Here is a 56,623-nt window from a genome sequence, read left to right on the forward strand (position 1 = left end):
GCAGAGCGAACCGTTGATGCGCTCTGGAACAGAATTGGCAAACTGGTCCAAACCTTCACGCCCAAAGAGTGCGCCAACTACTTCGCAGCCGCTGGATACGATGCAGACTGATAGGATTCCGCCCTAGATAGAGCCTCGAATATGGGGTCGAACCTCCGAGCGGTAATAATCTGCAAGCTGTTCGTGCAACTGGGCGGAGAGTGGTGATAGGTCGCTCGCCGCTGCATTGACCGGCACCTGCTCGGGTCGCGAAACGCCCGCAATGATGGTGGACACCGCATCGTGATCGAGGATCCAGCGCAGCGCCATCTGGGCAAGGTTCATTCCTTCGGGCAGCATCGACTTGAGCCCCTCGGCCAGTTCGACTCCTTTTTCGAAGGGTATGCCCCCGAAAGTCTCTCCCACCGAAAATGAGGCACCGTCCCGATTGTAGTTGCGATGGTCGGAGGCTGCAAATTCGGTGTCCTTCCGGAACTTGCCCGAAAGCAGGCCGGAGGCAAGCGGCAGCCGCACGATGATGCCGACATCCTTGTCGCGCGCCGCATCGAGAAGCGTCTCGTTGGCGTCCTGCCGGAAGATATTGAAGATGATCTGCAAGCTTGAGAGCCCTTTATGCTCGAGGCACAGGAAGCCTTCCTCAACCGTCTCTACGCTCGCGCCATAGTGGCGGATCAGCCCTTCGACGACGAAGTCTTCCAGCCAAGTGAATATCTCGCCGTCTGCGAGCACATCGCGCGGCACACAGTGAATCTGGACGAGATCGAGGGCCTCCACGCCGAGCCGCTTGATCGATGCTTGGAGACAATCCCTCACGCCTCCACAGGTATATTTGTCTGGAAAGAGCGTATCTGTCCGTCCGACTTTGGTGGCGACCACCAGCCCTTCGGGCTTGCCGTAGAACATGCCGATCCGGTGTTCGGAAAGGCCCGCGCCGTAGACGTCGGCCGTGTCCCAGAAATTGATTCCGTGCAGTGCTGCAGTCGCCAGGATCGTCGAGGCGTCCTCGTCACCCATCGGACCGAAATCGCCGCCGAGCTGCCAGCAGCCAAGCCCGATCTCCGAAATCTCGTATCCCGTTTTGCCCAGGCGCCGCGTTTTCATGCCGTCTCTCCCTGTTGGTGGTGTTCTTGATAGGCGAGTGGCCGCGTCGATGCAAACACGAGGCTCAATTGACTCCATCAAGCACGCATGCCACTGATCTAATCGTGTTGGTTCCCCATTCGTTGCAAGAATCGTTTGGGGAAGCAAAAGGGAACACGGTGCGGATGACCCAAAAGGGGCCAAGGCCGTGGCTGCCCCCGCAACTGTAAGCCGCGATGGGCTTTGTGCGTTGCCACTGGCGGAATATTCTGCCGGGAAGGTGCACGAGGACCGCGTGAGCGGCGAGCCAGGAGACCTGCCAGCACACGACCACGGACCTGCCGATGCGGTCCGCGATTTGTTTGTTCGCACACGGAGGGTGTTGCATGACGACTCAAGCTCAAGGCCTCTCGGCCTCAACTCCGCTTTCCCTTTCGCACCGGCTGATGGTCGGCGCGCTGTTCTTGGTTCTCGGCTTCGTTTTTGTCGGCGGCACCGGCTTTGCCGGCGATTACCGCGCCCATAACGGCGCCCACGATTCGCGCCACGCAATGGGCTTCCCCTGCCACTGAGGCTGGGCACCAAGGGAAACGAAAATGTTCAGAAATCTGTTTCTTGCCGCGCTGCTCGCGGCCTTTTGTGCTGGCCTTGTCACCTCGGCATTCCAGTTCACGCGCCTCGTTCCGCTTATCCTCGAAGCCGAGCAATATGAAGGCGAAGCGCACGCGCACGACCATGCCCACGAAGATGAAGGTGTCGCTCATTCCCATGACGAGGACGAGTGGATGCCCGAGGACGGGTTCGAGCGTACGGCCTACACGGTGCTCGCCAATTTCCTCCTCGCTGCCGGGTTTGCCTTCGTCATCGCCGCCGTCTCGGTGATTTTCAATTTGCCGCTGACGCCGATGACCGGCGTGCTTTGGGGCGTGGGTGGCTTCATCGCCTTTTCGCTCGCACCATCTCTGGGTTTACCGCCCGGCCTGCCCGGAATGCCCGTCGCCGATACCGGCGCGCGGCAGTTCTGGTGGGTGTTCGCCGCCACGGCAACCGGAGCGGGCCTGGTCCTTCTGGCCAAATATCGCGCCGCATGGGCCATCGCCCTTGCTGTTGCGCTCTTTGTCGTCCCGCACCTTTTCGGGGCACCCCAGCCGCCCTCCCAGGAAACCGACGTGCCCGCCGGCCTTGCCGCAGCCTTCGCGTCCAACGTTCTTGCCAACGGGCTGGTTTTCTGGGTGGTACTGGGCGTAACCTACGGCTTTGCCAACCTGCGATTTTCGAGGAGCGCCAGATGAGCCAGAAAATTCCGACTACCGTCATCACGGGTTTCCTCGGTGCGGGCAAGACGACGCTCGTCAGGCACCTTCTCGCTCATGCAGGCGGCAAGCGCATTGCGCTCATCATCAATGAGTTCGGCGATATCGGGGTGGATCGGGACATTCTCGACGGGTGCGGCGACGAGACTTGCCGCGAGGAGGATATGATCGAGCTGGCGAATGGTTGCATCTGCTGCACCGTTGCCGATGATTTCATTCCGACTATGACCACGCTGCTCGCCCGCAAGGATCGCCCCGATCACATCGTCATCGAAACCTCGGGCCTCGCGCTGCCCCAGCCGCTGATCCGCGCCTTTAACTGGCCCGAGATCAAGTCCGAAGTGACGATCGACGGCGTTATTACCGTCGCAGATGCAGCTGCGCTGGCGGAGGGCCGTTTTGCGGCCGATGAGGACGCCGTGGACGCCCAGCGCCGCGCCGACGAGATGCTCGATCACGATACGCCCCTGGGCGAGCTGTTCGAGGACCAACTGGTCGCCGCCGACATGATCGTTCTCAACAAAACCGACCTCGTCGACCAAGCCACCCTGGCCGATGTCGAAAAGGAGCTGCGCGAACATATGCGCCCCGGTACCGGTATCGTCCGTGCGGCCAACGGCCATGTCGATGCCCGCGCGCTGCTTGGCCTGGGGATCAGCTCGGAAGATCATCTCGAAGGCCGCGAAAGCCATCATGAAATGGAACATGACGGCGAGGGTCATGAGCACGACGATTTCGACAGCTTCTCGGTTGCGCTCCCATTGGGTCCCAGCCGCGATCAGCTTCTTGCGGTCATCGCCGAAACCATCGCTGCGCACGATATCCTGCGGCTGAAGGGCTTCGCGGCCATTCCGGGCGCCCGCGCCCGTCTCGCCATCCAGGCCGTCGGTCCGCGCATCAATGCGTATTTCGACCGCGAGTGGAAAGAGGGCGAGGAGCGGGTGACCCGGCTTGTGGTCATCGGCGAAAGCCCGCTGGCGCGTATGGCCATCGAAGAAAGTCTGGCACGGGTCGCTCAGGCGGCATGAGCCGCACAATCAATGGGTGAGTCGGAACACATGTCCGGGATTGAGGGCGGGTCAGGGCGATTGACCTGGCCGGTCATCGTTTTCATCGGTCCGTTGATCGGATCGCTGACCATGCTGATCGTGATCATGGTCATGTCGCGCGCGTTCGAACAGCCCGATTTCTGGTCGACGATTGGGCCGGTTACCGGAGTCGTGCTGGGGCTCGGATATCTCGTTGGGTTGGCCCCCGCTATTGTTTCGGCTCTGGTTTGGCACTTTGGCATCGCGCGGATGGGCTCCCCGGTCGGACGCACACTCCTCGCCATTGCCACGGGCGCCCTCGCCGGTTCGATACTCGTTTGGCCGGCCGTGGTGTTCGCCTTCGGCTCCTTCGCCCCTAACAAAAATTTCTATTTTACCTCGGGCACTGCTGGCGCCATTGCGCTGCTCGTATCGGCACGACCCTGGAAGGCACCCTGATGCATCTTCTCGCCGCACAAGCAGGGGCCCTCCAGCAGGAGGGCGAGGCCATCGACCTCGCTCAGACGCCGGGTACATACGTTTTTGCCTCTTCGGCCGACAGCGAACTCTCGATGCTCGCAGCCGCTGCCCACAGGGCTGGGGAGGACGGCTTGCGCCTCGCCAACCTCATGCGGCTTTCCAACAATTTCTCGGTCGATCTCTGGTGTGAAAATACGCTTGCCTACGCAAAACTCATTGTTGTCCGCCTGATCGGCGGCGCGGCCTACTGGCCCTACGGTTGCGACGAGATCGAGTTGGTCGCGCGGCAGAAGGATATTCGTCTCGCCTTCCTTCCGGGCGACGCCAGTCCCGACCCCACCCTTCTCGCTCGCTCGAACATTCCGGAAGGCGATTGGCACGCCCTGCACAAACTCTTCATCGCCGGCGGCCCGGACAATGCCGACGCGATCCTCGAAGCTTTCCACGCTCTTTGTGAGCGACGCCCGGGGCCGCCAATGGCAAAGCCGTTTCCAGCGTTCGGGTTCTGGGACCGGGTGAATGGAATTGTTGTCGGTGAGTTCGCTGGCGTTACTCATAGTGTGAGCGCGGATGCGATGAGGCGGGATGACGGGGCAGCAATGCCCAAAGCAATCATCCCCATCCTCTTTTACCGCGCTCTCCTCGAGGGCGCGGGAACGGCAACACTCGAAGCCCTGATCGAGGAACTTGAAGCGGCCGGTCTCGCGCCAGTCCCCATCGTCATTTCCTCACTCAAGACAAAAGACTGCGCCGCCTTCGTCCGACAGGCGCTAGGCGACCTCCATCCCGCCGCCATCCTCAACCTCACGGGCTTCGCGCTCGGCGTCAACGATCTGGCCGACGAACAGAACCCCTTCGCCCTCACCGACGCGCCTGTCATCCAACTCGTCCAGGGGTCGCGTCCGGCGGTGATGTGGGAAGCAGATCCGCGGGGGCTGACGAGCAAGGACCTCGCCATGCAGGTCGTCCTGCCCGAAATCGACGGGCGCATCGGCGGGCTCATCGTCGGGCATAAGGCGGAGGCCGTCTGGCATGCCCGAACCCAATGCCCGTTGACCTCGTTCACGCCTGAACCTGAAGGCATCGCCCGCGCAGTGCAACTGGCCCAAAGCTACGCCCGCCTTCGCGCAACGCCGCGGGCCGAACGCAGGATCGGACTGGTTCTCGCCAACTATCCCCTCCGCGATGGCCGCCTCGCAAACGGCGTCGGCTATGACGCTCCGCAGTCCACTGTCGAGATTTTGCGGGTACTGCGGGAGGCCGGGTATTTCGTAGACGACGTGGGCACCGCAACCCCATCACCCCCAACCCTTCTCCCCTCGAGGGAGAATGTCGCCGGAACTCAGCGGAAGTCGGATGAGGGGGTTGCGATGATAGCGACGGGCACCACCCTCATCGAATACCTCCAGACCGGCCCCACGAACGCCCGCCCGCAGCACGGTACCTCCGACGCAATTCTGCCCCTTGAGACTTACAAAGAGTGGCTGGCCGATCTGCACCCCTGCATCAGGGAGGATGTTCCGACCCGCTGGGGCGCGCCCGAAAATGATCCCTTTGTACGCGGGGATGCCTTCCACCTGCCCATAAAACTCATCGGCAACATCGCCGTTCTCCTCCAGCCCGCCCGCGCCTACAATGTAGAGGAAGCAGAGAGTTTCCACGATCCCAATCTGGTGCCCCCCCACGCTTATATTGCGTCCTATCTCTGGCTTCGGAACGCCTTCGGCATCCACGCGCTGATCCACAACGGCAAGCACGGCAATCTCGAATGGCTGCCGGGAAAGGCCAATGCGCTCGACAGCGAGTCCTATCCATCGGTCCTCTGGGGGCAACTCCCGCATTTCTACCCCTTCATCGTCAACGACCCCGGCGAGGGCACACAGGCCAAGCGCCGCACCGGCGCGACCATTATCGATCATCTGGTTCCCCCGCTCACCCGCGCAGAAACCTACGGACCGCTCAAGGACCTCGAAGCCCTGCTCGATGAATATTATCTGGCGATGGGCATGGACCGGCGCCGGCTCGATACGCTCAAGCGGCGTATCCTCGACTTCACCCGCGACGCCCGGCTCGATGCGGATATCGCTCTGCCTGAGGATGAGAACGAAGCCCTCAACCGTATCGACAATTTCCTCTGCGAGTTGAAGGAAGCCCAGATCCGCGACGGATTGCACGTCTTCGGCCAATCCCCTACCCACGATTTCGAGCGCGATCTGCTCGTCGCCTTTGCCCGCGTTCCCCGCGGAGAAGGGCAGGGAGCTGACGCTTCGCTCATCCGCGCCCTCGCCGACGACCTGCGGCTCGGGGTCGACCCGCTGACCGCCGATCTGGCCGCCGAATGGACCGGCCCAATGCCAGCGGTTCTCGATACGGGCGGTATCTGGCGCAGCATAGGCGACACGATCGAGCGGCTCGAAACTTTGGCTGCCCAACTGGTTTCCGGCCATGCGCCCGATCCACAATGGCTTACAACCCGCGCTGTTCTCGATCAAATCGAAACCGCCATTCGCCCTCGGCTCAAGGCCTCCGGCCCCGCGGAAATCAAGGCACTTCTCGATGGGCTCGACGGAAAATTTATTCCCCCCGGTCCCTCGGGAGCCCCGACGCGCGGGCGGATCGACACGCTCCCCACGGGTCGCAATTTCTATTCGGTCGACAACCGCGCCATCCCCACGCAAACCGCCTGGGCTCTCGGCCAGCGGGCCGCCGAACAGCTTTTGAAGCGCCATTTTCAGGATCACGGCAGTTACCCCCAATCCGTCGCCATGAGCGTCTGGGGTACCGCAAACATGCGCACTGGCGGCGATGACATCGCCCAGGCTCTCGCGCTGATCGGCGCCAAACCTGTCTGGCAGGGCGCTTCGCTCTCCGTGATGGGCTATGAGATCATCCCGCTGGCCAAACTCAACCGGCCCCGCGTGGACGTCACTTTGCGGATTTCGGGGCTGTTCCGAGACGCGTTCCCCGCTCAGATTGCGCTTTTCGACCGCGCCGTCCGTGCCATCGGCGCCCTCGATGAACCCCCGGGGGACAACCCCATCGCTGCCCGCATGCGTACCGACGCGCTCGCGTTGATGAACGATGGGCAAACCGAAGCCGAGGCCGCGCTCCGTGCTGGCCACCGCATTTTCGGTGCTGCGCCCGGCAGCTACGGTGCCAGCGTCGGCAAGCTGGTTGAAACCGGCAAATGGCGGGATAAGGCAGACCTCGCCCAAGCTGTCCTCGAATCCGGCCAATATGCTTATGGCGGGAAAATCGAGGGCGTTGCGGAAAAGGCTGCTTTCGCGCAACGGCTCAAATCTGCCGACGCGGTTCTTCACACGCAGGACAATGCCGAGCACGATCTGCTCGATTCCGATCAGTATTATCAGTTTGAGGGGGGGCTTTCTGCCGCGGTCGAAACCCTCTCGGGCGCAAGCCCCGCCGCGTACCACCTCGACACCTCCCGCCCCGATAACCTCAAGGTCCGCACGCTCGAGGAGGAAATCGCTCGCGTCGTGCGCGCGCGGGTCGTCAACCCCAAATGGATCGAGGGTATGAAACGCCACGGCTATCGCGGCGCATTCGAGATCATTGCTACGGTGGATTTCATGTTCGGCTTCGCCGCCACCACCGGTGCCGTCAAATCCCACCACTTCGACTTGGCCTTCGAGGCTTTCGTCGAGGACGAAACAACCCGTGATTTCCTGATGACGGCGAACCGCTTCGGCTACGACGAACTGCTCGATCGGTTTGATGAAGCCCGCCAGCGCGGCTTCTGGACGCCGCGATCCAATTCGGCGTACGCCTTTCTCGAGAAGGTGGGAAAGTGAAAAACGTTATCGTTTATCTCCTCGGGCACTATGGCGTCGGCAAATACACGGTTGGCAAGCAGCTTTCCGCCCTGACCGGTGCCAAGCTTGTCGACAACCACCTTATCAACAACGTTATTTTTTCGCTTCTGCGGGTGGACGGCAAGACGCCGCTTCCTGAAGCAGCCTGGGACCGGATACTCGTTATCCGGGAACAGGTGATTGCGACGATTGCCGAAATCGCCCCGCGCGAGCAGAGCTATGTCTTTACCAATATGCTTGCGGAGACTGATGAGGACAGGGCGCTTTACACCGCGATCGTCGAACTTGCCGAGGGGCGCGGCAATCTATTCGTCCCGGTCCGTATGTCCTGCAAGGAAGATGCTCTTGATCTGCGCATCGGGTCCCCCGACAGGGAGGAACGGTTGAAACACACCGACGCGGCATCAGCCCGGGATATGCGCAGGCGGATCCAGCTTTTGGAATTTGCCCACCCCCATGCGCTCGATCTCGACACGACGTTGATGACCCCCGAGTACTCCGCGCGCCATATCCTTTCTCATATCGAAGGCATCCGGAAATGACCGAAGACCGCATCAAGAAAACCGATCTTATGACCGAGGCGGAGCGTGACGCCTATCATGCTGAGAAGATGAAGAAAAAAAAGGTGGCGCGCGACAAGCTCGTTGCGGGCAACGACAAGGAAAAGGGTCTGTTGATCGTCCACACCGGCAAGGGCAAGGGGAAGTCGACCGCCGCCTTCGGCATGGTGTTCCGCGCCATCGCACACGGGTTCAATGTCGGCATCGTGCAGTTCGTCAAAGGCAAATGGGGTACGGGCGAGCGCGATATCCTCGAAAAATTCCCCGATCAGGTCTCGATCAACGCAATGGGCGATGGCTTTACCTGGGATACACAAGATCGCCAGCGCGATCTTGCCGCCGCACGCCAGGCCTGGGACCGCGCCAAGGAGCTGATTGCCGATCCTGGCTACAAGATGGTGTTGCTTGACGAACTCAACATCTGCCTGCGCTACGACTACTTGCCGCTAGACGAGGTCATCGAAACGCTGCGCAACAAGCCTGAGGACAAGCACGTCATCGTCACAGGCCGCAACGCCAAGGACGAACTGATAGAAATCGCCGATCTCGTCACCGAAATGACCCTGGTCAAACACCCCTTCCGCGAGCAGGGTGTAAAGGCGCAGCCGGGCATCGAGTTCTGAGCGGGGAAGAACTTCCCAGTTAGAAACACCCACCGTCCTGCGCGAGCGACTGCCCCAATCGCATGGCGATCACGTCGAATTTCGGAATATCGGCGGCAGGGTATTGCAGGCGCACGTTCGCCGTCTGGCGCCCATCGCAGACGAGGATCGTCTTGGCGTAGAACACATGCCCGGCCCTCGTGCCGCTCCAGGCGGCCCAGTCGGGCGTAACCGAGCGATAGGTCAGTCCCCATCCTTCGGCCTCGTCCTGCCCGATCCGGCGTGCCATCGCGGTGGAAAATTCCCCGCCCGCTGGCGCGCCCCAGACCGAGATTGCCGAGCGGCCGTCCGCCGCGCGGTAAATCTTTCCGTCGCCCTCGCCAGCCGGGCCGTTCACCCCATAGCCGGGCGGAATATCGACGCCTGCGCCGGAGCGTGGATCGATATAACGCGTCCACTCCGCTGCATATGCGGGAAGAACAAGCGTTGCGGCAACCGCGGCAGCAAGAACGAGACGAATCATGATGCAAATCACTTTGCGCCCGATTGCGGCGGGCGCAAGGCATTGCGCGGGTTGTCACGCGCGTCAAAATGGCTAGAAGATGGACCGCTTGGAGAGGGGCTTAAGGACAATACCGTGAAAAGGCCATCGATAGGCGATGTCGCCCGGCATGCCGGCGTTTCGACAGCGACGGTCAGCCGCGCGCTCAATGCCCCCGACACCGTTACCGAGAAGACCCGCCGCAAGGTGCAGGAGGCGGTGGATTCGCTCCATTACGTCCAGAGCGAAACCGCCCGCAATTTCAAGCTCCAGCGCGCGAACGCCGTTCTGGTCGTAGCCCATGATGTGGGCTCGATCTATTATTCGGAGCTGTTCAGGGGCATCCAGCGCCGGGCACAAAGCTCCAATTATACGGTCTCGATCACCAACCCCAGCCCGGGCGGCACACAGGATCTGATCCTTGCCAACCTCCGCACGGCCAAGGTCGATGGCGTCATCATTCTTTCTGGCCACCGGATCACCGCCGAAGACTTCGCGCTGATGAAAAAGCTCTATTCGGGTACCCCGCCGATTGTCGCGCTGGGCGAGGAGCGCGGCAACCTCAAGGTGCCACAGATCCTGATCGACAACGAGCACGCCGGCTATGTCGCGGGGCGCCACCTTATCGAGATGGGACATACCCTCATCGGCCACACCTACGCGCCGCATAACACCCCCGTTCGCCGTGCCCGCGCCAATGGACTGCGCCGAGCCCTCACCGAAGCCGGATTGCCGGTCCGGCCTGAGTTCTTTTTCGAATGTGGCTTTGAGGTCGGGCTTGGCCGCAATGCTGCTCGCACCTTCCTCTCTCTCGCGCAACGACCGACGGCGGTGTTCTGCGCCAATGATCTGGCTGCGATGGGCTTTATCAACGAGGTATATAAGAACGGACTGAGCGTGCCCGATGACATCTCGATTCTCGGCTTCGATGATATCGTGGTCGCTGAAAGCTATATTCCCGCGCTGTCCACCATTCATCAGCCCAAGGATGAGATCGGCCGCCGCGCGATGAACCTGCTGCTCGATATCATTGAAAAGCGCAATGTGAACCCGGTTCCGGTGGTGGAAATCCCGGTCCATCTCATCCCGCGCGATAGCGTGAAACGGATCGTGCGCGAACCTTGATTGCCGTTAGGTCAGGCTTGGTGTAAATGGCGATAAACTGCCTCATTCAGTCAAGTTAAACTGCCTCACGTGAAGACACCCCTCGTTTTCTCGATGTCGCCCAAGGGTGACGAGATCGCTCGCCACGTCGCGCAATTGCTCGGCTCGCCCGTCCATTTCCTGGGGCCTGGGCGCGGAATGGCCGGGGACATGGTGCGCGAGGCATACGGCGCGCGGGCGCCGATCATCGGGGTTTGCGCGGTGGGCCACTTGATCCGGCTGATCGGGCCCGAAATCGGTGAAAAGATCGATGAGCCGCCGGTACTCGCCGTTTCCGCCGACGGTAAGATTGCCGTTCCGCTTCTCGGCAGCCATCGCGGCGCCAACGCGCTGGCGCGCTGGATTGCCGACATGATGCGCGGTACCGCGGCCATTACGTCCTTTTCCGATACGCTATACGAGTTCTCGCTCGAAGATCCCCCTCCGGGCTATGTCGTCGCTACACCCGAACTGGTGAAACCCGCTATGGCCGCTCTTTTGAAGGGCGAGAAGCTCAGGGTGGAGGGGCCGTCGGGCTGGCTCGAACTCGCCGGATATCCGGTGGCGGCCGATGGATCGGTTCCCCTCGTGGTCAGCGCCACGCTTCAGGAGACAGAAGGGCTGCTCGTTCACCCCAAAACGCTGGTTGCCGGTCTCGGTTGTACGGGCGCCGCGGAAGCGGACGAAGTCATCGAACTGATCGAAACCACCTTGTCGGAGCATCGCCTCGCACCGCAAGCGCTGGCCGCGCTGGCAACGTTCGATACGCGAAAAGCCCATCCAGCGCTGCTCGCCGCAGCTGATCATTTCGGCGTGCCGCTCCGCACCTTCGCCCGACGTGATCTCGAAAAGGAACGCGGCAAACTTGAAACGCCCTCCGATATCGTCGATGCTGCCACTGGTCTCGCCGGCATCTGCGAAGCCGCAGCACTGAAAGCCGGGCGCCTTCTTGTTCCTAAACAGACCTCTTCACAGGCCACCTGTGCCATCGGCCAGGCCCCAGGGCCTATCGACATTGCCAAATTTGGCAAGCCTGCAAAGATCTGACCTACCCACGGTTGCCGCTCCGGCGAAAAGCGGGACCAGCCTCAAATCCGCTTCAGCACCTCCTCGACCGTAGAGGCCGTCGGCGCATCGGGCAGCTTCGGTCGCCGGACCATAAGCACCTCGATCCCGAGTGCTGCTGCTGCCTCGAGCTTCGCAAAGCCCGCATCCCCGCCGGAATTCTTGCTCACCAGATGCGTAATGCCGTGCCGCCGCATAAGCCCAATTTCGTCCTCAAGGGAAAACGGCCCGCGCACAGCGATAAGTTTCCAACCCTCCGGCACTGTCTCCGGCGACTCTATCACCCGCGCAACGAATTGGCAGTCTGCCCGCCCGAAGAAGGCGCCCACCTCCTGCCGCCCGATCGTCAGCAACACGCGGGCACCGGCGGGCAGGGACTCCGCGGCTACTTCCATGGTCGGGACTTCCAGCCAATTTGCGCTCTCAGGCTTTAGCCAAACCTCGCGTTCGAGCCGGAGCAGCGGAATGCCAGTCTTTGCACTGGCGATAACCGCATTGCCGGAAATCTGCGCCGCAAAGGGGTGCGTGGCATCGACAAGATGGGTAAACCCGCCTTCCTGCATATAGGCAGCAAGCCCATCCACGCCGCCGAAGCCTCCCATGCGAACCGGACCTGGGGGGAGCTGTGGCGCGCGCGTCCGCCCTGCCAGCGAGCTTGTCACCTCGTGACCCAGTGCGATGAGGTTCGAGGCAAGCGCTCGCGCCTCGCCCGTGCCCCCGAGGATCAGTATTCTCTTGCGCTCACCCATCAGACTCGGCCCAAAAAGGCTATCCATATTTTCCGCCGCCGCACTATACAGGTCGGTGCACGCTGCCAAACGGAGATTTCATGTCCGCAATGCCCTCGGGTCATTTTTCCCGTCTCGACGCTGCAACGTTCCCCGCTTTCGAGGCCGGGCACGTGTGGCTGGTGGGCGCAGGGCCTGGGGCACCTGGGCTGATAACGTTGCTTGGATACCACGCGCTCGGACAGGCCAATGTCATAGTTTATGATGCGTTGGTGGCCCAAGGCCTGCTCGACATGGCCAGTCCGGACGCAGAATTGATCTATGCCGGTAAGCGGGGGGGCAAGCCCTCGGCCAAGCAGGCCGATATTTCCCTGCGCCTGATCGAACTCGCGCAAGCGGGCAAGCGGGTGCTGCGGTTGAAGGGAGGCGACCCTTTCATGTTCGGGCGCGGGGGCGAGGAAGGGGTAGCCCTCGCCAAGGCCGGCATTCCTTTCCGGATCGTCCCTGGGGTCACCGCAGGTATCGGCGGGCTCGCCTATGCGGGGGTACCCGTCACGCACCGCGACACCAATCATGCTGTGATCTTTCTGACAGGCCACGACGACAGCGGCGGCATGCCGCAAGGCGTCGATTGGCCCGCGGTCGCCAACGCGGCCTCGGTCATCGTCATGTACATGGCCGTCAAGCACCTCGCAACAATTGCCGGGAAGTTTCTCGCCGCAGGACGCGATCCCGACGATCGGCTTGCCATCGTCGCCCGTGCCACCGGGCCCGAGCAGACCGTCGTCGAGACCAGGTTGGGGGAGGTTGGCGCCCTTTCGACGCAGCAGGAACTCCCAACGCCTGCCATCGTCGTTCTCGGTCCCGTCACGCGCTATCGCGAGCAACTCGATTGGTACATCGGGGAAAGACGGGAGAATGCCTATGGCTGACTGCAGCATGACCTCCTACGTGAGGGAACTGCGATGGCCGCATCCGGACAAAGGGCACGCCCCTCATGCCGGCTAAAGGCCTCATCGTCGCCGCGCCGCGCTCGGGGTCGGGCAAGACCGCGATAACCCTCGGTCTTGCGCGGGCGCTTGCCGTCCGGGGCAGGGCTGTTGCACCGGCGAAGACCGGCCCCGACTATATCGACCCTGCCTTCCTTGCCGCAGCTGCGGGGTCACCGGCGATTAATCTCGACCCTTGGGCCATGCCACCCGCGATGCTCAGAGCACTGGCCTCGGGCCACGGCGAAGGCCACGATCTTGTCCTGATCGAAGGCGTCATGGGCCTTTTCGATGGTGCGATCTCGGGTGTCGGGTCGACGGCAGATCTCGCCGCCACCCTCGATCTCCCGGTTATCCTCGTCGTCGATTGCGAGCGGCAGGCCCAGTCGGTCGGCGCGCTGGTCAAGGGTTTTGCCACATGGCGTGAAAACATCGTCATTGCTGGCGTAATTCTCAACAAGGTTGCCTCCGAGCGTCACGAAATCATGCTCCGCGATGCCGTGCACCAGACCGGTCTCCCTGTCGTCGGGGCCATCCCGCGCCGTGCCGATCTCGAGCTGCCCTCGCGCCATCTCGGTCTCGTCCTGCCGGGCGATATTGCGGGGATAGACGATTACCTCGCTCGCGCAGGGGCGGTCATCGAAACCCATGTCGATCTGAACCTGATCGCCGCCATCGCCGCGCCACTCGCTGTCGGACCCAAAGCAAAACCCCTTCCGCCCCTCGGCCAGACGATCGCTGTGGCCTTCGATGCTGCTTTCGCTTTTGCCTACCCGCACCTTCTCTCGGCCTGGCACGAGGCAGGGGCCACGCTGAAACTCTTCTCCCCCCTCGCTGACGAACCGGTGCCAGGCGATGTCGACGCCGTATTCCTGCCCGGTGGCTACCCCGAACTGCACGCTGCAACCCTTTCCGGCGCGGGGGCCTTTGTAACGAGCCTCAAACAAGCCGGTGACCGGGAAGCCCTCATCTATGGCGAATGCGGAGGCTTCATGGTTCTGGGAGAAACCCTTACCGACCTGCAGAGCGTGACCTATCCCATGGCTGGTCTCTTGCCGGTCCACACCCGCATCGATCGCCCGAAACGCACCCTCGGCTACCGGCGCCTCTCGCACATCTCGCCGCTCCCCTGGCCGGAGCGCTTGAACGGTCATGAATTCCATTATTCCACGGCGCTGCCCACGAACCTGCCCCCACTGTTCGAGGCGACAGATGCAGCGGGCGAGCCCCTCCCGCCAATGGGCGTCAGGCTCGGTCGGGTAATGGGGTCCTATGCGCATGTGATTTGCGGAGCCGGATCATGACCGCCCGTGCCTTGATGTTCATGGGCACAGGGTCCGATGTCGGCAAGTCGTTCATTGTCGCTGGCCTGTGTCGCGCCTATACCAACCGGGGCTTGCGCGTCGCCCCGTTCAAGCCCCAGAACATGTCCAACAATGCCGCTGTCACCGCCGATGGCGGGGAGATCGGGCGAGCCCAGGCGTTGCAGGCGCGTGCGGCACGGCGAGAGCCGATAACGGCGATGAATCCTGTTCTCCTGAAACCCGAGCGAGAAACGGGCTCGCAGGTGATCCTCAGGGGCAGACGCATCGCCTCGATGGGCGCGCGCGAGTATTTCGCCCGGCGCGAAGCCTTCCTGCCCGATGTTCTCAAGGCATTTTCCGAACTGACTGCGGAAAGCGACCTCGTTCTGGTCGAGGGCGCAGGCAGCGCATCGGAGATCAATCTCCGTGAAGGTGATATCGCCAATTTCGGCTTTGCGCAGGCCGCCAGCCTTCCGGCGGTGCTCATAGGCGATATTCATCGCGGCGGGGTCATCGCCGCGATCATCGGTACCTTCGCGGTCGTCGACCCCGCCGATTGCGACCTCCTCGCCGCTACCCTCATCAACAAGTTTCATGGCGACCCTTCGCTGTTCAATGAGGGCCGGTCGTATATTGCCGCATGGACCGGCCTGCCATGCCTCGGTCCGGTCCCGCATTTCGATCGCGCCCACCGCCTCCCCGCCGAGGACATCCTCGGCCTCGACACCCGGCAATCGGAACAGGGCGATATCGTCGTCGCCGTTCCCCGCCTCGAACGTATCGCCAATTTTGACGATCTCGATCCCCTGAAACGCGAGCCAGGGGTGCGTCTCGTTATCGTCCAGCCCGGCCAGCCCATTCCGCCCGAGGCGAAGCTCGTGATCCTGCCCGGCTCCAAGGCTACCCGCGCCGATCTCGCCTTCCTCAAGGCGCAGGGCTGGGATATCGATCTCAAGGCCCATGTCCGCGCCGGTGGTTACGCGCTTGGTGTATGCGGCGGCTATCAAATGCTCGGGAAAACCATCTCCGATCCCGAGGGTATCGAAGGGGCGCCCGGCACAAGCGAAGGCCTTGGCCTTCTCGATGTCGAGACCGTCCTCGCCCCGCACAAGCAGCTCCGCATCGAAAATGCCGCCGATGCCGTCTCGGGCCTCCCGCTCGCCGGCTACCATATGCATATGGGTGTGACGTCCGGGCCCGACACCGCATCTCCCTTCGCCCGCGTCGCGGGGAACCCGGAAGGGGCTCGCAACGCGTCGGGCCGCGTGAGGGGCACCTATCTCCATGGCCTCTTTGCCGCCGATGGGTTCCGCCGCGATTTTCTCTCCCGGCTCGGCATCGCCACCGATCCACTGCTCGATTTCGAGGCGGATGTCGATGCGACGCTCGATGCGCTAGCTGCCCATCTCGAAATCCATCTCGATCTCGATGCGCTACTGGCTTTGGCGCGGCAACCGGTGGCCAAATGAGCCTCCTCGTCGCTCTCCTCGCAGCCATCATTGAGCGGATCGCTGGCTATCCGCAAAAACTAGTCTTGGTCGTCGGTCATCCGGTAATCTGGATCGGCTGGCTAATAGGTACGCTTGAAGCACGACTTAACTGGCCCCATGCAGGGTTCGGGCAGCGCCAATGGCGCGGTGTCCTTGCTCTGGCCCTCGTCCTCGCCGCGGTCCTCGTCGTCAGCGGGGGGGGGGCCGTATTCCTGCGCGGCATGCCCTTCGGCTGGGTCGTCGAAGCGATAATCGCTTCCTCGCTTCTCGCGCAAAAAGGCCTCCGCGATGCCGTGCTCAACGCCGCCACGCCTCTCCGCGGCGGGGACATCGCCGCCGCGCGCGAGGCCGTATCCCACATCGTGGGGCGCGATACGGCCAAGCTGGACCAAGCCGAAATTTCCCGCGCCGCCATCGAAACACTGGCGGAAAACGCTTCGGATGGCGTTGTCGCTCCGCTCTTTTATCTGGCACTATTTGGGCTCCCTGGTGCTGCGCTCTATAAGGCCATCAACACAGCCGACTCGATGATCGGCCATCGTTCGGAGCGCTACGCAGCTTTTGGCTGGGCCGCCGCAAAACTCGACGATCTCGTTAATTTCGTTCCCGCGCGGCTGACCGCGGGCTTGCTGATCGTGATGGCGGCAACCGTTCCAGGCGCCAGCGCTACGCGCTCGTTCGAAGCCGTGCGGCGCGATGCCAAGGGCCATGCTTCGCCCAATGCCGGCTGGCCCGAGTCCGCGATGGCCGGTGCGCTCGGTTTCGGCCTTGGCGGCCCGCGCGCTTATGAAGGCACGGTGGTTGATCTGCCAAACATGGGCCATGGACGGCGCGATCTTGATGCAGACGACATCGGCGCTGCCGTCGGCCTTTACGACCGCATGCTGTGGTTCACATGGGCGATTTTGGGCCTCCTCGTTATTCTTTGGCTGGGGCTTCGAAAATGACGGCCTTGATGCGTGCGGTGGAAATTTCCGAACCCGGCGGCCCGGAGGTCCTGCAGCTCGTCGAGCGGCCCGTGCCGGTTCCCGGACCGGAAGAAATCTGTATCGCGGTCGCAGCGGCAGGGGTTAACGGCGCCGATCTGGCCCAGCGTCGCGGCGCCTATCCTCCACCCCAAGGCGCGTCCGATCTGCCGGGGCTCGAGGTCGCCGGCACTGTTCATACCCTCGGGGAAGGCGTGTCGGGCTTCGAAATCGGCGAGAGGGTCTGCGCGCTTCTTACCGGGGGCGGCTACGCGCAGTATTGCGTCGTGCCCAAGGATCATGTCCTTCCACTCCCTTCCAATATCGACCTTGTGGAAGGTGCCGGCCTAATCGAGACCGCCGCGACGGTTTGGGCCAACGTTTTTGAAGCTGGCCGATTGGTGAAAGGCGAAACCCTGATCGTTCATGGCGGAGCCGGCGGCATCGGCACCACCGCCATCCAGCTCGCAAAAGCGTTAGGGGCAAAAGTCATCGTCACTTGCAGCGGCCCCGAAAAGGCCGCCCGCTGTCAGGCTTTGGGCGCAGACCGTGCCATAGACTATCGCAGCGAGGACTTCACGGACGTCCTCAGGAACGAATTCGGCGGCGCCGATGTCGTCCTCGATATCATTGGCGGTCCTTATCTTGAGGGCAATATAAAGGCCTTGAAACCCGGCGGCCGGCTCGTTTTCATCGCCTTTGGCGGTGGGCGACACGGTCAGCTCGATATTGCGAGGGTGATGATGAACGGCCTCACCCTCACCGGTTCGACCCTGCGCAGCCGCTCCCTTGCCGAAAAAGCACGCTTGCTCGCCGAGGTCAAAGCCTGGATCTGGCCGCTACTCGAAACCGGACAATTCAAACCCATCATCGATTCGCGATGGCCACTCGAACAAGCTGCGGATGCTCATCGGCATATCGAATCCAAGCTTCATTTCGGCAAGGTGATTCTGACAATCTCAGATTCGGGCTAGGGCGAACGCCCTAGAACCCACCGCCCGTGCGGAAACCGCCCTTTTTCCCCATCCCGCCCATATTTGGCCGGGGTCGCGAAAAGCCGCCACCGGCCTGGCTGCTCTTTCCCCACGACCCCCCGGTTGGTGGGCGGGGGCTGAAACCGCCCGGCGGAATCTGAAAGCCTCCCGAGCGCGACGGTGAAGAGGTCGGCGGACGCGGCATGATTGGCCCCGAGCCTCCCGTCCAATCCTGCGACCGCCGCCAATGCCCCCAATAGGTCGCAGCCGTCATGCCGCCTTTGAGAAACTCGGTCAGCATGTCCCCGACCAGGTTATCCTCGCCGAATCTGGACCGCGGATCATCAAAACGGGATTTCTTGAATTCGTATTCGATATCCTCGAGCTCGCGCCGTCGCGTTTCGAGCGTCTTGAGTCGTGCGCGCTGGTCGGAAAGCTCGTTCTCTTCATCGAGAACCCGGCGACGGCTCTCATCGATCTTGACGACAATGCTGTCGTCCTCACCTGTCGCCGTCCTGCGCGCGTCGTCCATCAACTGGGTGATATCGGTGCCGCGCATCGCAGAAATGAGCACCTCGACTGCCGATTCGAACTTCGGATCACGGCCTTGGGCCAGCCCTTTTTGTTCCTCGACCAGCGCCTCACGGGCGTCTTCGGCTTCGAGTCTCCGTTGGTCGAGCGCGGCAATGCGCGCTTGCGCAGCCTCCAGCGCCTCGCGCGCGGGGCGCCCACCGGCGGCATCGAAAGCCATGACCTCCAGCGCGACAATCGCGTCCCCCGCCTGTTTCTCCTCGGCGGCCAGCCGGTCGGCGTGTTCGCGCAACCGCTTGGGGATCTCGTTGAGCATGACGTAATTAGGTCGCACGCTGGGGTACCGTACCAACCGCGCCACCCATCCGTCGAGCAGCCGCGTGACATTGCCTGCCCGGTATGCCGGTGTCAGGTACCCACGGTCCCAAAGATACATGAACAAGGGGTCATCCCTGTAGGGTTGGCCCTTTTGTGTATGATCGGCTTCCGCCTGGGCTGCCTTCTTGGCCGCTTCCTCGGCCATCTGTGCAATTTCCGCATGGCGCCGTATCGCTTCGTCATAGGCTGGATCGGCGTCGAGGCGCATCCTGACCGACTCCGACAGCGCATCGAGTTCGCCCTGCCATTTCTCAACCGTTTCGAGCTCCCTGGCGCGCTCGACCCCGAGCGCCGCAATGGTTTTTTCGTGACCGGTCAGTTGTTCGTCGAGCGTAGCAAGGTCGGCCGCGTGTTGGCGGAGCATGTCGCGCGCCTGCATCTCGGCTTGGCTCAGGCGGTCGCCAAGCTCGGCCTGCGCCTCCGGTGAAAGTCGGATCGCGGCGAGCGCGCGCAATTGTCCGAGTTCGGTTTCATGCAGTTTGCCGATCCTGTCGGTGATGCGCGCGATCCGGCGGGTGATCTCGTCTTCCTCGCGCCTTATGTCCCTGAGCGCGTCCTCGATTGCCTTGATTGCCTGCGGTCCCTTAAGCGTCATGAAAGGACCTCACCACCGCGTAATCGCGCCGTCCAGCACGGGCATGGCGAACTCGGTTTCGAGAAAACCGTATTGCTTGATACCCATGATGTTGCGCTGGATGATGCCATCGTCGAGCCGGTCGGCACGGACGGCGTCGTATGTGATCTCGGGCACGCGCTGCGCCCAGGTGCTGACGACCTCGGTCTCGCGTGTTTCCTCGTTTTCGATCGGCAGGGATACCGGACGACCGTCGACCCCGATCGCCTCGACGATGATATAGTAGTTCGTGGCATCCGAATTGGCCTCAGGAAACCTCCAGATGCCGGTGGCTTCACCTTCCCGGTCGACGATGCGGACCGAATATTCTGCGAGAAGCGTCTGGTGGATCGATTCGAGCTGCGCGACCGCCTGCAGCGTCCCCGCGCGGTCGCCACGTGCCGCCGCAGCCTTGCCCCGCGTCACCCACGGCTCCGCCTGATCCAGCGCCGTCTGCACTTTGGTTTCCGTGTAAATCTGCTCGTAAAGTGCATCGATCCGCGCGGGGAGCGTTTCGGCCAGCTCAACCCGTGCCGCTTCAGCCTGCGCTGCGACGAAAGGCTGGTAGCCAAGATAATAACCGCCCAGCCCCAGCAGCAGAACGGCCAAGACGATCAGCACCCGGCGTCCCCACCTTCCGCGCCTGACATAAAGTCGGGCAAGGCGCGTCTGGAAAGTGTCCGGCGGCGGGGAATAGATGAACCGGCTTTCCTCGAGTGCCCTGACGCCCTCCCTGAGGATATGGTCGGGCACCTCGATACCCTGGTCATGGTAGATCGAGCGAAGACGGGCGATCAGTTGCGCCTCGCGTGCATCTGCGCTCAATTCGCGCGCCACCAGATCGCTCTGGTGGCGCAACGTATCGACCACATCCATCGCCAGCATGACGTCGTCGAGCGGAGCCTGGTGACCCGTTGCGCCCGTCATCGTCCGCACCCGTTGTGTCCCATGCGTCCTCTTGCGTCTAGCGTGCGCTCAAGAGCGCATTGCCTTCGGCGACCAGTGCGGCAAGGCGTTGCTTGCCGTCTTCGACGGCATCTCGGATTTCGGCCGAATTCCGTGTTGCCTGCTCGCGCATTTCGTTGATTATGACCCTCGAATGTTCCTGGTAGCTGACCACCGAATCCACCAGCGCCTTCAACGCGTCGGCACGGATGGTTGGGCCGTAGCCCGCTTTCAATGCTTCGTCCTGCACCCTGCCGCCGATTTCGGCCAGGGTCTCGAGGCTCTTGGACATGCCTTCCTTCATGGCATTGAGCGTTTCCGTCGATTCATGGAGGCCGAATAGGCCCGTGAACGAGGCTGAAAGCGCCGTCAGCACGGTCTCATTGGTTGAAAAGAAGGAGATTGATTGCTGGTAGACGCGTTCCTTGGCGTTGGTCGTCTGCATCAGCCGCGCCATGATGACTTCCGATGTGGAATAGGCAATGGTGAGGTTGTCCGATAGATCCTTGGCGATCTGGTAGCGGCGCTCTTCGTTCTGTAACTCGCGCAGGCGTTCGTCGCGCGCCATCTCGAGCCGCGCACGGTCGGCCGGCGTACCCTCGGAAAATGCGGTCAGCGCATCCGCTGCCTCCCTGAGGGCGCTCCGGCGTGCTTCGAGTTTGCCTTCGGCAACTTCGAGCACTTCGAGCGCCATCACCTCGGCCTGCTTGAGCGCGCCGCGGAAATCGCGATAGGCCTCAAGGATCGTGTGCTCACGATCGATCTGATCCTTGGTATCGCGCGAAACCTCGAGATACGTGTCCCGAATCCGGTCAAATCGGGTCGAGATATCGCCGCGTGTCACCTTCATCCACACATTGGACGCGCGCTCGAAGAGGTCAAGCTTGCCGTCGTCTAGCTGGTCTACCATGCCCTTGGCGTCGTCACGGATGGAATCGAAAGATTTCGTGATGGTCTCATAGCGTTCGCCGACATTCATCGCGGCGACCTGGCTGCGGACCACCTCGTTGAACGCGCTGGCCTGGGTCAGTACCCGGCCGATCAGCACGACCCTCGTTTCATCGAGGTCAGTGATCTGCTCTAGAAGCCCTGTAATCGGGGCCTCGCCATTGGTCTCGGGCCATAGCCCCATCTGCTTGATCGCGCCGACCGCACGGTCCAGATACTGCAAGGGCTTATCGAGCACTTCGGTTGCCATTGTCTGCGTTCCCTGTTGCAACTTTTGCAGATGTGGGGCCATGATTCCGTTTGGCAAGGTTCAAGACAATTGCCTTGGTGGACGTGACGCCTGATTTATCGGTATTGGTGCCAAAAAGACGCATTCGGGCGTAGGGAGTCGGTCGGTGGAATTTGGAGGGCGGTATAAGGTTGGCGCGCCGCGCTTGAAGGTCTGGGAAGCGCTCAACGATACCGAAGTGCTGAAGGCTTCCATTCCTGGCTGCCAGCGTATTGCCTGGGTGAGCGCGACGGCGCTCGAAGCCGAGATGGGGGTGAATCTTGGGGTCGCAAAACCGGTTTTTACCGGGGATCTCATCCTTTCCAACGTGGTACCCGCCGAGCGCTACACACTGTCCGGGCAGGGACGCGGCGGGTTGTTGGGTATGGCCCATGCCAGCGCAGATATAACGCTGGCCGATTTCGGAGCCGGGACCCTTCTTGTCTTTACTGCCTCGGGCGGCGCCTCGGGCCGCATCATGCAACTGGGCAAGGCCTTGGTCGGCAGTTCCGCCCAGAAGGTGATTGACGGCTTCTTCGCGCGTTTCGGAGAGGCGATGGGCGCGGATGTCGAACCCTTTAAAACCGACGGGTAGGGAAGCTCTCGAAGGCGCACGGACCGGCATGGCCACAGATTTTTTTCCCAAATGGTCAAAAAAACTAACTTCGCACTTGCGCGCGCCGAATTTGCGGGCTTGTATTTGTTCCCATCGTGCGTGGACGCGAGCGGCTGGTGCTGCTCGACGCGCCCGGCCCGACAACAGGGAGCATCATCATGAAAAATAAACAAGCATTCAAAGGCCTCGCCGCTCTCGCCGGCGGCCTCGCGGTCTCCGCCCTCATGGCCGGCACTGCGCTCGCTCAGCCTGCCGTGATCTACGACCTCGGCGGCAAGTTCGATAAGTCCTTCAACGAATCCTCTTTTGAAGGTGCCACGATGTGGGCCGAGGAAACCGGTGAGGCTTTCCTTGAACTGGAAATCCAGAACGATGCCCAACGCGAACAGGCGATCCGTCGCTTCGCGTCCCAGGGCGCCAACCCTGTCGTGATGGCCGGCTTCTCCTGGGGCACTGCCCTCGGCACCGTCGCCGCAGAATTCCCGGAAACCAATTTTGTCATCATCGATGGCGTGGTCGACCTGCCCAACGTGCAGTCGATTCTGTTTGACGAGCATACTGGCTCGTTCCTTGTTGGCGTACTTGCCGCAATGACTTCGGAGTCGAATGTCATCGGCTTTGTTGGCGGCATGGATATTCCGCTCATCCACAAGTTCTATTGTGGCTATGCTCAGGGCGCCAAGGCGGTAAACGCCGACATTACCGTCATTGAAAGCTACACGGGTACCACGCCCGCGGCCTGGAACGATCCGGTGACGGCGGGAGAGCTCGCGCGTGCCGCCTCCGATGCCGGAGCGGACGTTGTCTTTGCGGCGGCTGGCGGTTCGGGCATGGGTGTGCTCCAGATGATGGCCGATCTTGGCAAGTACTCGATCGGCGTTGACGCCAATCAGAACTACATGCACCCCGGCTCGGTCCTCACCTCGATGCTCAAGCGCGTCGATGTCGCGGTCTACAATTCCTTCATGAACGCGGGTGACGCCGACACCTTCACCCCCGGCATCACGGTGATCGGGCTTTCCGAAGAAGGTGTCGGTTATGCGCTCGACGAGCACAATGAAGCCCTTCTGACCGACGAGATGATCGAGGCGGCGGAAGACTACAAGGCCAGGATTATTGCGGGCGAAGTCGAAGTCCACGACTACACGACCGACTCGACCTGCCCGGTCTAGGCTTTAAATGACAAGCGAGGGAACAAATGCGCAGCGGCCCGAAACGGCCGCTGCCAAGCCTGGTGCATCGGACTGGGCCATTGAGCTTGAAAAGATCAACAAGCGCTTCGGTCCGGTTCATGCCAACAAGGATATCGACCTTTCGGTCAGGCGCGGAACCATCCACGGCATCGTGGGCGAAAACGGGGCCGGCAAATCGACCCTGATGTCGATCCTTTATGGGTTCTACAATGCCGATTCCGGCACCATAAAGGTGAACGGGGCCATCCAGAACATTACCGATTCCCGCCACGCCCTCGCGCTGGGCATCGGAATGGTGCACCAGCATTTCATGCTGGTCGATAATTTCACGGTCCTCGAGAACATCATCCTGGGCGCCGAAGACAGCCGTATTTTGGGCACGAGCCTTTCCCGCGCGCGCTCCGAACTGGGGCGCCTCGAAAAGGAATATGATCTCAAGGTCAATCCCGACGCCCTGATCGAGGACATATCGGTCGGCCAGCAGCAGCGCGTCGAAATTCTGAAGGCTCTTTATCGCGGCGCCGACATCCTGATCCTCGACGAGCCGACCGGCGTGCTGACCCCCAAGGAGGCCGACGATCTTTTCCGGGTCCTGAGGACGCTCAGGGAGCAAGGCAAGACGGTTATCCTCATCACCCATAAGCTGCGTGAGATCATGGCGATCACCGACGCTGTCTCGGTGATGCGTCAGGGCGAAATGGTCAAGACGCTCGAAACGGCAAAGACCAACCCCGAGGAACTCGCAGAACTCATGGTCGGCCGCCGGGTCCTCTTGCGCGTCGAAAAGGGCGAGTCCCATCCGGGCAAGCCGCTGCTCAAGATCACCAATCTCACCGTAGCCGACGATATGGGGGTCGTGCGGGTGAAGGATGTGAGCTTTGCAGTCCGGGCCGGAGAGATCGTCGGAATAGCCGGGGTATCGGGCAACGGTCAGACCGAACTGCTCGAAGCCATCACCGGCATGCGGGACCAGCGCGCGGGCGATGTCATTGTCAATGGCCACAAGCTCTTCCTTAAAGGCGATGATGGCGCGTCGCGCGCTCGCGCGGCCGGGCTCGCCCATGTCCCCGAGGATCGCCAGCGTATGGGGCTGGTGACTAATTTTCAGGCTTGGGAAAACGCGATCCTGGGCTATCAGAACAGCGCCGAGTACGGCGGGGGACTGATGCTCGATGGGACTGCCGCGCGTGCGGCCGCGACCGCGCAGATGCAACGCTTCGACGTGCGTCCGCTCAATATCTCGCTCAAGACTTCACTGTTTTCAGGCGGCAACCAGCAAAAGATCGTCCTGGCGCGCGAAATCGGGCGCGATCCGGATGTGCTGATCGTTGGACAGCCTACGCGCGGGGTGGATATCGGCGCCATCGAATTCATCCATAACCAGATCGTCAAGATGCGCGACGCTGGCAAAGCAATTCTCCTTGTTTCGGTGGAGCTTGACGAAATCCGTTCGCTCGCTGACCGCATCCTGGTGATGTTCGATGGCCAGATCGTCGGAGAAGCCGATCCAGCAACCGCGACCGAGGGCGAACTTGGCCTCATGATGGCCGGCATTTCCAATCGCGAGGCTGCTCAATGAGTGTTCTCAAACCCTTGCCGCGCTGGGCCGACGTTGTCCTCCTGCCACTTCTGAACCTCACGCTGGCTTTCGTCGTCTCGGGCCTCGTGGTGCTCGCCATCGGCCAGAACCCGCTTCACGCCATGTGGGCGATTGCCACGGGCGCGTTCGGCTCCGGCTACAATTTCGGCTACACGCTCTATTACGCGACCAACTTCATCTTTACCGGCCTTGCCGTGGCGCTGGCAGCCCATGCCGGGCTCTTCAACATCGGTGGTAACGGTCAGGCTTATGTGGCCGGGTTGGGCGTCATCGCAGTCGCCCTCCTGCTCGACGGGACCCACTGGATCATCGTCATGCCTCTCGCCATGCTGGCCGCCATGCTGGTGGGCGGGATCTGGGCGTTCATTCCAGGCTATTTGCAAGCCAAACGCGGCAGCCACGTCGTCATCACGACCATCATGTTCAATTTCATCGCTGCGGCGCTGATGGTCTACATGCTCAATTACGTGCTCAAGGCGCCCACCGGCATGGCGCCGGAATCACGCATGATCGCGCCGGACGCGCGTATGCCCCGGCTCGCGGAGTTCATCGACTTCTTCCGCCATACGCCGGTCAATCTGTCCCTATTCCTCGCTATCGCGCTCCTGGTTGGGGTTTACTACCTCATCTGGCATACGAAATTCGGCTTTGCGCTGAGAACGCTGGGGCAGAACCCGACCGCATCGCGCTATGCCGGGTTTTCGAATTCCAAGATCATCATGATCGTTATGACGATGTCGGGCGCCTTGGCCGGGCTCGTCGCGTTCAACGAAGTGCTCGGGGTTCAGAACCGCCTCGTGCTCGATTTCGTCGCCGATGCCGGGTTTGTCGGCATCGCCGTGGCGCTAATGGGCCGCAACCACCCGTTCGGGATCGGGCTGGCCGCCTTGCTGTTTGGCGCGCTCTACCAGGGTGGCAATGAGCTGCAATATGTCGTGCCGGGCCTCACGCGCGAAATGGTCGTCATCATCCAGGCACTGGTCATCCTCTTTACCGGCGCCATGGAAGGTCTGTTCCGCCCAGGCCTGCAATTCGCCTTCATGCTCTTCACGCCCGAGCACAAGGCCGAAGCGATGGCGCGGGAATCCGCCGGATCGGAGAGCTGAGCCATGGATCTCAATTTCCTGATCTCGATGCTCGATGCGACGCTGCGGCTCTCGACACCGCTGCTGCTGGCGTGCCTCGCAGGCCTTTATTCCGAGCGGGCGGGCGTTTTCGATATCGGCCTTGAAGGCAAGATGCTGATGGCGGCCTTCGCTGCCGCTGCAACCGCCGCAGTTACCGGTTCTGCCTGGGCCGGGCTCTTTGTCGGCATGTCCGTTTCGGTCCTGACAGCCCTTCTTCAGGGGGCGGCCGCCATCAGTCTCAAGGGCAACCAACTGATTGCCGGTGTGGCGATCAACATGCTGGCTGCCGGACTCACCACGTTTCTGGGTCAGCAATGGTTCAGGCAGGGTGGGCGTACACCCCCGGTGAGCGGGGACGCTCGCTTTTCCTCGATCCAGCTTCCCTTCGCTGCCGAGTTGCGCAACGTTCCGGTGGTGGGCGAGATCTATTCCGTGATCATTTCGGGGCACTCGATCCTCGTCTATGTCGCCTTTCTGATGGTGCCGCTGACCGCCTGGATATTATTCCGTACGCGGTTCGGTCTGCGCTTGCGCGCGGTGGGCGAAAATCCAAAGGCCGTCGATACCGCTGGCATATCGGTGAGGCGGCTGCGCTATCAGGCCGTTCTGATTACGGGTCTCCTTTGCGGCATGGCTGGAGCCTATTTCTCGATCGCGCAGGGCGCCGGGTTCGGCAACAACATGACGGCTGGCAAGGGCTTCATCGCGCTGGCCGCGCTGATCTTTGCCAAATGGCGGCCTGTCGCGGCGATGTTCACCTGCCTGCTATTCGGCTTCCTGGACGCGCTCCAGATCCGCCTGCAATCGACGCCGCTCCCGGTTCTGAGCGATGTGCCGGTCCAGCTTATCCAGGCGCTGCCCTATATCCTCACCGTCGTACTGCTAGCCGGGTTCATCGGAAAGGCCGTGGGGCCCAAGGCGGGCGGGGTGCCCTATACCAAGGAGCGGTGACGATGCAGCTTGAGGGGATGGACCAAACGCTTTTCGAGGCCGCCGAGCGCGTGCGGGCAAAAGCCTATGCTCCGTATTCGGGCTTTTCGGTCGGTGCAGCCATCCTCGCCGACGATGGCAACATCTACGCGGGCTGCAATGTCGAAAACGCAGCCTATCCCGTCGGTAATTGCGCCGAGCCCTCCGCCATCGCCGCGATGATCGCCGGCGGGGGCAAGCGTATCGAGAAGATTTTCGTGACGGGTCCCGGTGCGGTCCCCGTCACTCCCTGCGGCGGCTGCCGCCAGCGCATCCGCGAGTTCGCCAATTCCGAAACACCGATCATCTGTCTCGGGGTCGAGGGCGAACCACTCCACACGACACTGGGCGAGCTTTTGCCCCATTCATTCGGCCCCGAATTTCTCGGCCGGTAAAAAGGCTATTCGAATGACCAAAGCCGTAAAAACAATCCGCAAACTTGCGGGCGAGGCGCCTGTTGAAGCCGCGATCATCCTCGGTTCAGGCCTTTCCGATATCGGATCTATGTTGGCCGACAGCGTCACCATTCCGTTCGCCGAACTCAAGGGTTTCCCGCAGGGCGGCGTTTCCGGGCACGGCAAGGATCTGATTATCGGACAGCTGGGAGGCAAGCGCGTGGCCGTCCTCACCGGACGTCAGCATTATTACGAACATGGCAACGCCGCTGCCATGCGCCCCGCGCTTGAAACCCTTGCCGAGCTGGGCACCAGGACCCTTCTGCTCACCAATGCCGCCGGCTCGCTGGACATGGACATCCGGCCCGGCGACCTGATGCTGCTCAACGACCATATCAACTATGCCGGGATGAACCCGCTGATCGGGGAAGAAACCGACCGTCGTTTTGTGAACATGGTCGATGCCTATGATCCCGAACTGCGCGCAACGACACATGCCATCGCCTCGCGGCTGGACATCCCGCTGCGCGAGGGTGTCTATCTGTGGTATTCTGGCCCTAGCTTCGAGACGGTCGCGGAAATCCGCATGGCCATCACGCTCGGCGCCAATGCGGTGGGCATGTCAACGGCACCCGAGGTGATCCTTGGCCGGTTCCTGGGGCTACGGGTCTGGGCCTGTTCCTCGATCACCAATATGGGGGCAGGGCTTTTGCAGGGTGAGGAAATTTCCCACACCCAGACAAAGGAAGTCGCAAAACTGGGGGCGGAAAAACTGATGCGCCTGATACCGGCGCTGGTGGAGGAGCTATGAGTCTCAAGATCGTCGATACCCAGCCGCACGCCCCGGTCCACAAGCGCAATCCCGGCTTCCCGCTCGATCTCGACTGGGTCGGTCGGGTCAGGATGAACCGCTCGGCGCTCGAACGCCGCGCCGCGACCATTAGCACGCGCCGCTCGGTCAAAAAGGACTATCAGCTTGCCTGGCTTTTGAAGGCCGTCTCGCTGATGGATCTGACGACGCTCAATTCCGACGACACGCCGGGCCGTGTCGAGCGGCTCTGCGCCAAGGCGCGCAATCCTATCCGTTCCGATCTTTTAAAGGCCATGGGCGTTGAAAAGCTTGGGCTCACGCCCGCAGCCGTCTGCGTCTATCACAATTTCGTCGCCACCGCGGTTAAGGCGCTTGAGGGCACCAGCATTCCCGTCGCGGCCGTTTCGACGGCCTTCCCGCACGGACTGACACCGCTCAGGATACGCCTTGCCGAAATCGAAGCCTCGGTCGCCGATGGCGCAAAGGAGATCGACATCGTCATTGAGCGTGGGCTGGTGCTCAACGGTCGGTGGGAAGAACTCTACGATCAGGTCAGGGCCATGCGCGAGGCGTGTGGTGAGGCCCATATCAAGACAATTCTCGGCACTGGCGAGCTGGCAACCCTCACCAATGTGGCGAAAGCGTCACTCGTCTGCATGCTGGCCGGCGCCGATTTCATCAAGACCTCGACCGGCAAGGAAAAGACCAACGCGACGCTCGCGACCTCGCTCGCCATGGTCCGCATGATCCGCTGGTTCCATGAGGAAACGGGGATCGAGATCGGCTACAAACCCGCAGGCGGCATCGCCAAGGCCAAGGACGCGCTGACGTATCTGGCGTTGATGAAAGAGGAACTGGGCCGCAAATGGCTCGAACCCCACCTCTTCCGCTTCGGCGCCTCCTCGCTGCTCACCGATATCGAACGCCAGATCGAACACGGCCTCACCGGCCACTACGCCGCCGACTATCGCTTTGCGATGGCCTGAGGGACGGGACATGACAAAAATCGCTGAAATCTTCGAGACTCTCGAATACGGCCCGGCCCCGGAAGCTGCCGGCCCTGCGCTGGAATGGCTCGATAAGCACGGCAGGAAATTCGGCCATTTCATCGGCGGCAGCTTCACCAAGCCGTCAAAGGTCTTTGCCTCGACCAATCCCGCATCCGGCGAAAAGCTGGCGGAGATCTCCGAAGGCTCCGATGCTGATGTCGATAAAGCGGTAAATGCGGCCCGTGCAGCGTTTCCGGCATGGTCCGGTCTCTCAGGCTTTGAACGCGCCAAATATCTCTACGCCATCGCTCGCCAGATACAGCGCGAAAGCCGCCTCTTCGCCGTGCTCGAAACGCTCGACAACGGCAAGCCGATCCGCGAAACACGCGATATCGATATCCCGCTCGTCGCCCGCCATTTCTATCATCACGCCGGCTGGGCCCAGCACATTGCAAGGAGTTTCCCCGGCCAGGCCCCCTACGGCGTCTGCGGCCAGATCATCCCGTGGAACTTCCCGCTGCTGATGCTTGCCTGGAAAATTGCCCCCGCGCTCGCAGCGGGCAATACGGTGGTCCTGAAGCCTGCCGAATTCACCTCGCTCACCGCGCTGCTTTTTGCCGAAATCTGCCAGCGCATCAGCCTGCCAGAAGGCGTCGTCAACATCGTCACCGGTGCGGGCAAGACCGGGGAGGCTATCGTCAATCACCCCGACATCGACAAGATCGCCTTTACGGGCTCCACCGAAGTCGGCAAGATCATCCGCCGCGCCACCGCCGGGTCGGGCAAGGGCCTTTCGCTAGAATTGGGCGGAAAGTCTCCCTTCGTCGTTTTCGACGATGCCGATCTCGATAGCGCCGTCGAAGGCCTCGTCGATGCCATCTGGTTCAATCAGGGACAGGTCTGCTGTGCCGGCTCGCGCCTTCTGGTCCAGGAAAGCGTCGAGGAGAAATTCATCGCCAAGATCAAGGCGCGCATGGCGACGCTTCGGGTCGGCGATCCACTCGATAAATCCGTCGATATCGGCGCGCTGGTTGCTCCCGTTCAGGTCGAGCGTGTGCTGGATCTCTTGAAAGCGGGGAAGAAGGAGGGCGGCGAGTTCTATTCGCCCGATAGCGCCATCCCGGACAAGGGGTGCTTTGTCAGGCCCACTCTCGTCACCGGCATTTCCCCGGCCCACACGCTGGCTACCGAAGAAATCTTCGGCCCCGTGCTCGTTGCGATGAGCTTCCGTACGCCCGAAGAAGCGGTGGCGCTGGCCAACAACACGAAATACGGGCTCGCCGCTTCGGTCTGGACCGAGAACGTCAATCTGGCGCTCGATATCGCCCCGCAAATCAAGGCCGGCGTCGTCTGGATCAACTCGACCAACCAGTTCGACGCCGCTGTCGGCTTCGGCGGTTACCGGGAGTCCGGCTTCGGCCGCGAGGGCGGCAGGGAGGGGATGGCCGCATATCTCAAGCCGGAATGGGAGAAAAAGCTCAAGGCCGCACCGGCCCCAAAACGCCCCGAGCCTTCAGGTGAAAACCAACACGAGGGCATCGACCGTACCGCAAAACTCTATATCGGCGGAAAGCAGGTCCGACCCGATTCCAGCTATGCCCGCCCCATTTACGGTCCCGACGGCAAACTGATCGGCGAAGTGGGGGAAGGCAACCGCAAGGATATTCGCAACGCTGTGGAAGCCGCACGCGGCGCGCTTGGTTGGGGCAAAGCGACCGCACATCTGCGCTCGCAAATTCTCTATTACCTGGGCGAAAACCTCGATTATCGCAAAGCCGAATTCGCCGACCGCATCCGCGCAATGACCGGCGTATCGGCCAACGCCGCGCGGCGTGAGGTGGAACTCTCCGTCGAACGCCTCTTTGCCTTCGGTGGCTGGGCCGACAAGTTCGATGGCGCGGTGCATAATCCACCAGCACGTATGATGGCCGTCGCGATGGTCGAGCCCGTCGGCGTCCTCGCCATCGCTGCCCCCGACGAAAGCCCGCTGCTGGGCGCGCTCACGCTTCTTGCGCCTGCTATTGCAATGGGCAATGCGGTTGTCATGGTTCCTTCCCAGCCTCACCCGCTGGCCATGACCGATTTCTATCAGGTCCTGGAAACGTCGGACGTTCCTGCGGGCGTCGTAAACATCGTCACCGGCGAGAAATCGAGCCTCGCAAAGACCCTCGCCGAGCACGACGGCGTGGACGGGGTCTGGTTTGCGGGATCGACGGAGGACAGCCGGATGGTCGAAGCCGCAAGCGCTGGCAACGTCAAGCAGAGCTGGACGACGCGCGGGCTGGCCTTCGATTGGGCCGACGCGGCATTGGAGGGAGATTATCTCCTCAACCGCGCTACCCAGATCAAGAACGTCTGGGTGCCCTACGGCGCCTAAAAAACAAGGAAAGCGACGAAATGAGCGAAAAGATCGAGGTTCAAAACCTCACGTCGCCCGGTCACATCTACCGCGTGGACAAGACCAAATACACTGCCGTCCGGGAAGCGGTCATGAAGCATATACCTGCCGATAAGCCGGGCAAAACACCGACAGAACTCATCGCCGCCATCAAGCCCGATCTCCCGCAAGACCTCTTCCCCGGCGGCGAAAAAGCCGGCTGGTGGTTCAAATGTGTCCAACTCGACCTCGAAGCCAAGGGGGTTATCAAACGCAGCCCCAAATCGCCGGTGCGTTTGCACAAGGTTTGAGGTTCATGACTCTTCTCCCTCAGGAAATCATCGCCAGAAAGCGCGACGGCGAGGTGCTGTCCCGCGACCAAATTGCCGGTTTCATCGAAGGCCTAACCACGGGCACGGTTACCGACGCGCAGGCTGCCGCCTTTGCAATGGCGGTCTATTTCCGGAACATGGAGATCGACGAGCGCGTGGCCCTCACCCTCGCCATGCGTGATTCCGGAACCGTACTCGATTGGACCGGCCTCAATGGCCCTGCCATCGACAAGCATTCCACCGGCGGGGTGGGCGACAACGTTTCGCTCATGCTCGGTCCAATCCTCGCAGCTTGCGGCGCCTACGTCCCGATGATCTCGGGTCGCGGACTCGGCCATACCGGCGGCACGTTGGACAAATTCGACGCAATCGAGGGCTACAGCACCAACCCCGATATCGAAACCTTCCGCAAGGTGGTCGAGAAAGTAGGCTGCGCCATTATCGGGCAGACTGACGATCTGGCCCCGGCCGACCGTCGGCTCTATGCCATCCGGGACGTTACAGCGACAGTCGAAAACATCTCGCTCATCACCGCTTCTATCCTCTCAAAGAAGCTCGCCGCCGGGCTCGACGCGCTGATCCTCGACGTCAAGACCGGCTCGGGCGCCTTCATGAAAACGCTCGAGGATTCGACCGATCTCGCAAACAGCCTCGTGACGGTCGCCAATGGTGCGGGCATGACCACGGGTGCGCTCATCACCGATATGAATGAGCCACTGGCCAGTGCCGCGGGCAACTGGCTTGAAGTAAGGAACGCCATCGATTTCCTCACGGGCGCGCAACGCGACGAGCGGCTTCTGGAAGTAACGCTCGACCTTTGCGCCCACGGCCTCGTCCTCGGCGGCCTTGCGCTCGACCCCGACGATGGCTATCTGCGCGCCAAGGTGGCGCTGGAGTCCGGCGCGGCAGCCGAGAAGTTCGCTTCGATGGTGAATGCACTTGGCGGACCGTCCGATATCGATGGCCCGAGGCATGATGCCCGCCACGCCTGTCCAGTGGTTCGCGACGTCTTTGCCGACGAGGAGGGATATGTAACAGCCATCGATACGCGCGCCGTGGGCATGGCGGTCGTTGTCCTGGGCGGCGGACGCACCGACCCGAAGGCGAAAATTGACCACGGCGTCGGCTTCGATCAGCTGTTAGGGCTCGGGGCACGAGCCGACAGCCGGACCCCCATCGCTCGCATCCACGCTCGCGATGCAGCCATAGCCGACGACGCTGAACAACGCTTGAAAAATGCCTACCGCATCGGCGAGGCGCCCAAGCCAAACCCGGTCGTCTATCGCTATATCGAGCCAACGGGTAACAACTGATGCCGCGTGCCATCCTTTGCCTCCTCGACAGTTTCGGCATCGGCGGGGCACCCGACGCCGCAGATTTTGGCGACGAGGGTTCCAACACCCTTGGCCATATCGCCCAAGCCTGTGCTTCGGGAAATGGCGATGTGCCAGGGGTAAGGTCCGGGCTGCTCAACCTGCCCAATATGGACGCATTGGGCCTTGGTGCGGCGGCGGAACTTTCGACCGGCAGTGTTCCTCCCGGCCTCACCAACCAGCCCAAGGGCGGCCGTTGGGGCGTGGGGCGCGAGGTGTCCATCGGCAAGGACACACCGTCCGGCCACTGGGAGATCGCCGGCGTCCCGGTGCCTTTCGAATGGGGCTACTTTCCCAATACCGTTCCCACCTTTCCTGACGACCTCGTTGAAAACGTCATCCGCGCGGGGAACGTCCCCGGCATCCTCGGCAATTGCCACGCATCGGGCACCACGATCATAGAGGAGCTTGGTGAGGAATCGATCCGCACCGGCAAGCCCATCTGCTACACCTCGATCGACAGCGTTTTCCAGATCGCGGCGCATGAAACCCATTTCGGACTCGAAAGGCTCTATGAGCTCTGCGAAAAGACCTTCGCATTCACTGCGCCCATGAAAATCGGCCGTGTCATCGCCAGGCCTTTTGTCGGCGAGGACGCGGCCAGTTTCAAGCGCACTGGCAATCGCCGCGACTTCGCCATTGAACCGCCCGAGCCGACCCTGCTCGATCGCGCAACGGAAGCGGGGCGTCAGGTCTATGCCGTGGGCAAGGTCTCGGACATCTATGCCGGGCGCGGCATCACCCACAAGATCAAGGCCTCGGGCAATATGGTCCTCTTCGACCGCACGCTAGAAGCCCTCGATATGGCCACGGATGGTGCGCTGATCTTCACCAATTTCGTGGATTTCGACACCGAATACGGCCACCGCCGCGATCCTGGCGGTTATGCGGGGGCGCTGGAAGCCTTCGATGCCCGCCTGCCCGAACTGATCGCCAGGCTGCGCAACGACGACCTGCTTGTCCTTACAGCCGATCACGGTAACGATCCAACCTGGCCGGGCACCGATCACACTCGTGAGCAGGTGCCAATCCTGTTGTTTTCCCGATCTTTGGCACCCGGGAGCATTGGCTTGCGCCCCGTTCTGTCCGATATTGGCGAAACCATTGCCCATTGGCTCGGTCTCGCGCCGGGTCCCCACGGCACCAGTGCGCTATAATAACCAGAGCGGCCTCATGCAGAACCTGACCGTCGTAGACCACCCCCTTGTCCAGCACAAGCTCACCATCATGCGCTGCAAGGATACCTCGACGGCGAGTTTCCGGCGGCTGTTGCGCGAGATTGCCCACCTGCTTTGCTACGAAGTGACCCGCGATCTCGAGGTCGAATACATCGAAATCGAAACGCCTGTCAGCGCCATGAAGGCGCCAACCCTCAAGGGCAAGAAGCTCGTTTTCGCCTCGATCCTGCGCGCCGGTGAAGGGCTGCTCGAAGGCATGCTCGATCTTGTCCCTTCGGCCCGCGTCGCTCATATCGGGCTCTATCGCAATCCCGAGACGCTCGAAGCGGTCGAATATTACTTCAAGGCGCCGTCCGACGTCGCGGACCGGCTGGTCATCGTCGTCGATCCCATGCTGGCCACCGCCAATTCGGCAATTGCGGCTGTGCAGAAACTCAAGGACCGCGGCGCCAACGACATTCGCTTCCTTTGCTTGCTGGCCGCCCCCGAAGGCGTCGAGCGCTTCACCACCGCCCACCCTGACGTCCCCATCTTCACTGCCAGCCTCGATGAAAAGCTCAACGACCACGGGTACATTGTACCCGGCCTTGGCGATGCCGGCGACCGCATGTACGGCACGAAATAACGGGATACCTTGCGCGGGACCGATCAAAGATCGGGTGCGGTCCCCTTGACGACCATCGGTATGCCCGCGACCACCAGATAGACGTGCGCGCATGTTTCGGCGAGCCTTTGATGGGCCGCGCCGGCGAGGTCGCGGAAGGTCCGTCCGAGCGGGTGGTCGGGTACGATGCCCATGCCCACTTCGTTTGATACCAAGATGATGCGCGTGGATTCTATCGCTGCCAGCATGTCGACGAGGTCCTCGACTTCATCGGCCACGTCCCGCTCCATGCTCAAAAGGTTGGTGATCCAGAGCGTCAGGCAGTCTACGAGAACGACGTCATGGTTCTGGGTGGCGGCAAAGATCGTTTGGGCCAGCTCCATGGGCTCCTCGATCGTTGTAAAGCGCCCCTCGCGCTGGCGCTGGTGCGACGCGACCCGTTCCGCCATTTCGTCGTCCAGCGCCTCCGCCGTCGCAAGGTAGGCCGGGCTTGCGCCCATGCGCATGGCCAGCCGCTCGGCCAGCGTGGTTTTGCCGGAGCGCGCGCCGCCCAGCACCAGAATATGTTGGCTCATTTCCCAATCCGCCGCTTGACTGTCAGGCTAAACGCGATACCACGCTTGCCCGTTCCTGCGTTTGCGTACACCCTGCTGCGTCAATTACGATTTGACCATATAATACTTTTGTCTTAGTGCCTCGTCGTCAACCGTAGCCGCAGTCAGGGAGCTATCGGCCTTGCCCAGATATTACCTCGGAGTCGATGGTGGCGGCACCAATTGCCGCGTGCGCCTCGCCGATGCTGATCTCAACCCTATTGCCGAAGTGACCAATGGCCGCTCGAACCTTCAGCTTGAGAATGGCGAGCCGGCTTATCGCTCGATAACCGAGGGGACGCGCGAGGTTTTCGCGATGGCCGGGGTTGAGTTTGCAGAAACTGCCAATACCCATGCCTGCTTCGGCATGGCCGGCGGCCGGCTGCCATCGGCACGCGACGCCTTCGCTGCGCGAGAATGGCCTTTTGCAAAAGTGACGATCTACGACGACATCGATATCGCCCGGGCAGGCGCTCACGAAGGCCAGGACGGCGCAGTGATCATCGTGGGTACCGGCTCTGCCGGCATGGCGCTGGTGGCGGGCAAGCGCTATCAGGTCGGTGGCTGGGGCTTCCACATAGGGGATCAGATGTCCGGTGCCATTCTGGGCCGCGAACTGGTCCGCTACGCCGTTGAAGCGACCGATGGGCTTATCGAAGGTTCCCCGCTCACTGACGCTGTGATCGAAAAGCTCGGGGGTTCGCTCGATGCGGTCATGGCCTGGAGCTTCGAGAAACGCCAGCCCGCCGATTATGGCGCGCTGATGCCGATGTTCATCGAAGCCTACGACAAGGGCGATCCGGTGGCCCAAAAGCTCATGGAAATCGAGCTTCGCTACATCGATCGCTACGTTGCATATTTCAAGAAGTGTGGTGCAAACTCACTTGCTGTCGTTGGCGGGTTCGGGCAGCGGCTTCTGCCGCTCCTTGAAGCGCGCTATGGCGATTATGTTTGCCTACCCCGCACGGAACCGCTTAACGGTGCTCTTATTCTGGCCCGCCAGAATGCGGCATCGGCCTGATCGAATAGCCCTGGAACTGGAGGCTCGCAGCCAAGTGTCCGCCCGTATCATTCCCGTAAAGCCCTTCGACTATGTGGTGTTCGGCGCCACGGGCGATCTCACGAAGCGCAAGCTGATCCCGGCGCTTTTCCATCGTTTCCACGATGGCCAGTTCGATGAGCGCTCCAGAATTATCGGCGTGTCCCGGTCCAAGCTTTCGGACAAGGATTTCCAGAAGTTCGCCCGCGAAGCGGTGACCGAGTTCGTCGAAAAGGAATACCAGGACAAGGAGATCGTCGAGAAGTTCATCTCCTGCTTTTCCTATGTCGCCAACGATGTGTCCGACAAGGCGGGCTGGGCCGATCTCGAAGCCTCGCTTCGCAGCGATCCTGAAGTCGTGCGCGCCTTTTATCTTGCAGTCGCTCCTTCGCTCTTTGGTCCTATCTGCGATTATCTGGACCACAAGGGCTATTGGCGCCGCGATGCACGCGTCGTCGTCGAGAAGCCATTGGGCAACGATCTCGAATCCTCGATGGAAATCAACGACTCGATTTCCGATGTCTTCGCCGAGGATCAGGTTTACCGCATAGACCATTATCTCGGGAAGGAGACAGTCCAGAACCTACTTGCTCTCCGCTTCGGGAACGTCCTTTTCGAACCCATTTGGGACGCTGCCCATATCGACCACGTGCAGATTACCGTTGCCGAGGACGTGGGGGCGGGGACACGCGGCTATTATGACGAGTCCGGTGCTCTGCGCGACATGGTCCAGAACCACATGATGCAGTTGTTGTGTCTTGTGGCAATGGAACCCCCGGCCTCCGATGACGCCAACGCGTTGCGCGATGAAAAGCTCAAGGTCCTGCGCTCGCTAAAGCCCATCGCGGGTGACGCCGTTTCGCGGACGACGGTACGCGGTCAGTATAAGGGAGGCGCTGTGAATGGCGGTTCGGTCGCGGGCTATCAGGACGAACTGCCCGCAGAGCGAAAAGGCTCGAAAACAGAAACCTTCGTTGCCATCAAGGCGGAGGTCGAGAACTGGCGTTGGGCCGGCGTGCCCTTCTACCTGCGCACCGGCAAGCGGTTGGCGTCCCGCGTTTCCGAAATCGTCATCCAGTTCCGTAAGATTCCCCATTCGATCTTCGATCATGCCGAAGGAGCGCCGCGGCCCAACAAGCTCGTGATCCGCCTCCAGCCCGATGAAGGTGTGAAACTGTTCCTGATGATCAAGGATCCCGGTCCCGGTGGCATGCGGCTGCGCGAAGTGCCCTTGAACCTCTCCTTCGCCGAAACGTTTAGCGAGAGGACGCCGGAGGCTTATGAGCGCCTACTGATGGACGTCATCCGTGGCAACCAGACCCTGTTCATGCGCCGCGACGAATTGGAGGCTGCATGGAAATGGATCGATCCGATCCGCGAGGCGTGGGATCACGCCTCGGAAGCGCCCCAGACCTATACAGCGGGTACTTGGGGTCCTACTGGTTCGGTCGCTCTCATAGAGCGCGACGGGCGGACCTGGCACGAAGGCGGGGACTGATCGGAGTCGGGGAGGGGCGCGGCATCGTGCCACCCCTCGTGTGCCTCGGGCCTTTAGCCCGATCCGCCTTCTCCACCTGGGGAGGTGAGGGGCGGCAGCGTCTTAAACAACAAGGACCACAATCATGACCATCGAACGCAACGTGTTTTCCTCCAAGGAGAAGCTGGCGGACGGACTTGCGGAAGCGGTGGCCGACAATCTCATTGCAGGGATCGAGGAGCGCGGTGCAGCTTCGCTTGCCGTCTCGGGGGGATCGACCCCGAAGCGCTTTTTCGAGACACTTTCGAAACGTGAGGACGTCGATTGGGAACAGGTCAGCATCACGCTGGTTGACGAACGCTGGGTCGACGAGACCTCCGACCGGTCCAATGCTCGTCTTGTGAGGGAAACCCTGCTGCAAGGCCCCGCGGCAGCCGCCAGGTTCATCCCGCTTTATTCCGGGGGCGAGGAACCTGACGCGCTGGCCATCGAACGAACGGCCCTTGCTGTTGCCGCTGCCCCCGTTCCCTTCGATGCGGTGATCCTCGGCATGGGCAACGACGGGCACACAGCCTCATTTTTTCCCGGCGGCGACGCGCTCGAAGCTGCCCTATCGAGCGAAGGTCCGGTGATTGCGATCCGGGCGCCCGGCGCCGGAGAGCCGCGAGTGACCTTCACGCTCCAGTGCCTGCTCGATACGGGGGCTCTCTATCTTCATATCGAGGGTGAGGAAAAGGCGCAGGTGCTCGATAAGGCGCTCGAAACAGGCCCGATCGACGCCATGCCAGTCCGTGCCGTGCTCTCACAATCGATAAAGCCCGTTCAACTCTACTGGTGTCCCTGAGCTCCTCCAATAACTCGGGTAACCTCCAACTCCCTCGCTAAGGAGGCGACCATGACTGTCAAATCCGCCATCAAGGACGTGACCGATCGCATTGCGGCCCGGTCCGAAATATCGCGCCGCGATTATCTCGACCGGCTCGACAAGGCCCGGGCCAAGGGCGTGCATCGTGCGGCGCTTTCCTGTGGCAATCTCGCACACGGCTTTGCCGCCTGCGGCCCGCGCGACAAGGCGGCGTTGGCCGGCGATGTCATTCCCAATCTCGGGATCATCACGTCCTACAACGACATGCTCTCGGCCCATCAGCCCTACGAGACCTACCCCGCGCTTATCAAGCAGGCTGCGCGCGAAGCGGGCGGCATTGCGCAGGTTGCTGGCGGCGTGCCTGCAATGTGCGATGGGGTAACCCAGGGCCAGGACGGCATGGATCTCTCGCTCTTTTCGCGTGATGTGATCGCGATGGCCGCGGCGGTGGGTCTCTCGCACAACATGTTCGATTCCGTCGTCTATCTCGGCATCTGCGACAAGATCGTCCCCGGCCTCGTCATCGCCGCCCTGACCTTCGGCCACCTGCCTGCCGTCTTCATTCCCGCGGGACCGATGACCACGGGTTTGCCGAACGACGAGAAAGCCCGTGTGCGCCAACTTTTCATGGAAGGCAAGGTCGGCCGCGCCGAACTCCTCGAAGCCGAATCCAAGTCTTACCACGGCCCTGGCACCTGCACGTTCTATGGCACGGCAAATTCCAACCAGATGCTCATGGAGATCATGGGCCTGCACCTGCCGGGAGCATCTTTCGTCAATCCCGGCACGCCCCTGCGCGACGCGCTGACCAAGGCGGCAACGAGGCGGGCGCTGGCCATTACCGCGCAAGGCAACGATTATACACCAGCTGGCCGCGTCATCGATGAAAAGGCCATCGTCAATGGCCTTGTTGGACTTCACGCCACCGGGGGGTCGACCAACCACACCATGCATCTCATCGCGATGGCACGCGCTGCTGGCCTGCACGTGACGTGGGACGACATGTCCGCACTTTCCGATATCGTGCCGCTTCTTGCCCGCGTGTATCCCAACGGCCTGGCCGACGTGAACCATTTCCACGCCGCTGGCGGCATGGGTTTTCTTATCCGCGAACTGCTCGATGCGGGCTACCTCCACGACGACGTGACGACGGTTTGGGGCAAGGGGCTCGAAGCCTATACCAAGGAGCCGCGCTTCATCGGCGAGGAACTGACCTTCGAGCCAGTGCCTGCCGAAAGCGGCAACCCTAAGGTGCTCACCAAAGCTTCTGCACCGTTTTCGGCCAATGGCGGGCTCAAACTCCTCTCAGGCAATCTCGGCAAGTCGGTCATCAAGATTTCTGCCGTCAAGCCCGAGAACCATGTCATCGAAGCCCCCGCGCGCGTATTCCACACCCAGCAGGGATTGATCGACGCCTTCAAGGCTGGGGAGCTGACCAGCGATTTTATCGCCGTGGTGCGGTTCCAGGGTCCCAAGGCCATCGGCATGCCCGAGCTCCACAAACTCACGCCCACGCTCGGTGTATTGCAGGACCGGGGTTTGAAAGTGGCACTGGTCACAGACGGTCGCATGTCTGGCGCCTCCGGCAAAGTGCCTGCCGCAATCCACCTCACCCCGGAAGCCGCCGACGGCGGACCGATCTCGAAAATCCGCGATGGCGACATGCTCCGCCTCGATGCAGGGAAGGGGATACTGGAGTATCTGGGCGACGAACATGCCTTCCTCGCCCGCACCCCAGCCTCGGAAAACCTTGAACACGAACATTACGGCACAGGCCGCGAACTTTTCGCCGGCTTCCGGCATTTCGTAGGCGCGGCGGACAAGGGGGCGAGCGTCTTTGCCTGATCTCACTGTCCTCCCCGTCCCGGTTTTCTCCCCGCTCTGCAATCTCGGCTTTGCCCTGCGGCGGGAGGTGTTCGTCATCGAACAGAACGTGCCCGAGGAACTTGAGCATGACGCCGACGATTTGGCCGCTACCCATATCGTCGGCATCGCGGAAGGCGCCGTGGTGGCGGTGTTGCGGATATTGTGGAACGAGAGCTATGCCAAGATCGGTCGCGTCGCGGTGGCAGCGTCCCATCGCGGGCATGGGCTGGGTGCGAAGATGATCCGTTTCGCGGTAGAATACGCTGCTGGGCAGGGCCAATCGCGCTGCTATCTCGAATCCCAGTCCGACAAGGTGGCGTTCTACGAACGGCTGGGGTTTGTTGCCTATGGCGATGAGTTCATGGACGCCGGGATTCCGCATCTGCGGATGAAGAATTTCTAGCTCTTTCGCCCAGCTTCCCAAACTCTGGTGCGCCGACTATACCGTTGCGCATGATCCCTCCCGGCACTGTCCTTTTCAACGATACGCTCAATCCGGACGCCGAAAGCCTCCTGTTCGAGGCTCCGCGCGAGATCGTTCGCGCCCATACGCGCGATGAGGCCCTTGCCGCGCTCGATGCGCTCGACAGGGCGCGCAAAAACGGCCTCTGGGTGGCCGGATATTTCGCATACGAACTCGGCTACGTTTTCGAGGAACGTCTTGCCCATCGCCTGCCCGAACGCAGCAAAACCCCGCTCGTCTGGCTGGGACTTTACCATGCGCCCCGCCGCCTTGATGCGGGCGAAACCGATGCGTGGCTTTCGGCCTGTGCGGGGGAAACCGGAAAAGCTATCGATATCGCGCCCAGAATGGATAAGGCCGCTTATGGCAAGGCTTTCGAGACGGCCAAGGCCCTGATAGCGGCGGGTGACATCTATCAAGTCAACCTCACCTTCAAGGTCGGGTTCCGGCTCGAGGGAGATCCCGTCGCGCTCTACCGTTCGCTGTCCCGCAAGCAGGCTGCCACCTATGGCGCGCTGATGCGGGCCGAAGATCATTGGGTACTCTCGCGCTCGCCCGAACTGTTCGTTGCCCTTTCGGGCTCAACGCTTTCTGCGCGCCCGATGAAAGGCACCGCCAGGCGCGGGCCGTCCATCGCCGAGGATGACGCAGGCCGTGCGGCGCTCGCCGCCGACATCAAGAACCGCGCCGAAAATCTCATGATCGTCGACCTTCTGCGCAACGATCTGTCACGCATTTCCGAAGTCGGCTCAGTGCATGTGACTGACCTCTTTACCGTGGAAACCTATCGCTACCTGCACACCATGACTTCGGGCATTGAGGCGAAATTGCGTGCGGGCGTCACCCAGCGAGAAGCCATCGCCAATCTCTTCCCCTGCGGCTCGATCACCGGCGCCCCGAAAATCCGGGCGATGGAAATCATCGATGACATCGAGACAGAGCGGCGCGGGCTTTATACCGGGGCCATCGGATGGTTCGCGCCTCAAGGAGATTTTTGCCTCAACGTCGCGATCCGCACGGCTGTGATCGACGAGGAGGGCAGGGGAGAAATCGGCGTCGGCGGAGGCATCGTTGCCGATAGCATATGCGAAAACGAATATGCGGAAGCTCTGCTCAAAATGCAGTTTCTCACCGACAATACCGATCCCGTCTGTCTTATCGAAACCATGCTCTGGACCCGCGACGCCGGATTCTTCCTCCTCGATCGTCATCTCGACCGACTGAGGGCATCGGCAGCATACTTTTCCATCCTCTTCGATGAAATCGGGATAAGGGCTCGCCTAGAAGCGTGGGCGCGCTCAGCGCCCTTGGATCGCTACCGTTTCCGCCTGACGCTACACGAAATCGATGGGCTGGACATCTCGGCCGCCGAACTGCCTGAACCTGCCGCGGCGCCAATGCCCTTCCGCTTTGCCCTTGCGCCGGAACGGCTCGATTCCCGGAGCCTTTGGCTCGCCCACAAGACAACCAATCGCGCCTTTTACGATCAGCCGCGCCAGAGGGCGCAGGCCGAGTTCGGTGTCGATGAAGTGGTGTTCCTCAATGAACGTGGCGAAGTTTGCGAAGGCTCCATAACGACGCTGTTCGTCGACCCGGACGGAAAGGGATCGTTGCTCACCCCGCCTCTCACCTCAGGCTTGTTGCCCGGCACGCTTCGCGCCGACCTTCTCGCTTCGGCCCGCGCCCGCGAAGCTGTTCTGACGCCTTCGGAACTCGAAAGCGCGGCCGCCATCTTTCTTGGCAATTCCGTTAGGGGGCTGATGCCAGCAGAATGGGTGAAGCCTTCCTGATGGAGGTCAGAAAAGCACCCGCTGCGCGATCGAGAAATAAATGACGACCCCCACCACGTCACAGATCGAAGTGACCAGCGGGCCCGATGCTGTGGCGGGGTCCATCCCGAGCCGAGTCAGAATAAAGGGCAGCGTCATGCCGATCAGTGCTCCCGCCAAAACGATGAGGATCATCGCCGCTGAGACCACCCAGGCGATATCGATGCCGCCGCGCCATGCGCCGATGCCATAGATTGCAACGGCCATGGTGAGACCGAGCAGTAGCGCGACAAGCGTTTCGCGGCCCAGCATGCGACCCCAGTCCGCCATCCGCACGTCGCCGGTAGCAATCGCACGGACCATTAGCGTTGCCGATTGCGCTCCCGCATTGCCCCCCGAGGCGATGAGCAGGGGCAGGAAGAACAAGAGCGCCAGATGTGCAGCAATCGTATCCTCGAAATAGGCGATCCCGGCGCCTGAAAAAATGTTGCCGAAAACGAGCAGCACCAGCCAGGCGACACGAGCACGATAGAGCACGAAAATCGTCGCTTGTTTGACGCTCTCGCCGAGTCCGCGCACCGTACCGGACTTATGAAAGTCCTCGGTGGCTTCTTGCTGGATAACGTCGAGCGCGTCGTCGTGGGTGACGATGCCGACAATACGGTCGTCCGCATCGATCACAGGCAGGGCGAGCCTGTCGTAACGCGCGATCTTGTTGGCGACTTCTTCCTGATCCTCGTCGACCCGCACCGCCAGCGTATTGCGCTCCATGATCTTTTCGATGCGTGTTGCGGGCGCAACCAAAATAAGATCCTGAAGCCGTACCGAACCCAACAACCTGCGTTCGCCGTCGATGACATAGGCGCGATAGATTGTTTCCTTGTCCGGGGCTTCGAGGCGCAGTTTGTCAAGCGCTTGACGGGCGGTAATGTCGGGCGTGAGCACCGCATAGTCCGAGGTCATGATTGCCCCAGCCGTACCTTCCTCGTAGCTGGCGAGCTTGCGGATGTCCTCGCGCTCGGCATGGGACAGCGCAGGCAGCAGCGCCTCCTGCTCGTGTTCCGAAAGCGCGTTGAAAAGGTCGGCCCGATCGTCCGAGTCCATCTCCGTAATGATCTCGGCGAGCCGTGCGCGCGGGGCGCAATTGGCGAGTTCCACCTGCAGATCGCGATCGAGATAGCCGAACACTTCGGCCTGACGTGGCAGGTCGAGCATGTCGAGGACCTGCCAGTCGATGTCGGCCGGATGGTCCTTTATGAACTGCGCGATATCGGCGGCGTGTTGGGATTCAAGGAATTCGCGGTTGATGCGTGCGTCCGCATCCGAACCGGTCTCAAGCTCGCGGGCGAGGGTATCGAAAGTCATGGGTCACCTCGGTTCATTCCACGCCGTCCCATACGGACGGCGACCGAGGCGAGGGTTTAACCCTTTTGGCTCAGACGCAGTGCGTAAGGGGCGACACCAGTTTCGATCCAGATACGACTGGAGGGGTCGTCCATCGGGTTAAAGTCTCTTGCTGTTTCAAAGATTTGGCCAGCACGCTGAGGACACCGGCCACGCCCCTTATGGCGCAGCTTCTCGTCACAATCAAGGGGAAGAACCAGAGAATCAGGCTGGCTATAGCGGCGTGGCAATAGGGAGCCCGCTAGCCCCTGCCAAGCAGGCGCGTCTTGATGGCCAGCACACTCCGGGCGATCGTCCAGAGGGTCGGCGTCTGCTTGATGGCACGTTTGGCACTCCGCGCGCCGAGCAGCACCGGCGCTGTCAAAGTGCCGAGCGGAGAGACCGGCAAAAGGCTGTCATAGACGGTGGTCGCCGCCGTCCAGTCGGTCTTGTAGTCGAAGTCACCCAATCCCATGTCGAACGAGGTATAGCCTTCGGAGCGTAATTGATCGAGAAGAGCGGACAGCATCACACCCATCAGCGAGTATTTTGACGCCGATCCGATGGTCGTCGAATTGATGTACTGCGAATAATGGGTAGGGGTGCACACCCCGAGGCTCGTCGCCAGGATTTCATCGCCGGCATAGAGCGCGTGATAGCGGAACACCGGATACTCCTGCCCGAGGGAGGCGATGGCAAGGTTCCTGAAATGGCTCTGGAACGCCGGCGCCGCAAATATGTTCGCGACCCCCATTGCGCGAAAACGCTTGCCGCGCTGATCGAGAAAAGCGGCATGCATCGCCTCGATTTCGTCAGCCGACCCTGCTGCCCGGACGGAGAGTTCGCCATACCCTTCCGTAAGTCGGCGTTTCGAGCGACGGATATTGGTGCGGCGCTTGTGGGGTAGCGCCTCCTCGATGAACTCTGCATCCAAGGCATCTAGCTCGCCAAGGTAAAGGTTGTTGGGAGCAGGGACATGGGGAAGGCCCATGAGGAGGTTGGGTTGTCCTTGCCAGAGCGGCACGAAGCTATGAAAGGAAACGATATCGGCGCCCACGCGACGCAGCGCGCCGAAGGCGTCCCGGAGCAGTTCAGGGGTAAGCCGTTCCGCATAGGTCGGATCATAGAGAATGGCATCCATGTTTGAGATGGGCATCCCGACGATTTGGGCAAGTTTGATCCCGAACCGCCGGCTTACACCGAACGGCGCCAGCGCCACCGGCTTGTTCCCATCCATGACCGCCAGAATCGCGATCGTGTCAGGCAGGTCAAAGCCTGCCGCACAATAACCCGCGATCCATTCGAAGCGTTGATAGGGCGTAAGAACAGCGCGTGTTTCGAGATCGCGCCAGAGCGGTTCGACGGCGACGAGGCTGGGATATACCGAAACCGTGAGCCCGTTTGCGGTTGCTACGGTGCCCGAAAAGACAAACGGTTCTTCGGCCATCGCCTGAACAGCCATTGTTCACCCGCCACAGGTTTCGTCCCGCCCATACGGCGCGGGAGCACGTTTCATGTGGCGCCAATATCGAGCGAAAATCCTATCGAAGCATGAACCGGTCCAATCCCCGTGCGCGGAGGAATGTCCTAACGGTCCCCTTGGTTAAGAACCGTTGAGTCGATACGGTAAACTTCATGCCAATGGTCGTCCGGAACGCGTCCGGACGACCATTGGAAATCTAGAGCACCTCGAGGAGCTCAACGTCGAACACGAGATCCTTGCCCGCCAGGGGATGGTTGGCATCGACAGTGATTTCCGCGTTGTCGACGCTGACAACCGTCAATTGCAACGGTTGCCCATCGCCGCCGGTTGCCTGCAGGCGCGCGCCGACGCTGATATCGACTTCGGGTGGAATCCGGTCGCGCGGGACGGCTTGGACCGCTTCGGGACGATGCGGGCCGTAGGCCTCGTTGGCCGGAATGGTGATTGTGGCGCTCTCGCCGACGCTCATCCCTTCGACCTGGGCGTCAAGCCCCTTGATGATCTGACCCGAGCCGACCTGAAATTCGAGCGGCGCGCGGCCATCCGATGAATCGAACTGGGTGCCGTCGGTCAGGCGGCCGGTGTAATGAATACGCACAGTATCCCCGTGCTTTGCCTGGGTCATGCTGTGTCCTTTTTTGCTTGTGTTTGCTTGGGACATGACGGCGCAAGAGTGCGCACAGGGTCGTGTCCGTCGATCAAATGCGCCGTTCCTCGGGGGAGCCGCGCTGAGCACCGGCCAATGTAGGACCTCTGGAGGAAATGTAAACCTATGGGGCCGTTATTGGACCGGCATCGTAAGCTGCCCGGCATCGTCCCAGGCAAACCCGGCCAGCTCGAGTTCCGCGCGGGCGGCGGCCATGTCGAAGGCGATGTATTCGATATCGGGATTGTGCCAATATCGGTTGACTGGCGCGATAAGGCTCCCGCGCGTCGCAGCGTGACCGTCAAGCAGAACATCGACGATGCGGTCGCGGTCGATCGCGTGCGTGAGGGCGCGGCGAAAGCCGGCAAGGGCAAAGTTCGTTCTACGCGTATTGTAGGCGATGTGGTTGAAGCCGATATCGGGCGCCGTCATGATCCCGACGCCGCTGGCAGCCTCCACGGTGGGGACGTGCCACGGGTCGAGTGTGCCCGCCGTCAGGTCGACCTCACCGCCAAGCAGGGCCGAGAGCGTCGCGGTGCCGTTGAAATAGAACAGGAAGTCGACACCGGTCAGCATGATATCGCTGGCGGCAAAATGGTCCTCGAACCGGTCGAGCGACATGTGCCAGCCCGGATCGATGCTGGCGAAACGGAAGGGGCCCGATCCCACGAGGGGGACGTCCCCGTTCTCCAGCGCCGCCGGGTTTTCGATATGGCGCCAGATGTGGCTGGGCAGAATCGGAATCTGGCTGAGCGCTGTTACGGCGAAGGAGGCGGAGGGGTATTTGAGCGTAATGCGCACGGTGCGGGCATCCACGGCTTCGACGGCAAGAAGCGCTCCGAGATAGGCGCCGAGGTAGGAAAACCCGACAAGCTTGGGCTGGTTGAAGGAAAAGGCCACGTCAGTGGCCGTGACGGGCATGCCGTCGTGAAAAATCAGGCCTTCGCGCAGGGTTACCTCAAGCGTCGCTTCGCTCACGAAATCGATCCGTTCCGCGGCCCAGAGCTGGGGCTCCGCGTCGGGCGAGAGTCGCACGAGATAATCATAGTAGAGCCGCATCCAGCGCCAACTCCAGCTTGTGGTGGAAGCGAGGGGATTCAGGCCGTCGGGACGCTGGTGGCCGCCGATGCGCAAGCGCGTCCGAGCCGTCAAGGGCTGCGCCCGCATCAAGTTCCATTCGGTATAGAGCCCGTCGCCCGGCGCCGCGGCGAGGCCAGCAAAGCTCGTGGTCGAATGCGCTACGACGGTATCGCGGTGCGCGATCACCGCAATAGGCACGTCGCGTGCGGCGAGGGCCTGCGCCGCGTGAACCGCCGGCCGCCGCAGTTCGGGATCGAGGGCGCGCGATTGTGCCTGGAACAAGGCATCGTACTCGGGATTGGCGTAACCGGAAAGGTTAGTGCCACCCGAACCGGCCTGGCGCGAATCGAGCAGGCCAAGAAAGAATTGCGGGTCGAGTCGATCGACTCGTCCCGACCACCCGAGAATGGCTGCATCGAAATCCTGCGCATTCTGAACCCGGTCGATAAGAGCGACAAAGTCCATCGCCTCGACCTCAACCGTCAGGCCCAGCTCGCGCCAGGCTTCGGCGATCATCTGGGCAGCCTCGAACCGCACCGGGTCATACTCGGGTACAGGCGCAAGAATGACGATCGGCGGCACGGCCACGTGCTGCGCCGCGACTGGAAACGAGGCGACCGCCAAATATGCCACAAAGGCAAGGCGTGCCACGGTCTTTAAAAATCTCAAACCGGTCGCCCCCCGGGTTGCGTTACCGAGGAATATGGAGTGCCACGCGTAAACAAACCGTCCGCCCCATTTATAAATTCAGGCAGACACTTTAACGCGGATTTTGCGTTCAGAAGCTCGTTCTGGCCTTTAGCGCTTGGGCAAGCGTCCCCTCATCGAGATAGTCGAGTTCGCCGCCCACCGGCACGCCATGGGCGAGTCGAGAGACCTTGACGCCGGAGTCTGCCAGTCGGTCCGTGATGTAGTGGGCGGTGGTCTGGCCCTCGACGGTGGCGTTCACACCAAGGACAATTTCGGCGTAGCCACGAGCTCGGCTTACGAGAGCATCAATGGAAAGATCGTCCGGTCCGACCCCGTCGAGCGGGGAAAGCACGCCGCCCAGGACATGGTAGCGTACTGCCCCGACGCCGGCCCTCTCTAGCGCCCACAGGTCGGCGACGTCCTCGACGACGATCAGCAGCCCCGACTCCGCCCGCCGAGGATCCGCACAGATCGAACAAGGGGAAATCGTATCGATGTTGCCACAGGTTTCGCAAACCCGTACCGCTTCGACGGCGCGGTCGAGAGCAGCCGATAGCGGGACCATCAGCTGCTCCTTTTTCTTTATAAGATGCAGCACCGCCCGCCGCGCCGAGCGGGGGCCGAGCCCGGGCAGGCGCGAAAGAAGCTGAATGAGCTGTTCGATCTCCGGCCCGCCGGATGCGTGGGACATTCTTAAAAAGAGCCTCTCACCCTTGCATCGTCAGAACGGAAACTTCATGCCCGGCGGCATCGGTAGCCCGGCGGTGATTTCACCCATTCTTTTGGCAAGGTACTCCTCGCCCTTGCGCCGCGCGTCGGCGTGGGCGGCGACAAGGAGGTCTTCGAGGATTTCGGCTTCCCCGGGGTTCAACAGCGAAGGATCGATCCTTACGCTCTGCAGATCGCCCTTGGCGGTCATCGAAACGACGACCATGCCCGCCCCAGCATTGCCCTCGACCACCGTGGCGGCGGCTTCGGCCTGGATTTCCTGCGCCTTTTTCTGGAACTCCTGGGCCTTCTGCATCATGCCCATGATATCTCTCATTCGTCTTCCTCCGGGTCGATCGGGGGTTCGTCGGGCAACGGCCCGACCTCTTCATCCTGTTGCGCCCGCGTCCTTATGTTGACAAGTCGCGCACCAGGAAAGGTTTCCATTACCACCTTGACGAGCGGGTCGCGCAGCGCCTCCGAACGCGCATCCTCTTCTTGGGCCTCGCGCGCCTGGCGCAAGGTCGGCCCCTCGATCTCGCTCGTGGAAATGGTGACGAGCCAGGGCCTGCCAGTCCATTCCTTGAGGCGGGCAGAGAGGACCGGAACGATGGCGTTGTTGGCGCCGGCAACCATTGCCACCTCAATCCGCCCGGTCTCGAAGGTTACCGGCTTCATGTCGGATTCCAGCGCATGCTTGAGCATTACATCGCGCTTGTCCCCGGCGAGCGCGACAAGTTCGGCATAAGTCCTTGGACTGGGTAGCGCGCTGGCCTGGGGTGCGGATGCAGGCATCGGCGCGGCTTCGACCTGCCGGCTCAAAGCCGGCGCGTGGCCACGGGCCTGATAGCCGCCTCCAGTGGAGGGCGGCCTGGAAAGCATGGGCGAAGGGGCGTCGCCACCTTGGGATGTAAGTTTTTCGATGAGTTCTTCGGGGCTCGGGAGATCGGCAGCATATGCAAGCCGGATCAATACCATTTCGGCGGCCTGAAGCCCGTTGCCCGATTGGGCGATTTCCGAAAGTCCACGCGAGAGAATTTGCCAGGTCCGCGTGAGCGTTCTCAGACCGAGCTTTTGTGCAAATTGCGCGCCGCGAGTCCGCTCGTCCGGGGTGAGCACCGGATCGTTGGCGGCGGCGGGCACGATCTTGATACGGGTCACAAGGTGGGTGAATTCGGCAAGGTCGGTAACGATGGTGGTGGGGTCGGCGCCGGATTCGTAGAGCGTGCGCGTGTCGTCGAGCGCGCCGGCGATATCCCCGCCCATGAGTTTCTCAAAAAGATCGACAATGCGCGCGCGGTCGGCCAGACCCAGCATATCGCGCACAGCATCGCGCGTGATCGCACCATTGCCATGTGCGATGGCCTGGTCGGTGAGAGAGAGGCAATCTCTAGCCGAGCCTTCACCAGCCCGCACGATCATCGCAAGCGCTTCGGGCTCCACGGCGACCTGTTCCTTTTCGAGCAGTCCGCCGAGATAGTCCGTCATGACCTCCGGGGCGATGCGGCGGAGGTCGAAGCGTTGACAGCGCGAAAGGATGGTCACCGGAACTTTCCGGATTTCCGTCGTCGCGAAGATGAACTTCACATAGGGAGGGGGTTCTTCGAGTGTCTTGAGAAGCCCGTTGAAGGCCGATGTCGAGAGCATGTGCACCTCGTCGATGATGAACACCTTATAGGGTGCGCTCATCGGAGGCGTGCGGGTCATCGCGTTGATCTCGCGAATCGAATCGATGCCCGTATTTGACGCAGCGTCCATCTCCATCACGTCGACATGGGTGCCCGCGATGATTTCGGCGCAATGGAGGCCGGGGCTGGAGAGGTCGAGCGTGGGGCGGGCCCCGGTTTCATCGGCGTAATTGAAGGCGCGCGCCAGGATGCGGGCGGTGGTGGTTTTGCCCACCCCGCGTACGCCGGTCAGGATAAAGGCATGGTGGATGCGGCCCGAGGCGAACGCATTGGCCAGCGTGCGAACCATCGCATCCTGACCCACAAGACTCCCAAAGCTCGATGGGCGGTATTTCCGGGCCAGAACCTTGTAGGGCGTCTGCGGGGTCTCGGGGGTCACCATCACGTGCCGTTAAGAGGGAATCGGTAAATCGGCATCGAGAGTGGCCGATAAGTGGGAGGCTGACAACGACCCGCGCCGTACTCGTTAGGGCTGCTTCCTTCCGGACCTGACCCGGTTGGCGAGCGGTTCGTCCGCCACCAACCTCCCGCCCCCTATGTGCTGCATCGGGGCGGGTATTGCAAGGGGAGTCGGTGACCCGGATACACGATTCAACGCTCCGACGGCGCGGGAAGGTGCGCGACAGGGTAGATACCGAGCAGCTTGAAATGATCGGAAAAGAAGCCTAGCTCCTCGAGGGCATATTTCACGTTCCGGTCCTCCGGGTGGCCTTCGATATCGGCGTAGAACTGGGTGGCTGTGAAACTGCCGTTGACCATGTAGCTTTCGAGCTTGGTCATGTTGACACCGTTGGTCGCGAACCCGCCCATCGCCTTGTAGAGCGCCGCCGGGACGTTGCGGACGCGGAAGACGAAAGTTGTCTTTATCTTGTTGCCGTCCGGTGCGGGTCGTTCCATGTCGCGCGACATGATGAGAAATCGCGTCGTATTGTGGGCGGCGTCTTCGATATTTTCAGCCAGCACATCGAGGTCGTAAATCTCGGCGGCAAAGCGCGACGCGATGGCGCCAAGCGATTTGTCCCGCTTCTGGGCAACTTCCTTGGCCGAACCGGCGGTGTCGACTGCGTTGATCGTGCGCAGGCCATGCTTTTTGATGAAGGCCCGGCATTGGCCAAGGGCAACCGATAGCGATTGCACGGCCTTGATGTCCGAAAGCGTGGCGCCATGCACCCCCAGGAGGTTCATGCGCACGGGCAGATAATATTCGCCGATGATGTAGAGCCCGCTTTCAGGCAGTATGTGGTGGATGTCGGTAATCCGCCCGTATAGGGAATTCTCGATAGGCACGACCGCGAAATCTGCCGCTCCGGTCTGCACCGCGCCGATGGTTTCCTCGAACGTCACGCAGGGCAGGGGCTCGTCATCAGGAAACACCGCAACCGCCGTTGCATGACTGAACGCGCCTAGTTCTCCCTGAAATGCAATTCTGCGGCCCATTTTCTCTATCCCGGCAGGTGTGGAAAGCACGCTCTATTGACCTTCGCGGAGTTCAAGTCAATTGCACATTCGAGCGCTTTCGATTAGGGCTTTGCGGGAATTGTCGCACCCGGCCGATCCCGGTTGCGCGGGCCGAAGCTTCTATTATATGGTCCGCGCGCGTCGTCGTTGTGCGCCTTTCGTTTGCGTTTGGCCGGGAACTTCCCGCTGCATGCGGAGGTTGTGCAGGCGACACGAAGCGACTTGCTGAACTTGCCGGCGCCGGCGGGGGTAACGGTACGGAGAGACCGAGATTATGAATTCGTTTGAACTCAACAAGATTTTCGGCGCCATTCTTGGCACGCTGGTTTTCGTGATGGGCGTTGGCTTCATTGCCGAAGAAATCTACCATCCCATCCAGAATCGCGGCGCGACCTATCTCCTGCCCGAGCCTGAGGCCGGCGGCGCAGCCGGCCCGGCCGAAGTCGCGCAAGTCGAGCCGATCGAGGTTCGCATGCTGGCTGCATCGGCGGAAGCGGGCGAGCGTCTCATGAACCGCTGCCAGTCCTGCCACGATTATTCGCCAGCCAATGCCAACCGGACCGGTCCGGGCATCTATGACATCGTGGGCCAGGAAATCGCCTACCACGAAGGCTTTGCCTATTCGGACGCGCTGGCCGCGCTTGGTGCCGCTGGTGAAATCTGGGATTACCAGCATCTCGACGATTTCCTCGCTTCGCCGCGTGGCTATGCGCCCGGCACGAAGATGACTTTTGCGGGGCTGTCGAATCCGATAGATCGCGCCAATCTCATCGCCTACCTGCGCACGCTTTCGACCGATCCCTATCCGCTGCCCGACGTGTCCGCCGAGGTCGTTGTCGAGGATGAGGCTATTGCCGAGGAAGAGGTGACCGGTTTTGATGATGCGCCGGTCGTTGACGTCGATGGCCCGGTCGAGCAGTCTCCCAGCGCTGTCGAAGAGCACGATCAGCCCGGCAACTGACCGGCTGCCAACTGACGATTTGAATTTGTAAAAGAGCCATGCGATTCTCGCATGGCTCTTTTTATTTGCGGAGGGATACACCATGGCGATGCTGCTTCACCTTACCGATGTCAACGAGAAGGCATGGGCCGATGGGTTGCGCGCGGCCCTCCCGGGCTATCCGGTATTGATGCGCTCGGACGGGTATGATCCCAAGGCGATCCACTACATCTTTGCCTGGAAGCCGGCACCCAATGCTTTCGACGGAATGGACAACCTCAAGGCCGTTTTCTCTTTGGGAGCGGGCGTCGATTCTCTCATGCAGCATCCGGCGCTGCCCGATGTCCCCATCGTTCGTTTCGTCGATGATGAACTTACCCAGTGCATGAGCGATTACGTCGTCGCCAATGTCATGATGCACCAGCGGCTCTTTACGCGCTATACCGCCCACCAGAAGGCGAAGATTTGGAGCCAGCTCTATCCGCCTGCCTCCAGCGAGATTTCTGTCGGCATAATGGGTTTGGGGACGCTCGGGCTCGACGCGGCTAACAAGCTCAAGTCGATTGGTTTCGATGTCCTGGGCTGGAGCAGGAGCGAAAAAGAGGTCGAGGGCGTCGATACCTTCGCAGGCAATGATCAGCTCGATGCTTTTCTTGCCCGTACGGACATCCTCGTATGCCTTCTTCCCCTGACGCCCGAGACCCGCGGCATCCTCAACATGGAAACCTTCAAGAAGCTTCGGCGCGGTCCGCTGGTTGGTGGTCCGGTGCTCATCAACGCGGCACGCGGCGGGCATCAGAAGGAATCCGATATCGTGACGGCCCTGCGCGACGGCACGCTGGCTGCAGCCAGCCTGGACGTCTTCGAGGTGGAGCCCTTGCCCAAGGATAGCCCCCTCTGGGAAATCGAAACCTGCTTCATCACGCCCCACATCGCCGCCATTTCCAACGAACGCTCAGGCGTCAAATATTTCGCCCGGATGCTGCTCGACCATGAGGCTGGCAAGCCGCTGCGCAACTTGGTGGACCGGGCGCGGGGGTATTGAGCAGACCAAGGAACGCCAGTGACTTGCGGCTTCGGCCTCGCTTTCGGATATGCCGGCCTCTGGGTCGCGCCAGCGAGTGCAGAGCCGGGATAACGGGCTTTGTCGCCTATTCAGGAAGCGGGCGTTCTCCCAGATTGTGCGCAAGCATGACAAGGTAGCCGTTGGGGTCTAGGACGAAGATTTCCCTTTTCCCGCCCTCCCGGTCCCCATAGCGGCGCCAAACTTCCCTGGGGCCGGTATAAAGCGGGATGTTCAAGTGCTTGAGCCGTTCGATAATCGGCTCGACGCTCGCGACGAAAATCTGAAATATGACCCCACGGCCAAACGGCATTTCGAGCTCTGCTGTTTCCCAGTTTCCGGCCCGTTGGCACAACATGACCTGCGCGCCTTCGGGTCTCTCGAGAAAAGCGAAAAGCTGCTCAGGTCGCTCATAGGCAACTGTAAAGCCCAGCGCGTCCATCCAGAATGCGCGGCTTTCGTGGAAGTCGGCAACGAGCAGTTCCGGCACTAGGCCTGCAAAGCCGCCGTGGGGCGGGTGTCCCTCGTTTGCCATTCCCAGCTTTTCCTCTCCGCTTCAGCCAATCGCCCCATACTTCTCCCGAAGGACCTCGAACACCGCCCTGATGCCCTGGTCGGTGCCGCCGAAAGGGCGGCCCGGCCGTGCTTCAGGAGCCCAGCCGAAGATGTCGAGGTGAACCCAGTTCGTTTCCGGTTTGAGAAATTTGTTGAGGAACAGGGCAGCAGTGATCGAACCGGCGAACGGGGCGCTGGTGATGTGATTCACATCCGCGATCTTTGAGGCGAGCATCTTTTCGTAACCCTTCCAGAGGGGCAGGGACCATACGGGATCGTCAACGGCCAGTCCGGCGGCAACGATTTTCTCGCCAAGCCCCTGATCCCGTGCGTAGAGGGGCGGAAGATCGGGCCCGAGCGCGATGCGGGCGGCGCCGGTCAATGTCGCCATATCGATGACGAGATCGGGGTCCTCCTCGTCGGCCAGGGCCAACGCATCGGCAAGGATCAGGCGCCCCTCGGCATCGGTATTGCCGATCTCGACGGTCAACCCCTTGCGCGATGGCAGGACGTCCCCCGGGCGGAAGGACGATCCTGAGATTGCGTTCTCGACGATCGGAAGCAGCACGCGCAGGCGGACCTTGAGCTTCGCATCGATGATCGCGTGCGCAAGCCCGAGCACATTGGCGGCTCCGCCCATGTCCTTTTTCATGAGCGCCATGCCCGAAGAGGGCTTGATATTGAGTCCCCCGGTATCGAAGGTCACGCCCTTGCCGACCAGGGTAAGTTTGGGATCGCTCGCTTCGCCCCAGGAGAGATCGATCAGGCGGGGCGGTTCGGCGCTGGCGCGGCCAACCGCATGGATCATCGGGAAATTTTTCTTGAGCAGCGCGTCGCCCGTGATGACGGAAATACTCATCTTGCGGTCCGATGCGAACGTCCGTACCCGGGCTTCGAACTGGTCAGGCCCCAAATCGTTGGCCGGCGTGTTGATGAGATCGCGCGCCAGGGTTGTCGCCGCGGCCAGCCGGGTGACCTGCGCCCCATCCGCTTCTCGAGGCAGTTCCAACACCGGCGCGTCAGCCCGGGCCTTGTAGCGATCGAAGCGGTAGGCGCCCAGCGAAAAGGCGAGGGCTGCGAGAGTAGGGTCGCCGAAATCTCCTTCGAGCCGGTATTGACCGGGATCGAGCGCTGCGGCGGCCAATCCGAGAACGAGCGGCTGCCGGTCGTCGGCCGTGCCCATGCCGAAAAAATAGCCCTCCAATTGTCCCTCCTCACCCGGTACGGCGAGCAGCTTTCCGTACTGTCCCTTAAAGCCATTGGCCCGGGCCCAATTGAGGGCGGCGCCCGAGCGTGAGGCGCCGTCCAGCCGGCCCTCGTAAACGCAGGTGATTGGAAGCGTAGCGGTCATGGAGAGTCTTTCCGGTGGAGACATTTTGAATCACCCGTGACCCTAGCGCGCGGACCCTTGGCGGGCAATCGGACGGCAGGCCGGCTTAACCGGGCGTTAGGGTTAATAATTTACAACTCGGAAACTAGGGGAACCACGCTGAGTCCGTGCGCCCCCGGTGTATC

52 protein-coding genes, 1 other RNA gene, 1 pseudogene and 1 riboswitch are annotated in these 56,623 nt (G+C 61.6%); of the genes and pseudogenes, 36 read left to right on the plus strand and 18 right to left on the minus strand.

The features are described from left to right. Positions 1-111: pseudogene (locus tag I2G20_RS08885) on the plus strand (IS630 family transposase); the annotation flags it as partial. A gap of 12 nt (positions 112-123) precedes the next feature. Here I2G20_RS08885 and I2G20_RS08890 read toward each other — a convergent pair. Continuing rightward, entirely contained in the window at positions 124-1,101 is a 978-nt protein-coding gene (locus tag I2G20_RS08890) for an aldo/keto reductase (protein WP_196259361.1), read from the minus strand. A gap of 91 nt (positions 1,102-1,192) precedes the next feature. Continuing rightward, positions 1,193-1,418, plus strand: a riboswitch (cobalamin riboswitch). A gap of 48 nt (positions 1,419-1,466) precedes the next feature. Between I2G20_RS08890 and I2G20_RS08895 the strand changes: the two genes are divergently transcribed. Genes I2G20_RS08895 through cobO form a run of 7 tightly spaced genes read left to right on the plus strand, consistent with a single transcriptional unit; the run spans position 1,467 to position 8,917 of the window. Continuing rightward, a complete protein-coding gene (locus tag I2G20_RS08895) occupies positions 1,467-1,652 on the plus strand; it encodes a CbtB domain-containing protein (protein ID WP_196259362.1) in 186 nt (61 codons plus the stop codon). A gap of 24 nt (positions 1,653-1,676) precedes the next feature. Then, the gene (locus tag I2G20_RS08900; protein WP_196259363.1) at positions 1,677-2,372 is read left to right on the plus strand and encodes a CbtA family protein; all 696 of its coding nucleotides are present in this window, start codon (positions 1,677-1,679) and stop codon (positions 2,370-2,372) included. After that, complete coding sequence (gene cobW, locus I2G20_RS08905) at positions 2,369-3,421, plus strand: cobalamin biosynthesis protein CobW (protein WP_196259364.1); 1,053 nt, start codon at positions 2,369-2,371, stop codon at positions 3,419-3,421. The genes I2G20_RS08900 and cobW overlap by 4 nt, the downstream gene beginning before the upstream one ends. 12 nt (positions 3,422-3,433) lie before the next feature. Next, positions 3,434-3,880 carry a hypothetical protein gene (locus tag I2G20_RS08910; protein ID WP_196259365.1) on the plus strand — a complete coding sequence of 149 codons (447 nt, stop codon included), beginning with the start codon at positions 3,434-3,436 and terminating at the stop codon, positions 3,878-3,880. Further along, positions 3,880-7,713 carry a cobaltochelatase subunit CobN gene (gene cobN / locus I2G20_RS08915; RefSeq protein ID WP_196259366.1) on the plus strand — a complete coding sequence of 1,278 codons (3,834 nt, stop codon included), beginning with the start codon at positions 3,880-3,882 and terminating at the stop codon, positions 7,711-7,713. The genes I2G20_RS08910 and cobN overlap by 1 nt, the downstream gene beginning before the upstream one ends. Continuing rightward, on the plus strand, positions 7,710-8,276 hold the full coding sequence (locus I2G20_RS08920) for a hypothetical protein (protein ID WP_196259367.1): 567 nt from the start codon (positions 7,710-7,712) through the stop codon (positions 8,274-8,276). Before cobN ends, I2G20_RS08920 begins: the two co-directional genes overlap by 4 nt. After that, positions 8,273-8,917: a cob(I)yrinic acid a,c-diamide adenosyltransferase gene (gene cobO / locus I2G20_RS08925; RefSeq protein WP_196259368.1), complete on the plus strand. Its 645-nt coding sequence runs from the start codon at positions 8,273-8,275 to the stop codon at positions 8,915-8,917. Before I2G20_RS08920 ends, cobO begins: the two co-directional genes overlap by 4 nt. 19 nt (positions 8,918-8,936) lie before the next feature. Here the strand turns inward: cobO and I2G20_RS08930 are convergent, their stop codons facing one another. After that, positions 8,937-9,419, minus strand: coding sequence for a hypothetical protein (locus I2G20_RS08930; protein ID WP_196259369.1), 483 nt, complete (start codon positions 9,417-9,419; stop codon positions 8,937-8,939). 114 nt (positions 9,420-9,533) lie between these two features. Here I2G20_RS08930 and I2G20_RS08935 point away from each other — a divergent pair, with 114 nt between their 5' ends. Beyond that, positions 9,534-10,562 carry a substrate-binding domain-containing protein gene (locus I2G20_RS08935; protein WP_196259370.1) on the plus strand — a complete coding sequence of 343 codons (1,029 nt, stop codon included), beginning with the start codon at positions 9,534-9,536 and terminating at the stop codon, positions 10,560-10,562. Positions 10,563-10,631: 69 nt separating this feature from the next. After that, positions 10,632-11,627 (plus strand): cobalamin biosynthesis protein, encoded by a 996-nt coding sequence (locus I2G20_RS08940; RefSeq protein ID WP_196259371.1) that lies wholly within the window; start codon positions 10,632-10,634, stop codon positions 11,625-11,627. Positions 11,628-11,668: 41 nt separating this feature from the next. On the opposite strand, the gene I2G20_RS08945 is transcribed toward I2G20_RS08940, so the two are convergent. Beyond that, positions 11,669-12,394 carry a cobalt-precorrin-6A reductase gene (locus I2G20_RS08945; RefSeq protein ID WP_246472993.1) on the minus strand — a complete coding sequence of 242 codons (726 nt, stop codon included), beginning with the start codon at positions 12,392-12,394 and terminating at the stop codon, positions 11,669-11,671. Between the two features lie 80 nt (positions 12,395-12,474). Between I2G20_RS08945 and cobA the strand changes: the two genes are divergently transcribed. The 5 genes from cobA to I2G20_RS08970 all read left to right on the plus strand — a co-directional run bounded on the left by cobA (position 12,475) and on the right by I2G20_RS08970 (position 18,095). Beyond that, positions 12,475-13,305, plus strand: a complete 831-nt coding sequence (gene cobA / locus I2G20_RS08950) for a uroporphyrinogen-III C-methyltransferase (RefSeq protein ID WP_196259373.1) — start codon at positions 12,475-12,477, stop codon at positions 13,303-13,305. A 65-nt stretch (positions 13,306-13,370) separates the two neighbouring features. Then, complete coding sequence (locus tag I2G20_RS08955; protein WP_196259374.1) at positions 13,371-14,666, plus strand: cobyrinic acid a,c-diamide synthase CobB; 1,296 nt, start codon at positions 13,371-13,373, stop codon at positions 14,664-14,666. Further along, positions 14,663-16,135, plus strand: coding sequence for a cobyric acid synthase (locus tag I2G20_RS08960; protein ID WP_246472994.1), 1,473 nt, complete (start codon positions 14,663-14,665; stop codon positions 16,133-16,135). Before I2G20_RS08955 ends, I2G20_RS08960 begins: the two co-directional genes overlap by 4 nt. Further along, the gene (gene cbiB, locus I2G20_RS08965) at positions 16,132-17,103 is read left to right on the plus strand and encodes an adenosylcobinamide-phosphate synthase CbiB (RefSeq protein ID WP_196259375.1); all 972 of its coding nucleotides are present in this window, start codon (positions 16,132-16,134) and stop codon (positions 17,101-17,103) included. Before I2G20_RS08960 ends, cbiB begins: the two co-directional genes overlap by 4 nt. Then, positions 17,100-18,095 (plus strand): NAD(P)H-quinone oxidoreductase, encoded by a 996-nt coding sequence (locus I2G20_RS08970; protein ID WP_196259376.1) that lies wholly within the window; start codon positions 17,100-17,102, stop codon positions 18,093-18,095. Before cbiB ends, I2G20_RS08970 begins: the two co-directional genes overlap by 4 nt. A gap of 10 nt (positions 18,096-18,105) precedes the next feature. On the opposite strand, the gene I2G20_RS08975 is transcribed toward I2G20_RS08970, so the two are convergent. Genes I2G20_RS08975 through I2G20_RS08985 form a run of 3 tightly spaced genes read right to left on the minus strand, consistent with a single transcriptional unit; the run spans position 18,106 to position 21,760 of the window. Then, a complete protein-coding gene (locus I2G20_RS08975; RefSeq protein ID WP_196259377.1) occupies positions 18,106-19,599 on the minus strand; it encodes a coiled-coil domain-containing protein in 1,494 nt (497 codons plus the stop codon). Between the two features lie 9 nt (positions 19,600-19,608). Then, on the minus strand, positions 19,609-20,544 hold the full coding sequence (locus I2G20_RS08980; protein WP_196259378.1) for a DUF6384 family protein: 936 nt from the start codon (positions 20,542-20,544) through the stop codon (positions 19,609-19,611). A gap of 37 nt (positions 20,545-20,581) precedes the next feature. After that, entirely contained in the window at positions 20,582-21,760 is a 1,179-nt protein-coding gene (locus I2G20_RS08985) for a cell surface protein (RefSeq protein WP_196259379.1), read from the minus strand. 145 nt (positions 21,761-21,905) lie between these two features. Here I2G20_RS08985 and I2G20_RS08990 point away from each other — a divergent pair, with 145 nt between their 5' ends. The 13 genes from I2G20_RS08990 (at position 21,906) to upp (ending at position 35,363) form a co-directional block, all read left to right on the plus strand. Next, positions 21,906-22,373 (plus strand): SRPBCC domain-containing protein, encoded by a 468-nt coding sequence (locus tag I2G20_RS08990; RefSeq protein ID WP_196259380.1) that lies wholly within the window; start codon positions 21,906-21,908, stop codon positions 22,371-22,373. A 179-nt stretch (positions 22,374-22,552) separates the two neighbouring features. Beyond that, positions 22,553-23,566, plus strand: coding sequence for a BMP family lipoprotein (locus I2G20_RS08995; protein WP_196259381.1), 1,014 nt, complete (start codon positions 22,553-22,555; stop codon positions 23,564-23,566). 7 nt (positions 23,567-23,573) lie between these two features. After that, positions 23,574-25,166 (plus strand): ABC transporter ATP-binding protein, encoded by a 1,593-nt coding sequence (locus I2G20_RS09000; protein ID WP_196259382.1) that lies wholly within the window; start codon positions 23,574-23,576, stop codon positions 25,164-25,166. After that, positions 25,163-26,293, plus strand: a complete 1,131-nt coding sequence (locus I2G20_RS09005) for an ABC transporter permease (protein WP_196259383.1) — start codon at positions 25,163-25,165, stop codon at positions 26,291-26,293. Before I2G20_RS09000 ends, I2G20_RS09005 begins: the two co-directional genes overlap by 4 nt. Positions 26,294-26,296: 3 nt before the next feature. Then, positions 26,297-27,265 (plus strand): ABC transporter permease, encoded by a 969-nt coding sequence (locus tag I2G20_RS09010; RefSeq protein WP_196259384.1) that lies wholly within the window; start codon positions 26,297-26,299, stop codon positions 27,263-27,265. A 2-nt stretch (positions 27,266-27,267) separates the two neighbouring features. Further along, on the plus strand, positions 27,268-27,678 hold the full coding sequence (locus I2G20_RS09015; RefSeq protein ID WP_196259385.1) for a cytidine deaminase: 411 nt from the start codon (positions 27,268-27,270) through the stop codon (positions 27,676-27,678). A 13-nt stretch (positions 27,679-27,691) separates the two neighbouring features. Next, positions 27,692-28,489, plus strand: a complete 798-nt coding sequence (locus I2G20_RS09020; RefSeq protein ID WP_196259386.1) for a purine-nucleoside phosphorylase — start codon at positions 27,692-27,694, stop codon at positions 28,487-28,489. Further along, positions 28,486-29,475 carry a deoxyribose-phosphate aldolase gene (gene deoC, locus I2G20_RS09025; protein ID WP_196259387.1) on the plus strand — a complete coding sequence of 330 codons (990 nt, stop codon included), beginning with the start codon at positions 28,486-28,488 and terminating at the stop codon, positions 29,473-29,475. The genes I2G20_RS09020 and deoC overlap by 4 nt, the downstream gene beginning before the upstream one ends. A 10-nt stretch (positions 29,476-29,485) precedes the next feature. Continuing rightward, entirely contained in the window at positions 29,486-31,855 is a 2,370-nt protein-coding gene (locus tag I2G20_RS09030; RefSeq protein ID WP_196259388.1) for an aldehyde dehydrogenase family protein, read from the plus strand. 20 nt (positions 31,856-31,875) lie between these two features. Continuing rightward, complete coding sequence (locus I2G20_RS09035) at positions 31,876-32,166, plus strand: DUF6958 family protein (protein WP_196259389.1); 291 nt, start codon at positions 31,876-31,878, stop codon at positions 32,164-32,166. Between the two features lie 5 nt (positions 32,167-32,171). Next, positions 32,172-33,500 carry a thymidine phosphorylase gene (gene deoA / locus I2G20_RS09040; RefSeq protein ID WP_196259390.1) on the plus strand — a complete coding sequence of 443 codons (1,329 nt, stop codon included), beginning with the start codon at positions 32,172-32,174 and terminating at the stop codon, positions 33,498-33,500. Then, positions 33,500-34,717 carry a phosphopentomutase gene (locus I2G20_RS09045; protein WP_196259391.1) on the plus strand — a complete coding sequence of 406 codons (1,218 nt, stop codon included), beginning with the start codon at positions 33,500-33,502 and terminating at the stop codon, positions 34,715-34,717. The genes deoA and I2G20_RS09045 overlap by 1 nt, the downstream gene beginning before the upstream one ends. Before the next feature lie 16 nt (positions 34,718-34,733). Further along, positions 34,734-35,363 carry a uracil phosphoribosyltransferase gene (gene upp / locus I2G20_RS09050; protein WP_196259392.1) on the plus strand — a complete coding sequence of 210 codons (630 nt, stop codon included), beginning with the start codon at positions 34,734-34,736 and terminating at the stop codon, positions 35,361-35,363. A 23-nt stretch (positions 35,364-35,386) separates the two neighbouring features. On the opposite strand, the gene cobU is transcribed toward upp, so the two are convergent. Continuing rightward, complete coding sequence (cobU, locus tag I2G20_RS09055) at positions 35,387-35,917, minus strand: bifunctional adenosylcobinamide kinase/adenosylcobinamide-phosphate guanylyltransferase (protein ID WP_196259393.1); 531 nt, start codon at positions 35,915-35,917, stop codon at positions 35,387-35,389. A 160-nt stretch (positions 35,918-36,077) separates the two neighbouring features. Here cobU and I2G20_RS09060 point away from each other — a divergent pair, with 160 nt between their 5' ends. From I2G20_RS09060 to pabB, 6 genes are all read left to right on the plus strand, one after another. Beyond that, entirely contained in the window at positions 36,078-36,956 is an 879-nt protein-coding gene (locus tag I2G20_RS09060) for a glucosamine kinase nucleotide-binding domain-containing protein (RefSeq protein ID WP_196259394.1), read from the plus strand. A gap of 34 nt (positions 36,957-36,990) precedes the next feature. Beyond that, the gene (gene zwf, locus I2G20_RS09065; protein ID WP_196259395.1) at positions 36,991-38,472 is read left to right on the plus strand and encodes a glucose-6-phosphate dehydrogenase; all 1,482 of its coding nucleotides are present in this window, start codon (positions 36,991-36,993) and stop codon (positions 38,470-38,472) included. A gap of 124 nt (positions 38,473-38,596) precedes the next feature. Next, positions 38,597-39,295 (plus strand): 6-phosphogluconolactonase, encoded by a 699-nt coding sequence (gene pgl / locus I2G20_RS09070; RefSeq protein ID WP_196259396.1) that lies wholly within the window; start codon positions 38,597-38,599, stop codon positions 39,293-39,295. Positions 39,296-39,346: 51 nt separating this feature from the next. Further along, the gene (gene edd / locus I2G20_RS09075) at positions 39,347-41,161 is read left to right on the plus strand and encodes a phosphogluconate dehydratase (RefSeq protein WP_196259397.1); all 1,815 of its coding nucleotides are present in this window, start codon (positions 39,347-39,349) and stop codon (positions 41,159-41,161) included. Beyond that, positions 41,154-41,585, plus strand: coding sequence for a GNAT family N-acetyltransferase (locus tag I2G20_RS09080; RefSeq protein ID WP_196259398.1), 432 nt, complete (start codon positions 41,154-41,156; stop codon positions 41,583-41,585). The genes edd and I2G20_RS09080 overlap by 8 nt, the downstream gene beginning before the upstream one ends. A 50-nt stretch (positions 41,586-41,635) precedes the next feature. Further along, a complete protein-coding gene (pabB, locus tag I2G20_RS09085; protein WP_196259399.1) occupies positions 41,636-43,435 on the plus strand; it encodes an aminodeoxychorismate synthase component I in 1,800 nt (599 codons plus the stop codon). 6 nt (positions 43,436-43,441) lie between these two features. Here pabB and mgtE read toward each other — a convergent pair whose 3' ends face one another. From mgtE to I2G20_RS09130, 9 genes are all read right to left on the minus strand, one after another. After that, a complete protein-coding gene (gene mgtE, locus I2G20_RS09090) occupies positions 43,442-44,779 on the minus strand; it encodes a magnesium transporter (RefSeq protein ID WP_196259400.1) in 1,338 nt (445 codons plus the stop codon). 280 nt (positions 44,780-45,059) lie between these two features. After that, positions 45,060-46,259, minus strand: coding sequence for a GNAT family N-acetyltransferase (locus I2G20_RS09095; RefSeq protein WP_196259401.1), 1,200 nt, complete (start codon positions 46,257-46,259; stop codon positions 45,060-45,062). A 217-nt stretch (positions 46,260-46,476) separates the two neighbouring features. Beyond that, positions 46,477-46,905, minus strand: a complete 429-nt coding sequence (locus I2G20_RS09100) for an FKBP-type peptidyl-prolyl cis-trans isomerase (RefSeq protein ID WP_196259402.1) — start codon at positions 46,903-46,905, stop codon at positions 46,477-46,479. Between the two features lie 156 nt (positions 46,906-47,061). Continuing rightward, positions 47,062-48,675 carry an ABC transporter substrate-binding protein gene (locus I2G20_RS09105; protein ID WP_196259403.1) on the minus strand — a complete coding sequence of 538 codons (1,614 nt, stop codon included), beginning with the start codon at positions 48,673-48,675 and terminating at the stop codon, positions 47,062-47,064. A gap of 109 nt (positions 48,676-48,784) precedes the next feature. Next, entirely contained in the window at positions 48,785-49,387 is a 603-nt protein-coding gene (gene recR / locus I2G20_RS09110; protein ID WP_196259404.1) for a recombination mediator RecR, read from the minus strand. Between the two features lie 30 nt (positions 49,388-49,417). Continuing rightward, the gene (locus I2G20_RS09115; RefSeq protein WP_196259405.1) at positions 49,418-49,741 is read right to left on the minus strand and encodes a YbaB/EbfC family nucleoid-associated protein; all 324 of its coding nucleotides are present in this window, start codon (positions 49,739-49,741) and stop codon (positions 49,418-49,420) included. Next, on the minus strand, positions 49,738-51,474 hold the full coding sequence (locus I2G20_RS09120; protein ID WP_196259406.1) for a DNA polymerase III subunit gamma/tau: 1,737 nt from the start codon (positions 51,472-51,474) through the stop codon (positions 49,738-49,740). Before I2G20_RS09120 ends, I2G20_RS09115 begins: the two co-directional genes overlap by 4 nt. A 51-nt stretch (positions 51,475-51,525) precedes the next feature. Beyond that, positions 51,526-51,620: signal recognition particle sRNA small type (ffs, locus tag I2G20_RS09125), an RNA gene on the minus strand. A 63-nt stretch (positions 51,621-51,683) separates the two neighbouring features. Then, positions 51,684-52,529 carry a prephenate dehydratase gene (locus tag I2G20_RS09130; RefSeq protein ID WP_196259407.1) on the minus strand — a complete coding sequence of 282 codons (846 nt, stop codon included), beginning with the start codon at positions 52,527-52,529 and terminating at the stop codon, positions 51,684-51,686. 295 nt (positions 52,530-52,824) lie between these two features. Here I2G20_RS09130 and I2G20_RS09135 point away from each other — a divergent pair, with 295 nt between their 5' ends. Further along, positions 52,825-53,511, plus strand: a complete 687-nt coding sequence (locus I2G20_RS09135) for a c-type cytochrome (protein ID WP_196259408.1) — start codon at positions 52,825-52,827, stop codon at positions 53,509-53,511. 82 nt (positions 53,512-53,593) lie between these two features. Continuing rightward, on the plus strand, positions 53,594-54,535 hold the full coding sequence (locus I2G20_RS09140; protein ID WP_196259409.1) for a 2-hydroxyacid dehydrogenase: 942 nt from the start codon (positions 53,594-53,596) through the stop codon (positions 54,533-54,535). Positions 54,536-54,641: 106 nt separating this feature from the next. Here the strand turns inward: I2G20_RS09140 and I2G20_RS09145 are convergent, their stop codons facing one another. Further along, a complete protein-coding gene (locus I2G20_RS09145; RefSeq protein ID WP_196259410.1) occupies positions 54,642-55,088 on the minus strand; it encodes a VOC family protein in 447 nt (148 codons plus the stop codon). A 21-nt stretch (positions 55,089-55,109) separates the two neighbouring features. Beyond that, entirely contained in the window at positions 55,110-56,459 is a 1,350-nt protein-coding gene (locus tag I2G20_RS09150; protein ID WP_196259411.1) for a leucyl aminopeptidase family protein, read from the minus strand. Positions 56,460-56,623 lie beyond the last annotated feature (164 nt).

The sequence above is a fragment of the Pelagibacterium limicola genome (genome assembly GCF_015694405.1).
In the GTDB taxonomy this organism is placed as follows: domain Bacteria; phylum Pseudomonadota; class Alphaproteobacteria; order Rhizobiales; family Devosiaceae; genus Pelagibacterium; species Pelagibacterium limicola.

What these genes read in the sequence shown, in the direction of transcription:
- I2G20_RS08890 (WP_196259361.1), bottom strand. Translation starts at nt 1,101, where the DNA reads ATGAAAACGCGGCGCCTGGGCAAAACGGGATACGAGATTTCGGAGATC.
- I2G20_RS08895 (WP_196259362.1), top strand. Translation starts at nt 1,467, where the DNA reads ATGACGACTCAAGCTCAAGGCCTCTCGGCCTCAACTCCGCTTTCCCTT.
- I2G20_RS08900 (WP_196259363.1), top strand. Translation starts at nt 1,677, where the DNA reads ATGTTCAGAAATCTGTTTCTTGCCGCGCTGCTCGCGGCCTTTTGTGCT.
- cobW (WP_196259364.1), top strand. Translation starts at nt 2,369, where the DNA reads ATGAGCCAGAAAATTCCGACTACCGTCATCACGGGTTTCCTCGGTGCG.
- I2G20_RS08910 (WP_196259365.1), top strand. Translation starts at nt 3,434, where the DNA reads ATGGGTGAGTCGGAACACATGTCCGGGATTGAGGGCGGGTCAGGGCGA.
- cobN (WP_196259366.1), top strand. Translation starts at nt 3,880, where the DNA reads ATGCATCTTCTCGCCGCACAAGCAGGGGCCCTCCAGCAGGAGGGCGAG.
- cobO (WP_196259368.1), top strand. Translation starts at nt 8,273, where the DNA reads ATGACCGAAGACCGCATCAAGAAAACCGATCTTATGACCGAGGCGGAG.
- I2G20_RS08930 (WP_196259369.1), bottom strand. Translation starts at nt 9,419, where the DNA reads ATGATTCGTCTCGTTCTTGCTGCCGCGGTTGCCGCAACGCTTGTTCTT.
- I2G20_RS08945 (WP_246472993.1), bottom strand. Translation starts at nt 12,394, where the DNA reads ATGGGTGAGCGCAAGAGAATACTGATCCTCGGGGGCACGGGCGAGGCG.
- cobA (WP_196259373.1), top strand. Translation starts at nt 12,475, where the DNA reads ATGTCCGCAATGCCCTCGGGTCATTTTTCCCGTCTCGACGCTGCAACG.
- I2G20_RS08955 (WP_196259374.1), top strand. Translation starts at nt 13,371, where the DNA reads ATGCCGGCTAAAGGCCTCATCGTCGCCGCGCCGCGCTCGGGGTCGGGC.
- I2G20_RS08960 (WP_246472994.1), top strand. Translation starts at nt 14,663, where the DNA reads ATGACCGCCCGTGCCTTGATGTTCATGGGCACAGGGTCCGATGTCGGC.
- cbiB (WP_196259375.1), top strand. Translation starts at nt 16,132, where the DNA reads ATGAGCCTCCTCGTCGCTCTCCTCGCAGCCATCATTGAGCGGATCGCT.
- I2G20_RS08970 (WP_196259376.1), top strand. Translation starts at nt 17,100, where the DNA reads ATGACGGCCTTGATGCGTGCGGTGGAAATTTCCGAACCCGGCGGCCCG.
- I2G20_RS08975 (WP_196259377.1), bottom strand. Translation starts at nt 19,599, where the DNA reads ATGACGCTTAAGGGACCGCAGGCAATCAAGGCAATCGAGGACGCGCTC.
- I2G20_RS08980 (WP_196259378.1), bottom strand. Translation starts at nt 20,544, where the DNA reads ATGACGGGCGCAACGGGTCACCAGGCTCCGCTCGACGACGTCATGCTG.
- I2G20_RS08985 (WP_196259379.1), bottom strand. Translation starts at nt 21,760, where the DNA reads ATGGCAACCGAAGTGCTCGATAAGCCCTTGCAGTATCTGGACCGTGCG.
- I2G20_RS08995 (WP_196259381.1), top strand. Translation starts at nt 22,553, where the DNA reads ATGAAAAATAAACAAGCATTCAAAGGCCTCGCCGCTCTCGCCGGCGGC.
- I2G20_RS09000 (WP_196259382.1), top strand. Translation starts at nt 23,574, where the DNA reads ATGACAAGCGAGGGAACAAATGCGCAGCGGCCCGAAACGGCCGCTGCC.
- I2G20_RS09005 (WP_196259383.1), top strand. Translation starts at nt 25,163, where the DNA reads ATGAGTGTTCTCAAACCCTTGCCGCGCTGGGCCGACGTTGTCCTCCTG.
- I2G20_RS09010 (WP_196259384.1), top strand. Translation starts at nt 26,297, where the DNA reads ATGGATCTCAATTTCCTGATCTCGATGCTCGATGCGACGCTGCGGCTC.
- I2G20_RS09015 (WP_196259385.1), top strand. Translation starts at nt 27,268, where the DNA reads ATGCAGCTTGAGGGGATGGACCAAACGCTTTTCGAGGCCGCCGAGCGC.
- I2G20_RS09020 (WP_196259386.1), top strand. Translation starts at nt 27,692, where the DNA reads ATGACCAAAGCCGTAAAAACAATCCGCAAACTTGCGGGCGAGGCGCCT.
- deoC (WP_196259387.1), top strand. Translation starts at nt 28,486, where the DNA reads ATGAGTCTCAAGATCGTCGATACCCAGCCGCACGCCCCGGTCCACAAG.
- I2G20_RS09030 (WP_196259388.1), top strand. Translation starts at nt 29,486, where the DNA reads ATGACAAAAATCGCTGAAATCTTCGAGACTCTCGAATACGGCCCGGCC.
- I2G20_RS09035 (WP_196259389.1), top strand. Translation starts at nt 31,876, where the DNA reads ATGAGCGAAAAGATCGAGGTTCAAAACCTCACGTCGCCCGGTCACATC.
- deoA (WP_196259390.1), top strand. Translation starts at nt 32,172, where the DNA reads ATGACTCTTCTCCCTCAGGAAATCATCGCCAGAAAGCGCGACGGCGAG.
- I2G20_RS09045 (WP_196259391.1), top strand. Translation starts at nt 33,500, where the DNA reads ATGCCGCGTGCCATCCTTTGCCTCCTCGACAGTTTCGGCATCGGCGGG.
- upp (WP_196259392.1), top strand. Translation starts at nt 34,734, where the DNA reads ATGCAGAACCTGACCGTCGTAGACCACCCCCTTGTCCAGCACAAGCTC.
- cobU (WP_196259393.1), bottom strand. Translation starts at nt 35,917, where the DNA reads ATGAGCCAACATATTCTGGTGCTGGGCGGCGCGCGCTCCGGCAAAACC.
- pgl (WP_196259396.1), top strand. Translation starts at nt 38,597, where the DNA reads ATGACCATCGAACGCAACGTGTTTTCCTCCAAGGAGAAGCTGGCGGAC.
- edd (WP_196259397.1), top strand. Translation starts at nt 39,347, where the DNA reads ATGACTGTCAAATCCGCCATCAAGGACGTGACCGATCGCATTGCGGCC.
- pabB (WP_196259399.1), top strand. Translation starts at nt 41,636, where the DNA reads ATGATCCCTCCCGGCACTGTCCTTTTCAACGATACGCTCAATCCGGAC.
- mgtE (WP_196259400.1), bottom strand. Translation starts at nt 44,779, where the DNA reads ATGACTTTCGATACCCTCGCCCGCGAGCTTGAGACCGGTTCGGATGCG.
- I2G20_RS09095 (WP_196259401.1), bottom strand. Translation starts at nt 46,259, where the DNA reads ATGGCTGTTCAGGCGATGGCCGAAGAACCGTTTGTCTTTTCGGGCACC.
- I2G20_RS09100 (WP_196259402.1), bottom strand. Translation starts at nt 46,905, where the DNA reads ATGACCCAGGCAAAGCACGGGGATACTGTGCGTATTCATTACACCGGC.
- recR (WP_196259404.1), bottom strand. Translation starts at nt 49,387, where the DNA reads ATGTCCCACGCATCCGGCGGGCCGGAGATCGAACAGCTCATTCAGCTT.
- I2G20_RS09115 (WP_196259405.1), bottom strand. Translation starts at nt 49,741, where the DNA reads ATGAGAGATATCATGGGCATGATGCAGAAGGCCCAGGAGTTCCAGAAA.
- I2G20_RS09120 (WP_196259406.1), bottom strand. Translation starts at nt 51,474, where the DNA reads ATGGTGACCCCCGAGACCCCGCAGACGCCCTACAAGGTTCTGGCCCGG.
- I2G20_RS09130 (WP_196259407.1), bottom strand. Translation starts at nt 52,529, where the DNA reads ATGGGCCGCAGAATTGCATTTCAGGGAGAACTAGGCGCGTTCAGTCAT.
- I2G20_RS09135 (WP_196259408.1), top strand. Translation starts at nt 52,825, where the DNA reads ATGAATTCGTTTGAACTCAACAAGATTTTCGGCGCCATTCTTGGCACG.
- I2G20_RS09140 (WP_196259409.1), top strand. Translation starts at nt 53,594, where the DNA reads ATGGCGATGCTGCTTCACCTTACCGATGTCAACGAGAAGGCATGGGCC.
- I2G20_RS09145 (WP_196259410.1), bottom strand. Translation starts at nt 55,088, where the DNA reads ATGGCAAACGAGGGACACCCGCCCCACGGCGGCTTTGCAGGCCTAGTG.
- I2G20_RS09150 (WP_196259411.1), bottom strand. Translation starts at nt 56,459, where the DNA reads ATGACCGCTACGCTTCCAATCACCTGCGTTTACGAGGGCCGGCTGGAC.